The organism is Streptomyces sp. 15-116A, assembly GCF_025290915.1.
Taxonomy (GTDB): Bacteria; Actinomycetota; Actinomycetes; order Streptomycetales; family Streptomycetaceae; genus Streptomyces.
In genome coordinates this window covers 1-57,204 of sequence record NZ_JAOCQE010000013.1, presented here as the reverse complement: position 1 = coordinate 57,204, position 57,204 = coordinate 1, and the positions used below count along the sequence as shown (strand labels likewise).

Below are 57,204 nucleotides of genomic sequence, written 5' to 3'. Positions count from 1 at the left end.
CTGAAGAGCGCCGCCACGGCCCTCAGCAAGCTCGGCGCCGTGGCCACGTCGATCGTCCATGTCGGCGAGGGTGTGGTGGATCCCCTGTCCACGGTGGTGCGGGTCGAGGTCGGCGAGAGCCCCGGCGGTGTGCGCTTCGCGGCGAAGCGGGCGAAGGCCGCTCGTACGGGACGGGCGCGTCGGCGACGCGGATAGTGGGCGGTGGGGTCTCTGAGGGCGTAGCGGGTGGTGGTGTCGTGAGAGCCGGACGTACTCCACACAAGCTGCCGAACCTGTCCATGCCGGAGTGTCGCGACAGTGTGGCCTCGGCTGCTGTGCATCGTGTTTCACGTGAAACGTCGCTCACTCCTGCACGGCATCATCAGTCGCGGCCGCGCTGCGGCCGAACCTCGCGACCGGAAGCCTCTCGGTTCCCTGAGAGAGGGCCCTGTTCCCGACGAAGCTCCGTCCCTGCCCCCCGCGGAAGACGTCTCCCCGTCTTCCGCGGGGGGCACGGAGTTGTCCACAGAGGTGGATTTCTCCACAGAACGTCAGGCCTCACTGGTTCACGACCCCGAAGGCATGGGAGGCTCTGTTCATTGCGAGCCTGAAGTCGAGGAGAGTGAATCCTTGCGGTCCGACGCCAACATCGCGGGACCGATGACCGATCCGGTCCCCGGTCCCCGTACCGAGTCGATGGGGGCGGATGTTTCACGTGAAACACCGCCTCCGATGGACGACACTCCCATCGGTCGTGCTGCCCAACTGGCGGTGGAGGCTCTGGGCCGCGCCGGTGAGGGCCTGCCACGGCCCGAGCAGACGCGTGTCATCGTGGTCGCCAATCAGAAGGGCGGCGTAGGCAAGACGACCACCACGGTCAACCTTGCCGCTTCGCTCGCTCTGCACGGCGGCCGGGTCCTCGTGATCGACCTCGACCCGCAGGGCAATGCCTCCACCGCCCTGGGAATCGACCACCACGCCGAAGTTCCGTCCATCTACGACGTGCTGGTCGAGAGCAAGCCGCTGTCGGACGTCGTCCAGCCGGTCCCCGATGTCGAGGGCCTCTTCTGCGCCCCCGCCACGATCGATCTCGCCGGTGCGGAGATCGAGCTGGTGTCGCTGGTGGCCCGGGAGAGCCGGCTGCAGCGGGCCATCCAGGCCTACGAGCAGCCGCTGGACTACATCCTCATCGACTGCCCGCCCTCCCTCGGTCTGCTGACGGTCAACGCGTTGGTGGCCGGCCAGGAGGTGCTGATCCCGATCCAGTGCGAGTACTACGCACTGGAGGGACTGGGGCAGCTGCTGCGCAACGTCGACCTGGTGCGAGGGCACCTCAATCCCTCGCTGCATGTCTCGACGATCCTGCTCACCATGTATGACGGCCGGACGCGCCTCGCGTCCCAGGTCGCGGACGAGGTGCGCAACCACTTCGGTGACGAGGTACTGCGGACGAGCATTCCCCGCTCGGTCCGTATCTCGGAGGCGCCGAGCTATGGGCAGACGGTACTGACTTACGATCCTGGATCGAGCGGTGCCCTCTCCTATCTTGAGGCGGCACGAGAGATCGCGTTGAAGGGCGTCGGCGTCAGCTATGACGCCTCCCAGGCGCACATCGGCGCACAGCAGCAGAACGATCCGAGCATGGTGGAGGGCATCCAGTGAGCGAGCGACGGAGGGGGTTGGGCCGTGGCCTCGGCGCACTGATCCCTGCTGCCCCGACGGAGAAGACGGTTCCACCGGCCGCGATGGGAGGCGCCGCTTCCACGTCTCCCACCGCGGTTCCGGTCCTGCCGAACGAACGCGGTGTGGCCGCTGCGAAGGTGGCCACGCTGCCCTCTGTTTCACGTGAAACAGAGGAGCCGCCGGCACAGGGGGCCGTGCCCCCGCCGCCCATCGGCGCCCACTTCGCCGAGATTCCCCTCGACGCCATCACGCCGAACCCCCGGCAGCCGCGTGAGATCTTCGACGAGGACGCGCTGTCCGAGCTGATCACCTCCATCAAGGAGGTGGGTCTGCTCCAGCCGGTCGTCGTACGGCAGACGGGTCCCGGGCGCTACGAGCTGATCATGGGTGAGCGCCGCTGGCGGGCCTGCCGCGAGGCGGGTCTTGAGGCCATCCCGGCGATCGTGCGGGCCACGGAGGACGAGAAGCTCCTCCTGGACGCACTGCTGGAGAACCTGCACCGCGCCCAGCTGAACCCGCTGGAAGAGGCCGCCGCCTACGACCAGTTGCTGAAGGACTTCAACTGCACGCACGACCAGCTGGCGGACCGCATCGGCCGTTCCCGTCCGCAGGTCTCCAACACCCTGCGGCTGCTGAAGCTCTCGCCGGCTGTCCAACGCCGGGTCGCCGCCGGGGTGCTGTCCGCCGGTCACGCCCGTGCGTTGCTGTCCGTCGAGGACTCGGAGGAGCAGGACCGGCTGGCTCATCGGATCGTGGCCGAGGGGCTCTCGGTGCGGGCTGTCGAGGAGATCGTGACTCTGATGGGTTCGCGGCCGCAGAAGGCCCAGCGTTCCAAGGGGCCGCGAGCCGGTGGCAGGGTCTCTCCGGCGCTGACCGATCTCGCCACGCGTCTCTCGGACCGCTTCGAGACGCGGGTCAAGGTCGACCTGGGGCAGAAGAAGGGCAAGATCACCGTCGAGTTCGCCTCCATGGAGGACCTTGAGCGCATCCTGGGCACCCTGGCCCCCGGTGAGGGTCCGGTCCTGCAGAAGAGCCTTGCGGACGACGACTCCGAGGAAGCCGATTCCTGAGCTCACGGCCGGTCCGGCTGAGCCGTTGAGGGTGGACTGCATCCGGTGTGTTCCGGACACAGTCCACCCTTTGCTTTGTGGCGGTATCGAGGGAATCGCTTCATGGATACGATGCGTTCGGATATGGCGCATCCTCCGGGCATTACTTCGGAAGGCAAGGCAGGGGCCATGCGAATGACGAGCCGCAGCGGACTGGTGAGCGCGGGGCTGGGGGTGGCCGCCGTCGGCGGGTTCATCGGCAGCCTGCTCAGGGAACGGAGTGCTCTGACAGCCGCCCGCGAGGCAGCGGGCGAAGGAAGCGAGGAACAGCCTTCATGGGGCGTCGGCTCGTACCGCTCACGCTGGACAACCTTCAGGACCTCCCCCAGCGCTGCCGCTCGTGCGTTTTCTGGGAGCTCGACCCCGTCAGCGGTGAGGCAGCGGTAAAGGCGGGAACCTCCACGCTCGAGAAGGAGTCCTGGATCTCCGCCGTCCTGCTGGACTGGGGTTCCTGCGGGAGGGTGGTCTACGTCGATGACGTCCCCGTGGGCTTCGTGCTCTACGCGCCCCCCGCGTATGTCCCGCGGTCCACGGCCTTTCCGACGAGCCCGGTGTCACCCGACGCGGTGCAACTGATGACGGCGTTCCTCGTTCCCGGCTACCAGGGGCAGGGGCTGGGCCGGGTGATGGTGCAGACGGTGGCGAAAGATCTGCTGCGCCGCGGGTTCAAGGCGATCGAGGCCTTCGGGGACGCACGCTGGAAGGAGCCCGCCTGTGTCCTGCCTGCCGATCATCTGCTGGCCGTGGGATTCAAGACGGTCCGCCAGCATCCGACGTACCCGCGGCTGAGGCTGGAGCTGAGGACGACCCTCTCCTGGAAAGAAGACGTGGAGATGGCGCTGGACCGGTTGCTCGGAGCCGTGCAGAAGGAGCCGGCGCTGCGGCCTCTCTGAGGGACATCATGCGAATGGGCCGACCCCTATGGGCCGGCCCATTCGTGTTTCACGTGAAACAGCGCCGCCGTGGAAGGCGGGCGGCCGTCACTCCGCGATGAACTCCTCCAGGTCACGCACGATCGCGGCCTTCGGCTTCGCGCCCACGATGGTCTTGGCGACCTCGCCGCCCTGGTAGACGTTCAGGGTCGGGATGGACATGACGCCGTACTTGGCGGCCGTACCCGGGTTCTCGTCGATGTTCAGCTTGACGACCTCGATCTTGTCCCCGTACTCGGAGGCGATCGCCTCGAGGGAGGGGGCGATCTGGCGGCAGGGACCGCACCAGGCGGCCCAGAAGTCCACCAGGACGGGCTTGTCGCTCTTGAGGACGTCCTGCTCGAAGGAGTCGTCGGTCACGTTCTTCAGGGTGCCGGCCACGGCGGGCTCCTTAACTGTGTGGTGCGTGGGGCGGGTGGGGGTCAGACGGTGGTCTTCTCGGGCTCGGCCTTGTCCTCGTCCGCGAGGGCGGCGAGGAAGCGCTCGGCGTCGAGAGCGGCGGCACAGCCCGTACCGGCCGCGGTGATGGCCTGACGGTAGGTGTGGTCGACCACGTCACCGGCACCGAAGACCCCGGTGACGTTCGTACGGGTCGACGGCGCGTCGACCTTCAGGTAGCCCTCCTCGTCCAGTTCCAGCTGGCCCTTGAAGAGCTCGGTGCGCGGGTCGTGGCCGATCGCGATGAACAGGCCGGTCACCGCCAGGTCGGAGAGCTCGCCGGTCTTCACGTTGCGCAGCTTCAGCCCCGAGAGCTTCTGGTCTCCCTGTACCTCGGCGACCTCGCTGTCCCAGACGAACGAGATCTTCGGGTCGGCGAAGGCGCGCTCCTGCATCGCCTTGGAGGCGCGCAGGGTGTCCCGGCGGTGGACGATCGTCACCGACTTGGCGAAGCGCGAGAGGAAGGTGGCCTCCTCCATCGCGGTGTCACCGCCGCCGATCACGGCGATGTCCTGGTCCTTGAAGAAGAAGCCGTCACAGGTGGCGCACCAGGAGACACCGCGGCCGGACAGCGCGTCCTCGTTCGGCAGGCCGAGCTTGCGGTGCTGCGAGCCGGTGGCGACGATGACGGCCTTCGCCTTGTGGACCGTGCCCGCGGTGTCCGTGACGGTCTTGATCTCACCGGCCAGGTCGACGGCGACGACATCGTCCGGGACGAGCTCCGCACCGAAGCGCTCGGCCTGGGCGCGCATGTTGTCCATGAGCTCCGGACCCATGATGCCGTCCTGGAAGCCGGGGAAGTTCTCGACCTCGGTGGTGTTCATCAGCGCACCGCCGGCGGTGACGGCGCCCTCGAACACCAGAGGCTTCAGCGACGCGCGGGCGGTGTAGAGCGCCGCCGTGTAGCCGGCGGGCCCCGAGCCGATGATGATCACGTTACGGACGTCGCTCACGGCTTGATTCCTCGTCTCTGGTCTGCGTCATGTCGACCGGGGGAGCTTCTGTTCTCGACTCTCACCCCACCCAACGGATCCTAAGGGGCTCGCATTCCCACTGTGTCCGGGCACACGGAGACGGCCCTGTGACGGGCACGAAGGGGGCACACACCGTACGGATTACCGCGTGGGCGGCATCCAAGCGCCGCGCGTCAGGATCGCGTGTAGGAGTGCTTAAGCAGGACCTTCGCCTTGTCGGCGGACGAGGGATTGCCGACGCAGGTCGCCTCGACGACATAAGCGGTGACCCGGGTGTCGTCGGAGGGGTCGGAGAGCACCACGAGCAGTGCCTCCTTGCCCTGGTAGATGCCCTCCTCCGTGGCAAGCGCGGCGTCGTTGCGGCCGATGCCCTCGCGGACGCACGGGGGGACCGTCGGCTCCTTGAGCACCCTGGGGCTGGCGGCACCGGCCTCAGACTCCAGACCGAAGGGGGTGCGGGAACCCCCGCTCTTGCCCTGGCTCTGCGCGAGGAGGTCGGAGACCTGCTTCTCCAGCTTTCCTTCGGAGAAGGTGTCCGCCGCCGTGATCTCCGGTCCCTTCTCCGGGCCGCTGCCGCCGTTCATGGACGACAGCACCATGGATCCGAGCCCCAGGGCGGCGACGGTGAACACGGTCCCCAGGACGGCGACGCGGCGCCGGCCCCGAAGGCGACCCTTGCGGCCCGGGCCGGTGGTCGCGGCGCGCGCCCGCCCGGTCGGCCGGTCCATCGGGAGCGATGTTTCACGTGAAACACGCTCCGTTTCACGTGAAACAGGCGCCGGGCTGTCGTCGGTGCTCGCCGATCGGGCGGCGACGGCCGGCTCCGGCGATTCCTCGGACTGCGTCTCAGGCGCCCTGGCGTCGAGCAGCGCCTCCGCGGCGAGGGCGGCGTCGATGCGGCCGGCGATCTCGTCAGGCATACGGGGCGGGCCCGGCATCGTGCCGAGCAGGCCCCGGATCTCCTCCAGGGAGGCACGGACGTCGGCGCAGAGCTCGCACGTGTCCAGATGGCGGCGTACGTCAGCGGTCCGCTCCGGCGGCAGGAGCCCTTCGGTGAGGTCGGAGATCTCCGCGACGTCCGGGTGCTCCGCCCTGTCCGTCGTCGACGTCACGCTCGCCCACCTCCGCCCTTCACAGCAGCTGGGTCACTCGGTCCTGGGTCCGGCGGATCCGCGCCACGCGGGCCCGCTGCGGGTGGGACGGTTGTCCCCGGCCTCTGGTTCCGTGCCTCACCCTGTTTCCTGCCTTCGCCGCTGCCGTCCGGGCGCAGATGGGTGAGGAGCGGCAGGAGTCTGGCTCTGCCCCGGGCGCAGCGGCTCTTCACCGTGCCGGTGGGCACATCGAGGATCCGGGCGGCCTCGGCGACCGGGTAGCCCTGCATGTCCACCAGCACGAGGGCGGCGCGCTGATCGGCAGGGAGGGTGCCCATGGCTTCGATCAGCTGGCGGTGCAGATCATTGCGCTCGGCGGGCGCCGCCGCGGACTCGTGCGGCTCCAGCAGCTGCTCCAGGCGCTCCGTGTCGTCGACCGGGGCGGTCTTCCTGGAGGCGGCCTTGCGGGCCCGGTCCAGGCAGGCGTTCACGGTGATCCGGTGCAGCCAGGTCGTGACGGCCGACTGGCCGCGGAAGGTGTGGGCGGCCCGGTAGGCGGAGACCAGGGCGTCCTGGACGGCGTCGGCGGCCTCCTCCCTGTCCCCCAGCGTCCGCAGGGCCACGGCCCACAGCCGGTCGCGGTGGCGGCGCACCAGCTCACTGAAGGCGTCGGGGTCGCCCTCGACGTGACGGGCCAGGAGGTCCTGATCGCTCGCGTCGCGGTGCGCGGTGCCTTCTGCCATCGGACCCCCTCCCCCTCGGTGAGATCTCAGCCGGTGAACTTCAGGTCGGTGATGGCCTGCTTGTACCCGGCGTCACTGTAGGCGTCCCCCGGCGCCGACGGCATGGCGGTGATCCAGACCAGTACGTAGCGGGTCTTCACCGGCTTGCCGACCTTGACCGTGGCGCTGTCCCCGGTCGTCGTCACGGTACCGAGTTTCCGCATGGAGCTGACCGGGGTCGACGAACTGGTGGAGTCCGTCGCGTACAGCGTGATCGTCGTGTGGTCGCCGGTGTAGCGCAGCCCTATCGACGACGCCTTCACCGTCTGCTCGGACCCGAGGTCGTAGATGATGCCCACTCCGGGCTTGAAGGCCGGGTTCATGTCCGGCCCGTCCAGGAAGCTCTTGGTGCGCCAGTAGCTCGCGGGGTCGCCGTCGTAGGTGTTGGCCACGTCCTCGGGCGCCTGCGCGCCGCCCTTGGCGACGTACTCCTGGGCGCCCTGGATGGCGAGCGGCTTGGCGGGCTTGTTGCGGCTGTCGCCCTTGTCGTCGCCGTCCGTCGGGCGGGTGTTGTTCGTGTCGTCCGCCTTGCCGCCCTGCTCCATCAGGGCGTCCGCGAGCTGCCAGCTGCCCAGTCCGAGCGCGGCGATCAGCAGCGCCGAGACGGCCCACTTCAGCGCCTTGCCGGTGCGGCTCTGGAGCGGGGGCGGCGGCGCGGGCACCGGCTGGGTGGCTCCGGGGCGGGTCGCGGGACGGCCGTAGGAGCCCTGCTGGTACGTCGTGCGCTGGTAGTCGGGCGGGGAGGTGAACGCGGGCTCCGGCGGGCGGATGCGGGGCATCTCGCCGATCGCCTTCACCAGCTCCTCCGGAGTCGTGCAGGGCGACTCGTGCCGGGAGGCGGTGGCACCGTCGTTGGCGAGCGCGCGCATGGCGAGCTCGGACAGGCCGCGGTGGACACCGGCGCGCACCTGGTCGGGCGGGATCAGACCGATGTCCTTCGGCAGCCCCGACAGACCGTAGGCGTCGCTCTCGTAGGGCCAGCGCTGGGTGAGCGCCGCATACAGCAGGGCGCCGATGGACTCGGTGTCGGTGCGCTGCGGGGTGTCGGAGCTGATGCCGCGCAGCGCCGCGTTCACGGCGAGGCCGCGGATGCGCCACTGGCCGGTCGAGGTGCGCAGGACGGCGTTGGGGTTCAGCCGCAGATGGGCGAGGCCCTCGCGGTGGGCGGCCGCCATGGCGGAGGACACCTGACTGACCATCTGGTAGGCGTCGTACACCTCCAGCGGTCCGGTGGCCAGGAGCGTGGTGAGTTCGGTGGCGTCGGGGAGCCATTCGTGCACCACGTAGACGACGTCGTTCTCCTCGACGGCGTCCAGGACTTGCACGAAGCGGGGATCGCCCAGCAGGGCCGAGGAGCGGGCCGCGGCCAGAACGGAGCGGGCGCGGGAGTGGTCCGCGGGCAGGATGTGCACACCGACGGCGCGGCGGAGCTTCTCGTCCACGGCACGCCAACTGCTGAAACCGTCCAGACGGGTGACGCACTCCTCGAGTCGGTAGCGTCTGGCGAGCTTGTGACCGCTGTGCAGTTCGGGCGGCGAGGTCTTCCCGGAACCGTCGGTCCCGGTGCTCTCCTGTGCCTCGTCGCTGTCCGTGTCCTGCTCCCGGTTCTTGGCCACCCCGTCGGCCGTGGACTGGTCCGCCTGCGCGGTCAGCGACTCCTCGCCGCTGTTGTCTGCCACGTCGACGGCAGCTGTGCTCCGTTCCGCCACCGTCGTTCCCTGCCTCCCCATCCGTTGCGCGTCGGCCGGCGTCCGTTGCGCACCGTCCGACGCCGACATCAATTGTGCCCACAGTCCGCCGCTATGCACGACACACGGTGGCTGACGATGGTTGTGCGTCTACCCCCTGCCTCAGCGTCCCAGGCGTCCGCGGACCATGCCGACCAGCGAGTTGAGCTCCTCGATGCGCATGCGGCGCGCGGCGACGAAGAAGACGCCGAGCAGGACCGCACCGCCCGCCAGGATCGCGGCGAACGATCCCGCGACGCCCTGGCCGAGCACCTGGCTGATGCCGTAACAGGCCGCGCCGCTGAGCAGCATGGCCGGCACCGAGGCGATGCAGAGCCGGGCGTAGGTCCGCAGCACGCGCGCGCCGTCCAGGTCCCCGCCCAGTCGCTTGCGCAGGCGGCGCCAGGCGACACCGACACCGATGGCGTAGGCCAGGCCGTAGGACGCGGCCATGCCGACCACGGCCCAGCGGGCCGGCAGCACGAGGAAGCAGATCACCGAGGCGATCGCGTTGCCCGCGGCCACGATGACCGTGTTGTAGAAGGGGGTTCGGGTGTCCTCGTAGGCGTAGAAGGCACGCAGGACGACGTACTGCACCGAGTAGGGGATCAGTCCGAGGCCGAAGGCCATCAGCATGTAGCCCATGTTGGTCGCTTCGCTCGTGCCTGAGGAGCCGAAGATCAGTGTGCACATGGGGATGCCGAGCGAGACGAAGCCGAAGGCGATCGGCACGATCGCGACGGCGGTGGTGCGCAGTCCCTGGGAGATGTCGTCGCGGACGGCACCCGCGTCGTCCTCGGCCGCCGAACGCGAGATGCGGGGCAGCAGAGCGGCCATCAGGGAGACGGTGATGATGGCCTGTGGGAGTCCCCAGATCAGCTGGGCGTTGGCGTAGGCGGCGAAACCGGTGCCGTCGACGCCGGAGTCGATACCCGCGGCGGTGGACAGCTGGGTCACGACCAGGGCGCCCGCTTGGTTGGCGAGGACGAACAGCACGGTCCACTTGGCCAGCATGGCGGCCTTGCCGAGACCGTGGCCCTTCCAGTCGAAGCGCAGCCGGATCCGGAAGCCGGTCTCACGCAGGTACGGGATCATCGCCAGGGCTTGGACCACGAGGCCGAGCAGGACACCGACGCCGAGCAGGCGCTGGCCCTCCGGCGGGATGTTCGTGACACTCATCTGCGAGTCCGCGGCCGTGCCGTAGACCCAGATGAACATGCCCAGGGTCACGATGATGACGATGTTGTTCAGGACCGGGGTCCACATCATCGCGCCGAAACGGCCCCGGGCGTTGAGGATCTGACCCATCACCACGTGGATGCCCATGAAGAAGATGGAGGGCAGGAAGTAGCGGGTGAAGGTGACAGCGACCTCGTTGGCCTCTGGATTGCCGGCGACCGGGTTCGACAGGGCGCGCACGAGCAGCGGAGCGGCGAACCACGCCAGCGCGGTGAGCGCGGCCAGGGCGACCATGACCAGGGTCAGCAGGCGGTTGGCGTAGGCCTCGCCGCCGTCCTCGTCGTCCTTCATGGCGCGCACGAGCTGGGGTACGAAGACGGAGTTGAGGCCGCCGCCGATGGTGAGGATGTAGATCATGGTCGGCAGCTGGTAGGCCACCTGGAACGAGTCACCGAGAAGGCCGAGGCCCAGCGCCGAGACGATCAGAGCGGAGCGGATGAACCCGGTGAGCCGGGACACCATCGTGCCCGCCGCCATCACCGCGCTCGACTTCAGCAGTCCACCGGCACGGCTGGTCTTCTTCGCGGCGGGGGCCGGAGCCGGCTCGGGCGCGGGGGCCTCCGCGGCGGGCGGCGGCGTGGCTCCCGCGTAGTGACCGGGGGTCGGGGAGGACGGGCCTGGCACCGGAGCGGGGCCCTGAGGATGACCGCCGCCCTGCTGCCCGACGGGGTGCTGCGCGGGATGCCCGCCACTGCGGGGCTGGTCCGGGAAGACGCCGCTCTGCTGCTGGTCGCGGAAGAGATGCGCGAAGGCGTCCGGCTCGTGGCGCTGGTCACCGGCATGACCGACCAGCTCGTCCACGCCGACGTACTGCGTGGTGCGCGGGTCGTCGCCGTACGGCAGGTACTGGCCCGGGCCCTCGGGTTCCGGCGCGGGGGTCTGGGCCCACACGCGCGGGTCGGGGGCGTAGGGCGGCTGGGGCGGCTGCCCGTACAGCGGCCGCTGCGGGGGGTACGTGCCGGGCGGGGGCGGGGGGTGCGCGGCGCGGTCGTAGAGCGCCTCGGCGACCGGGTCCTGCGCGGAGATGTCCTGCGCCCGGTAGGGGTCCTGGTCGTAGGTGTCCTGGAGGTACGGGTCGGCGGGTGGCGGCGGCACCTGGTCGTGCCCGGGCGGCGGACCCTCGGGGTGGTCCGACTCGGGGTGACCCGAGCTGCCCGCGGCATGGCCGCGGTCACCGTCGTACGGCGCGTTCATGGTTACCCCACCTCATCGTCCCGGGCCCACCGGCCACGACATCCTCAACGGTCCACTCTCTCACCCGTGCCCGACGGGTCGGCGCTTTCCGGTGCGGTGTCCGGTGCCGGGTCACTCGGCTGCTGGGGGTCGTCTGCCCGTGAGCCGGACCCCGACTCCTCGGTGAGACGTTCCGCGGCGGCCGCCGGGTTCTGCGGGGCGCCGTCCTGCGGGTCGTCGCTCTTCTCGCCCGTGTCGCGGTCGTCCTCCGCCGCCTCGCGGGCGGCCGCCCGCTTGCGCTGGGTGTACATCCGGAAGCCGGCCAGCACGAGCAGCAGCACCCCGCCGCCGATGACCAGCATCACCGTGGCGGTGATCTCGGTGACCTTGACGTCGAAGGTGACGGGCTCGCCGTACTTCTGGCCGTCCGGGGTGTAGAGCTGGGCGACCACGGTGGCCCGGCCGTTGGCGTTGGCGGACGTGGTGAACTTCACCGACTGGCTGTGACCGCCGGAGACGGTGATGGGCTGCTCCTGGTAGGCGTCGCCGTCGATCTCGAGCCGGGTCGGATTGGTCGAGGAGAGGCGCAGTACCAGGTGGTCGACGCCCTGCACCAGGTTGTTCTGGACCGTCACGGGGATGGTGGCACTGCGGCCGGAGAGCTTCGTCTCGGACTTCTCGATCAGCTTCACCGAGTCGATGAGCCCGTCGAGGTAGGTCTCGACCCCGCTGCGGTAGATGGCCGCGTCGGCGGCGCGGCCCCGCCACGAGGTGGACATGGCCCGGTTCAGGGCTCGGCCGAACGGGGTCACGACCCGGTCCGCCTCCGAGAGGATCACCTTGAACTTGTCGAGCTTGTCCTGCGTCCTCGCGATCTGCTCGAACGCCGTGCGCGGCAGTTCCTGCTTGCGCAGCGCGGAGGGGTACGCGGAGGCCGAGGGGATCCTGGTTCTGGCGGCGGGGTCCGGCTTGGCCTCGGCGGCCGCCGTGAGGTCCTGGGACTCGGACCAGGTGCCCTCCTGGAGGGCCTTCAGCGCGTCGGCCATCGTCTGCGCCTGGCTCGCCGACGGTGTGCGCTGGGGGGCGACGACGATGCTGCGCTGCTCGTTGGTCTGGAGGCCGAGCATCAGGCTCTGGGCCAGGAACCGCTGTGTCGCGAGCGTGGACCCGGAGGCCTTGGCCATGTCGCCCTGGAAGGCCGTGGAGAGCCGAGCGTCCGCGACCACCGCCGTGGTGCCGCCACCGATGGGACGCGGTGCCGAGGGTGTGTAGGACAGGCCGCTGGTCTCGTTGAAGGTGTCGCTGCGGGCGATCACCTTGTCGGCGCCCGCGGAGGTGGCGACCTTGACGATGGACGGATCGACCGCGCCGTTCACCGGCCAGGCGAAGTCCGTGGTCGGCGTCACGTGGAGGATCGTGTCCACGGTCTCCGTGGCGGCGTCGGTCGCTTCCTTCAGATGGTTCAGCGAACCGGCGACGGCCGTGCCGTTGTGGGCCAGGGAGGCGAGATCGGGGTCGCCGAAGGGCAGGGCGACGATCTCCTTGTCCGCCACCGCCTTCTGCAGCTGGGCGAGCCACCGCTCGGCGACCGCCTCGTGGCGTCCGGGGACGTTCTCGTCACCCTCGCCACGGACCTCGTAACCCTGTGCCATCGCATCGACGGAGGCCAGCAGGTCCGGATCGATCACCCACGTGACGTCGAGGTCCTTGCCCAGCGACACCATCCGGTCCAGGCGGCCGCCCGACGCGATCTCCTTGGCGAGTTCCTCGTCACGGAAGACCGGTGTCTGCTGCTCGTTCGAACCCGTCTCCGCTGTCACATGGACGTCGGAGATCAACGGCCACAGGAACGTCGTCTTCGTCCGAGGCTCGGCCTCGTCGGGCTGCCAGGGCAGGAAGGTCCGCTGGACGCCGAGGGTGTGCTCCCACTGCTGCGCGGCGGTCTGCCCGGCCAGCGCCACGCTCAGCTGGTAGACCCCGTTCTGGCCGAGGTCCAGTTCGTCGACCGGCACGGAGATGCTGAAGGGCCGGGAGACGCCCGGGGTGAGTTCGGCGAACTCCTCGGTGTACTTGCCGCCGATCTCCTGGCCGACCGGTGTCTGGACGTCGTCGCTGTTCCTGGCGACCGTGTCGATCCCCGAGCGGGTGGTCAGCGGAGGGCCCACGCTCAGGCCGACGTGCGCGTCGGTGACGGCCTGCTTGCCCTTGTTGGTCACCGTGCCGGACACGGTCACGGTGTCCCCTTCGGAGGGGACGCTGGGGGTGAGCGAATCCACGGAGACGGAGACCGAGCCCGCTCCGGCAGCGGCCTGCGGGGCGTCCTGACCGGCGGCGTCGGCCGCGGGCGCGGCGGGGAGCTGGAGGAGCCCGGCCAGGAGCGGCGCTCCGGCGAGCAGGGCTCCGGTACGCCGCAGCCAGCGGCGGGCAGGTGAGGGACTTGTCCCCTGGAAGTCTGCCGCCTCGGCCACGCGCTCGCCCGTCCCTCGTCGTCGTCAGTGGTCGTCGGAATGTGCGTCCACGCATGGTAACGATGCGCGCTGAGAGGAAGTGCCGCGGACCGCTGCGCAAGATCGCCCCGGCGACCGGCCTGTCGCCCTGCGTAGGGCCCGCTGTGACCCTCTGCGTATGGGAGGGAGAACTTAATGGGGAAGCTCGGGGCGGCCGGGGCCACGTACCCTCTTCTGTTGTGCCGAACGCCAAGGAAGAAACCAGTGCCCCTCTCAGCCAGGTGCAGGACCGCGCGGTGAGTGAACTGCTGCGGGTCGCTCCTGTCGCCGACGATCTCGCTCGCCGTTTTCAGGAGGCGGGGTTCTCGCTCGCTCTGGTCGGTGGGTCGGTACGGGACGCGCTGCTGGGCCGGCTCGGCAACGACCTGGACTTCACGACCGACGCCCGCCCGCAGGACGTGCTGCAGATCATGCGGCCGTGGGCGGACGCCGTGTGGGACGTCGGGATCGCCTTCGGCACGGTCGGCGCGCAGAAGGACGGCTACCAGGTCGAGGTGACCACCTACCGCTCGGAGGCCTACGACCGGACCTCGCGCAAGCCGGAGGTGTCATACGGCGACTCGATCGAGGAGGACCTCGTCCGGCGTGACTTCACGGTGAACGCGATGGCCGTCGCGCTCCCTGAGAAGGTCTTCATCGATCCGCACGGGGGTCTCGCCGACCTGGCGACCCGTCTGCTGCGGACGCCGGGCACGCCCGAGGCATCCTTCTCGGACGACCCGCTGCGGATGATGCGGGCCGCTCGGTTCGCGGCGCAGCTCGACTTCGACGTGGCTCCCGAGGTCGTCGCCGCCATGACGGAAATGGCGGGACGTATCGAGATCGTCTCCGCGGAGCGGGTGCGGGACGAGCTGAACAAGCTGATCCTGTCCTTGAACCCCCGCAAGGGCCTGACGCTCCTCGTCGACACGGGCCTCGCCAGTTACGTGCTGCCCGAGCTGCCGGCGCTGCGTCTGGAGAGTGACGAGCACCACCGGCACAAGGACGTCTACGAGCACACGCTGATCGTCCTGGAGCAGGCGATGGCGCTGGAGGACGAGGGCCCGGACCTCACCCTCCGCCTCGCGGCGCTGCTGCACGACATCGGCAAGCCGCGCACGCGCCGCTTCGAGAAGGACGGCAGGGTCTCCTTCCACCACCACGAAGTGGTCGGGGCGAAGATGACCAAGAAGCGGATGACAGCGCTGAAGTACTCCAACGAGCTGGTGAAGGACGTCTCCCGCCTGGTCGAGCTCCACCTCCGCTTCCACGGCTATGGCACGGGGGAATGGACGGACTCCGCCGTCCGCCGCTACGTCCGCGATGCGGGCCCCCTGCTCAACCGCCTCCACAAGCTGACCCGCTCGGACTGCACCACACGCAACCGGCGCAAGGCGGCAGCGCTGTCGCGGGCGTACGACGGCCTGGAGGAGCGCATCGCCGCACTCCAGGAGCAGGAGGAACTGGACGCCATCCGCCCGGACCTCGACGGCAACGAGATCATGCAGATCCTCGACATCAAGCCGGGCCCGGCGGTCGGCAAGGCGTACAAGCACATGCTGGAGCTCCGCCTGGAGAACGGCCCGATGGAACACGATGACGCGGTCGCGGCCCTCAAGCAGTGGTGGACAGAACAACAGGGCTGAGCCACGAAAACGGGGTCACGTTTCACGTGAAACATGACCCGCGGCATGCAGAAAGGGCGGTGTTTCACGTGAAACACCGCCCTTGTGCGCTGCAGCGCAGGTGTTACTTCACTTCCTTCAGGCAGAGAACGACCTTGTGGCTGTTGCTGCCGGTCTGGTAGTACGAGATCGTCGCTTCCTTGACGGCCTCACACTTGGAGTCGTCGCTCGTGTCGTCGAACTTCTCGACGACCTTGTACTGGGCATCGCTCGAAGAGCAGTCGACGGTCTTGAGGTCCGGACTGATCTGCGTTCCCTCGTTGTGCATGCAGCTGCCCACGGACGCGGTCTCGGCGTCGCTCTGGCCCCACCACCACTTGCCCACGGCTATGAGAACCGCGATGACGATGAAGCCGACGATACGCAGGACCTTCTTGCTGAACCGCTTGGCCGCAGGCGGCGGGACGGGTGCTCCCGGCGGGGGGAAGCCGGGCTGGCCGGCCTGCTGGGGGAAACCGCCCTGGGGCGGCTGGCCGTAGGGCTGCGGCTGCTGGCCCTGGGCGAACGGGTTGCCCTGGGGCGGCGGAGTTGTCACTGGGGGTCCCCCTCAAACATGGGTGTTGTCTCGAATCACCCGCTGATAAGACCCACGTAAGCTACCGGCCCCCACTGACAACTCAGTAGCCCCATAGGGCTCTGTGGCATTGATGTGACACTTACTGGCGTTCAAATCGGGCCATAGCCACAGCTACCGCTCCGTAGATAACGGCGATCGTTACGACCAGCGGAACCGAGCGGCCGTCAGGCGGCAGCATCAGGGCCGCCATCCCGGCCGCGCCCACGAACGCCACGTTGAACAGGACGTCGTAGACGGAGAAGATCCGGCCACGGAAGTCGTCCTCGACGCAGGCCTGGACGATGGTGTCCGTGGCGATCTTGGCGCCCTGGGTGGTCAGCCCCAGGACGAACGCCCCTACGAGCAGGGGGACGGTGGCGAAAGGCAGGCCGAGAGCCGGCTCCAGGAGCGCCGCCGCGCCGGCGCACACCGCGATCCAGCGGCCCGGCCCCAGTCGTCCCGCCGTCCACGGCGTCAGCACGGCCGCCGCGAAGAACCCGGCACCCGAGAACCCCAACGCCAGTCCCAGCAGCGCGAGTCCCTCGTCCGTGGTCGTCGTCAGGGCGTACCGGCACAGCATCAGCAGCATGACGAGCATGGCCCCGTAGCAGAAGCGCATGAGCGACATCGCCGTGAGCGCCCACGCGGCCTCCCTGCGCCGCGGCGCGGCGAGATGGCGCATGCCTGCCACCAGGTCGCGCGCTGTGCCGGTCAGTGCTGTGGCGAGCCGGGTGTTCAGCAATGCGCGGTCCGGTCCGAGCAGTTCCTTCGCGATGCGCAGTGAGGCGAGGGCCGCACACAGGTACAGGGCCGCGCCGACGAGCACCACGGCCGCGTCCGAGTCCGCGAGGAAAAGCCGTACGAGGAACGCCAGACCGCCCCCGGCCGTCGCCGCGAGCGTCCCCGCGGTCGGGGACAGCGAGTTGGCGATGACCAGCCGCTCGGCGTCGACCACACGCGGCAGCGCGGCGGACAGGCCGGCGAGCACGAAGCGGTTGACGGCAGTGACACACAGGGCGCAGACGTACAGCAGCCAGTCCGGGACGTCACCGAGGATCAGGGCGGCGGTCACCGCGGCCATCAGGGCGCGCAGCAGATTGCCGTAGAGGAAGACCTGTCGGCGCCGCCAGCGGTCCAGGAACACCCCGGCGAACGGGCCGACGAGCGAGTAGGGGAGCAGCAGGACGGCCATCGCGGAGGCGATCGCCGCGGCCGACGTCTGTTTCTCCGGCGAGAAGACCACATAGGCGGCGAGCGCGACCTGAAAGACCCCGTCGGCGCCCTGGGACAGCAGCCGTACGGCGAGCAGACGTCTGAAGCCCTGAAAACGCAACAGGACGCGCAGGTCACGGACGACGGCCATGGCGCACAGCCTCACATACGAAGAGGGTCTCCGGGACGTACGACCCGGAGACCCTCAACTGCCCGCAGCGAGCGAGTCCTAGCGCTCGACCTCGCCCTTGATGAACTTCTCGACGTTCTCGCGGGCCACGTCGTCGAAGTACTGCACCGGCGGGGACTTCATGAAGTACGAGGACGCCGACAGGATCGGGCCGCCGATGCCCCGGTCCTTGGCGATCTTCGCGGCGCGCAGGGCGTCGATGATGACACCGGCAGAGTTCGGGGAGTCCCAGACCTCGAGCTTGTACTCCAGGTTCAGCGGGACGTCACCGAAGGCGCGGCCCTCGAGGCGGACGTAGGCCCACTTGCGGTCGTCCAGCCAGGCGACGTAGTCGGACGGGCCGATGTGGACGTTCTTCTCGCCGAGCTCCCGGTCGGGGATCTGCGAGGTGACGGCCTGCGTCTTGGAGATCTTCTTGGACTCCAGGCGCTCGCGCTCGAGCATGTTCTTGAAGTCCATGTTGCCGCCGACGTTCAGCTGCATGGTGCGGTCCAGGATGACACCGCGGTCCTCGAACAGCTTCGCCATGACGCGGTGCGTGATGGTGGCGCCGACCTGGGACTTGATGTCGTCACCGACGATCGGCACACCGGCCTCGGTGAACTTGTCCGCCCACTCCTTGGTGCCGGCGATGAAGACCGGGAGCGCGTTGACGAAGGCGACCTTGGCGTCGATGGCGCACTGCGCGTAGAACTTCGCGGCGTCCTCGGAGCCGACGGGCAGGTAGCAGACCAGGACGTCGACCTGCTGGTCCTTGAGGACCTGCACGACGTCGACCGGCTCCTCGGCGGACTCCTCGATGGTGGCCCGGTAGTACTTGCCGAGACCGTCGAGGGTGTGGCCGCGCTGGACCGTCACACCGGTGCGGGGGACGTCGCAGATCTTGATGGTGTTGTTCTCGGAGGCGCCGATGGCGTCCGCGAGGTCGAGGCCGACCTTCTTGGCGTCCACGTCGAAGGCGGCGACGAACTCGACGTCCCGGACGTGGTAGTCGCCGAACTGGACGTGCATCAGGCCCGGCACCTTGGCCGCCGGGTCGGCGTCCTTGTAGTACTCGACTCCCTGTACGAGCGATGCCGCGCAGTTGCCCACGCCGACGATGGCTACGCGAACCGAACCCATTCCGGTTGCTCCCTGTGTGTACGAGTGAGGCCCTGAAGTGGGACTCACGTGGCGGTGTCGTCGGGCGTATCCGGTCCGGGGTCGTCCCCGGTCCGGGGCAGGCCGCCCGTCGCTCCAGATGTCCTGTCCTGTCGAGCGGCTCCCCCGGAGGCGGAACCGTGGAGGTCCCGCCCGGCTCGCTCACTCTCGATGAGCTCGTTCAGCCAGCGCACTTCGCGCTCCACGGACTCCATTCCGTGGCGCTGGAGCTCGAGCGTGTAGTCGTCGAGGCGCTCCCGGGTGCGCGCCAGTGAGGCGCGCATCTTCTCCAGACGCTCCTCCAGGCGGCTGCGGCGGCCCTCCAGCACGCGCATGCGTACGTCGCGCGACGTCTGCCCGAAGAAGGCGAACCGCGCGGCGAAGGTCTCGTCCTCGTACGCGTCGGGGCCCGTCTGGGAGAGGAGCTGTTCGAAGTGCTCCTTACCTTCGGCCGTCAAACGGTAGACGATCTTGGCGCGCCGTCCGGTGAGGGTGGCGGCGGCCTCGCCGACGTTCCCCGGTTCCTCGATCAACCAGCCGTTGGCGACCAGCGTCTTGAGGCAGGGGTAGAGCGTCCCGTAGCTGAACGCCCGGAAGACGCCCAGTGACGTGTTGAGCCGCTTGCGCAGCTCATAGCCGTGCATCGGAGATTCGCGGAGCAGGCCGAGTACGGCGAACTCGAGGATCCCGGAACGCCGGCTCATCGTCGCCTCCTCTCGTCCTTATGCCGCTCTGATGTATCGACTCGATACATCATGACGATAGAACGGCCTTCCGGATGCGACAAGGGGGGAGGGGGTGAACGGGATCACATCCCCGATTCACAGCGAGCAAGTTGCCTGATTTGAGGTGAACTTCTGGGCTCGGCAGGTTTTGGCGGTGCGTAGTCTGTGCGCCATGCACACCACCGGGAACCGAGTGACGTCTGTGGGCGTCCCTGTCCCCGGTGCAGTACGGGTGAATGCGGCCAGCGCCGTATCCGTACTTCGGGGGGACCGGAAACCAGCCGCCGTTTCCAGGCGCGCACGGGTGCGCCTGCCCGAGGAGTAGTCGTTCGATGAGCGAGCACCGTCGCAAACCGCCGCAGCCGCAGGGAGGCGGACGTGCCGCGGCCCGACGCGGCCAGTCCGGCTCGTCCTCCGGCCGCCGCGCGGCACCGCGAGGCGCCACCGGGTCGCCGTCCGATTCCTATGGGCCGGGATCCCACGGCTCGGCGGGTGAGGGGCGTACCTACGGCAGCCGCGCCGAGGCGCGGCGCGCGGCACAGAGAGGTGGGGGTGGCCGGCGCCGGGCATCCGAGACGGGGCCGGGGTCCCGCCGCGCCGGTGCCGCCGGCCCGGGGCGCGGAAAAGGACGCGCCGCACCTCCGGGCAGGAAGCGGATCATCGACTATCCGCGTCACGACAAGTACGGCTGGCGCCGCTGGGTACCGTCCTGGAGGCTCGTCTCCGGACTGTTCATCGCGTTCTTCGGCAGCCTGGTGGCCATCGCGGGCATCGGCTACGCGATGGTGGGCAAACCCGTCGTCGCGGAGACGGCCACGGCGCAGAACAACGTCTACTACTGGGCCGACGGCTCGCAGATGGTCGCCACGGGCGGTGAGCGCAACCGGCAGATCGTCAGCCTGGCGCAGATTCCTGAGGCGATGCAGAACGCCGTCATCTCTCAGGAGAACAAGACGTTCTACGAAGACAGCGGCATCGATCCCAAGGGCATCGCCCGCGCCGTGTTCAACATGGCCCGCGGTGGTGAGACCCAGGGCGGATCGACGATCACCCAGCAGTACGTGAAGAACGCGATGCTGGAGGACCAGTCCCAGACACTCACCCGTAAGTTCAAGGAGATCCTGGTCTCGGTCAAGGTGGGCGCCACCGAGGACAAGAAGACGATCCTTGAGGGCTACCTGAACTCCGCGTACTACGGCCGCGGCGCCTACGGGATCGAGGCCGCCTCCCGCGCCTACTTCAACAAGAGGGCTCTGGACCTGGACGTGGGCGAGTGCGCCTTCCTGGCGGCGGTGCTCAAGGGAGCCACCTACTACGACCCGGCGGGTGCGACGTCCATCGACCCGGTCGGCGCCACTCGCGAGAAAAACGAGAAGCGCGCCCTGACCCAGATGCAGGACACGCTGACCAAGATGGTCGAGTACGGCCATCTGGACGCCGCGACGCGTGCCAAGTTCACCAAGCTCCCCAAGGTGCAGAGCCCGCGCTCGAACACCGCGCTCAGTGGCCAGATCGGCTACCTCGTGGATCTCGCCAAGAGCTACATCGTCACCCACAGCGACGAGACAGGGATCACCGAGGACGAGCTGCGACAGGGTGGCTACTCGATCTACACCACCTTCGACAAGAACAAGGTGAAGGCGCTCGAGGAGTCGGTCAAGAAGGTCTACAAGGAGAACATCGACCCGGAGAAGCGCCCGGAGACGGACAAGCACGTCCAGTTCGGTGGGGCCTCGGTGAACCCCGCAAGCGGTGCGATCGAAGCCATCTACGGCGGTGAGGACGCGACCAAGCACTTCACCAACAACGCCGACGTGACCGGTGCCCAGGTCGGTTCGACGTTCAAGCCGTTTGTGCTGGCCGCGGCCATGAAGTGGGGCGTCCGGGATCCCGACCTGGACGAGGTGCAGGCACAGGACGAGCGCACGGTCGTCTCTCCGAAGAGCCTGTATCCCGGTAAGAACAAGCTCAAGATCAGGGACTACAAGGGGGACATCTGGCAGAACGAGAAGGGCGAGGAGTGGCTCCAGGTCAATGACGGCGATGTCTCGTACGGCACGCCGCCCGCATACAAGATCGACCTCCGGGAGGCGATGCGGGAGTCGGTGAACTCCTCGTTCGTGCAGCTCGGCATGGACGTCGGCCTGGACAAGGTGAAGGAGGCCGCGACAGAAGCCGGTGTGCTGGAAAGCAGCCTCGCCGGTACCGAGTACCCGTCCTTCTCCATCGGTACGTCCAGCCCCAGTGCCATCCGCATGGCGGGCGCCTATGCCACGTTCGCGGCCTCCGGTGAGCAGCGGGAGCCGTTCTCGGTGAAGAAGATCTCGAGCAAGGACGGCACCGTCTTCACCCACAAGACCGTGACGAAGCAGGCCTTCGAGGAGAACGTCGCCGACAATGTCACGGACGTCCTGAAGACCGTCGTAGAGAAGGGCACCGGCACCAACGCCCAGCTGCCCGGGCGCGAGGTGGCCGGCAAGACCGGTACGACGGACGGCAACAAGTCCGCCTGGTTCGTCGGGTACACCCCCCAGCTGTCCACCGCGATCAGCATGTTCCGTTACCCCGATGACGAGACCATCAAGAACCGCACGTTCCTGGAGATGTTCGGCACGGGTGGGCAGAAGAAGATCCACGGTGCCTCGTTCCCGTCCGAGATCTGGGCGGACTACATGGGCGATGCGCTGAAGGACGAGCCGGCGGAGCGGTTCCCGACCCCCGAGCCCATCGGCCAGGTCGTCAACGCCGACCCGACCCCGACTCCCACGCCGACGCCCACGGAGACCGAGGAGACGACTCCCTCGCCGTCCCCGACGCCGACAGAGTCGGCGACCATCCCGACTCCCACGCAGACCGCCACATGCGAGCCGTTCGACTTCAACTGCGATGACGGTGACACGAGCGGCAACGATCAGGGGGGCACCGACAACGGCGGAACGGACGGTGGCGCGACCGGTTCACCGGCACCCACGGAAACAGGCGTCCCCGGGAACAGCAGAGGTAATGGCAACGGTGGTGGTGGTCTCTTCGGAGGCCCGGCCGGATAGCCCGCTCATCGCCTCGCTCGGGTGTTTCACGTGAAACACGTCGCTGTTTCACGTGAAACATGGGCCGCCGTACCGCTCGGGTACGGCGGCCCTCGCCGTTTTCCCAGAGACGTACGGCAGGATGTGCGGCATGCCCAGTGGAGTATCGAAGCAAGCGAGTGCCCACGAGCCGGACCTCGTGCGGCCCACCGCGGAGGACGAGGTCGCCGCTGCCGGCAGCGAGCTGATCGGCGGTCCGCTCGGGCGGCGTGCGCTGCTCGGGACGTCCTGGTGGACGCCGGTGCGGGTGATCGCCCTGGTGGCGATCGGCATGTTCGCCCTCGGCCTGGTGCAGAAGGCGCCCTGTTACAACGGCGCCTGGTTCTACGGCGCCAGTTCCCAGTACACCCACGCCTGCTACTCGGACATCCCCCACCTCTACCAGGGGCGTGGCTTCGCCGACGGGCTCGTGCCGTACTTCGACCAGCTCCCGGGCGACATGCAGTTCCTTGAGTACCCGGTGCTGACCGGCGTGTTCATGCAGGTCGCCGCCTGGCTCACGCCCGGCAGCGGCAGCATCCAGGACCAGGAGCAGTGGTACTGGATGGTCAACGCCGGGATGCTCATGGCGTGTGCGGCGGTCATCGCCGTCTGTGTGACCCGTACCCACGCCCGGCGGCCTTGGGACGGTCTGCTGCCGGCGCTGGCGCCCGCCTTCGCGCTGACCGCCACGATCAACTGGGACCTGCTGGCGGTGGCGCTGACGGCCGCGGCGATGCTGATGTGGTCGCGGGGCCGTGCGCTGGCCTTCGGTGTCCTGCTGGGGCTGGCCACGGCCGCCAAGCTCTACCCCGTGCTGATCCTCGGGCCGTTGCTGGTGCTGTGCTGGCGCGCGGGGCGGTGGCGGGAGTACGCGACGGCTCTCGGGAGCGCGATCGTCGCCTGGGTCGTCGTGAACGGGCCGGTGATGCTCTTCGCCTTCGACGGCTGGTCGAAGTTCTACACGTTCAGCCAGGAGCGGGGCGTCGACTTCGGGTCCTTCTGGCTGATCCTGGCCCAGAACTCGTCCGACCCGCTGAGCACCGACACCGTCAACACCCTGGCCACGCTGCTGATGGTGCTGTGCTGTGCCGGTGTGGCGGCGCTCGCGCTGATGGCGCCCCGCCGGCCGCGTTTCGCCCAGCTCGCGTTCCTGATCGTCGCGGCGTTCATCCTCACCAACAAGGTCTACTCGCCGCAGTACGTCCTGTGGCTGGTGCCGCTGGCCGCCCTCGCGCGGCCGAGATGGCGGGACTTCCTGATCTGGCAGGCCTGCGAGGTGGCGTACTTCCTCGGTATCTGGATGTACCTCGCCTATACGACCAGCGGTGACGCTCACAAGGGGCTGCCCACGGACGGCTATCACTGGGCCATCGGGCTGCACCTGCTCGGGACGGTCTTCCTCTGCGCCATGGTCGTGCGCGACATCCTCATGCCGGAACGTGATCCGGTGCGCCGTGCCGGTGACGACGATCCCTCGGGAGGGGTGCTCGACGGGGCCGACGACGTGTTCGTGCTCGGTCCGGCGGCGCATCCCGCACGGCATGCCGCCCACTTCGAGGGGCCGCGCGTCGAGTGGGGCGGGACCGGGGCCACCAACGGTTCGCTCTGAGCGAACCAGCCGCTGCACCAACCGCTGAGGGGGCCTCGCAGAAACGGCGAGGCCCCCTCAGTGGTTCCGGCTCAGTGGTTCCGGGAGGACGTGCTCAGCGGTCGACGAGCCGGTCGAACTGCGTGGTGGTGTGGCGCAGATGCGCCACCAGCTCGTCGCCCACCTTGGGCTCCGGCGCGTCCGCCGGCACGAAGAGGATCGACACCTGCATGTGCGGCGGCTCGGCGAACCAGCGCTGCTTGCCGCCCCAGACGAACGGCGAAAGGTTCCGGTTGACCGTGGCGAGACCGGCGCGGGCGACGCCCTTGGCGCGCGGCATGACGCCGTGCAGCGCCTTGGGGGCCTCCAGACCCACCCCGTGCGACGTACCGCCCGCCACGACCACCAGGAAGCCGTCCGAGGCGGCCTTCTGCTGCCGGTAGCCGAAACGGTCCCCCTTGGCGACGCGCGTGACGTCCAGGACGGCGCCGCGGTACTCGGTGGCCTCGTGGTCGCCCAGCCACAGCCGGGTGCCGATCCGGGCGCGGAAGCGCGTCTGCGGGAACTGCTGCTGCAGCCGGGCGAGTTCCTCGGCCTTGAGATGGCTGACGAACATCGTGTGCAGAGGAAGCCGGGCCGCGCGCAGCCGGTCCATCCAGCCGATGACCTCCTCGACGGCGTCCGAGCCGTCGGTCCGGTCCAGCGGGAGGTGGATGGCGAAGCCCTCCAGCCGCACGTTCTCTATGGCGGCGTGCAACTGGGGCAGTTCCTGCTCGCTGACGCCGTGTCGCTTCATCGAGGACATCACCTCGATGACCACGCGCGCGCCGACCAGGCCGTAGACACCGTCGACCGACGACACGGAGCGGATGACCCGGTCGGGCAGCGGCACGGGCTCCTCGCCACGCCGGTACGGGGTCAGCACCAGCAGGTCACCGCCGAACCAGTCCTTGATCCGGGCGGCCTCGTACGTCGTGCCGACCGCGAGGACGTCCGAGCCCAGCCGTGTGGCCTCCTCGGCCAGCCGCTCGTGGCCGAAGCCGTAGCCGTTGCCCTTGCAGACCGGGACGAGGCCGGGGAACTGCTCCTGCACGTGCTTGTGGTGCGCCCGCCAGCGCGCGGTGTCGACGTAGAGCGTGAGCGCCATGGCCGGACCTGGAACCTTTCTCGTGGCTGCGGTGTATCAGAGGTATGGAAGCTGTCGATGCAGTCGGAGCGCCGAAGACGCCGAAGACGCCGAGGACGACGTCAGCGGCGCGACATGTAGATGTCGAGCGCCTTGTGGAGCAGCTTGTTCAGCGGGAAGTCCCACTCGCCGAGGTACTCGGCGGCCTGACCGCCGGTGCCCACCTTGAACTGGATCAGACCGAAGAGGTGGTCGGTCTCGTCGAGCGAGTCGGAGATGCCGCGCAGGTCGTAGACGGTGGCGCCGAGCGCGTAGGCGTCGCGCAGCATCCGCCACTGCATCGCGTTCGAGGGCCGGACCTCGCGCCCGATGTTGTCGGAGGCGCCGTAGGAGTACCAGACGTGCCCGCCGACGATCAGCATGGTCGCCGCGGAGAGGTTCACGCCGTTGTGCCGGGCGAAGTACAGCCGCATGCGGTTGGGGTCCTCGGAGTTGAGGGCCGTCCACATGCGCTGGAAGTACGACAGCGGGCGCGGCCGGAAGTGGTCGCGCACGGCGGTGATCTCGTACAGCCGCTGCCACTCGGCGAGGTCCTCGTAACCGCCCTGAACGACCTCGACGCCGGCCTTCTCGGCCTTCTTGATGTTGCGGCGCCACAGCTGGTTGAAGTTCTTGTGGACCTCTTCGAGGGACCGGTTCGCCAGCGGCACCTGATAGACGTACCGGGGCTGGACATCGCCGAAGCCGGCGCCGCCGTCCTCGCCCTGCTGCCAGCCCATGCGGCGCAGCTTGTCGGCCACCTCGAAGGCGCGCGGCTCGATGAAGTCGGCCTCCAGATCGCGCAGACGCTTCACGTCCGGGTCCTGGATGCCCTTCTTGATGGTCGCCGCTTCCCAGCGCCGGATGATCACCGGCGGGCCCATCTTCACCGAGAAGGCACCCTGCTGCTTCAGATGCGCCAGCATCGGCTCGATCCACTCCTGGAGATTCGGAGCGAACCAGTTGATGACCGGGCCCTCGGGCAGATAGGCGAGGTACCGCTTGATCTTGGGGAGCTGCCGGTAGAGGACCAGACCGGCACCGACGAGCTCACCGGTGCGGTCGTCGAACCAGCCGAGGTTCTCGGAGCGCCATTCGGCCTTGACGTCCGCCCAGGCCGGGACCTGCATGTGGCTCGCCGACGGCAGGCTCTGGATGTAGGCCAGATGCTGCTCGCGACTGATGGTCCTCAGGGTCAGGCTCATTCGGGGCGCTCCTCGGGCTGGTGTGTCCCCATGGGTTCAGGGGCTCCGGCTCTCGCGCGAAGCCTACTGCGCCCGGGGAGCGCCCTGGTGGGGCGCACGGACCTTCGCCCCGGCCTGTCGGCGGCCGGGGCGTCCACCGGTTTTCGGGACGGGAGTGCCTGGCGTCAGTCGATGACCCCACCGAAGAGGCCGCCGTGCGCCATGCCCAGGAAGAAGCCGACCGCAGCCGCACCGAGACCCAGGATCAGGCCGAAGCGCTCGCGGGTCGTCTCCGAGATCCACTGTCCGTACGCACCGGTGAGGATGCCCACCAGGCCGGTCCAGGAGCTGAGCAGGTGCAGATGGTGGAACATCGCCGTGATGAAGGACGTGATGCCCAGCACCAGGGTCACCGCGAGCAGGGTGTCCTGGACCGGATGGGGCTTGCCGTCCGTGGCGAAGAGGCCGCCGGCGGTGTTGGGTCGCAATGCCTGTGCCATGGGGCACCTCCTGCGAAAAGCGGCGCATCGTAGCGCCATACACACCCGATGTGTACAGATTGACGGGCCCCCCGGACGGATTTCAACCGGAAGGCACTGTGCGGGTACTCTGTAGCGTCTGCACCGGTGTCTGTCCGGACAGAGCCAACCGCCGCCCGACCTCGATTGTCAGTGGCGGCTGTTTTACTGACAGGCATCGTTGCGCAACGCATCACGACCCTCCTGCCACGGAACGACCGTGGCCGCTGAGTCCAAAGGAGGTGGGTTCCACATGCGTCACTACGAGGTGATGGTCATCCTCGACCCCGATCTCGAGGAGCGTGCTGTCTCCCCGCTGATCGAGAACTTCCTTTCTGTCGTCCGTGACGGCGGCGGAAAGGTCGAGAAGGTCGACACCTGGGGCCGTCGTCGTCTCTCGTACGAGATCAAGAAGAAGCCCGAGGGCATCTACTCGGTCATCGACCTGCAGGCCGAGCCTGCGGTCGTCAAGGAGCTCGACCGCCAGATGAACCTGAACGAGTCGGTCCTTAGGACCAAGGTCCTCCGCCCCGAGACCCACTGAGCTCTCCCGCTCAGCTGATCTCGGGATTCGAGTAGCAGCAAGCAGCCAGCAGCAAACCCGCCGAGAGGTTCCCCCATGGCAGGCGAGACCGTCATCACGGTCGTCGGCAATCTTGTCGATGACCCCGAGCTGCGCTTCACCCCGTCCGGTGCGGCCGTCGCGAAGTTCCGTGTCGCGTCGACTCCCCGCACCTTCGACCGCCAGACGAACGAGTGGAAGGACGGCGAGAGCCTGTTCCTGACCTGCTCGGTCTGGCGCCAGGCGGCGGAGAACGTCGCCGAGTCGCTCCAGCGAGGCATGCGCGTCATCGTGCAGGGCCGGCTGAAGCAGCGGTCCTACGAGGACCGTGAGGGCGTCAAGCGCACGGTCTACGAGCTGGACGTCGAGGAAGTCGGCGCCAGCCTGCGCAATGCCACGGCCAAGGTCACCAAGACCACGGGCCGCGGTGGCCAGGGCGGTTACGGCGGCGGTGGCGGCCAGCAGGGCGGCGGCTGGGGCGGTGGCTCCGGCGGCGGTGGCGGCTACTCGGACGAGCCCCCCTTCTAGGGCGGGCCGTACCCACACTTCTTGATCACACAGGAGATACACCATGGCGAAGCCGCCTGTGCGCAAGCCGAAGAAGAAGGTCTGCGCATTCTGCAAGGACAAGGTCACGTACGTGGACTACAAGGACACGAACATGCTGCGGAAGTTCATTTCCGACCGCGGCAAGATCCGTGCCCGCCGCGTGACCGGCAACTGCACGCAGCACCAGCGTGACGTCGCCACGGCCGTCAAGAACAGCCGTGAGATGGCGCTGCTGCCCTACACCTCCACCGCGCGATAAGGGAAGGGTGACCGACTCATGAAGATCATCCTCACCCACGAGGTCTCCGGCCTCGGTGCCGCGGGCGACGTCGTCGACGTCAAGGACGGTTACGCTCGCAACTACCTGATCCCGCGGAAGCTCGCGATCCGCTGGACCAAGGGTGGCGAGAAGGACGTCGAGCAGATCCGCCGCGCTCGCAAGATCCACGAGATCCAGACCATCGAGCAGGCCAACCAGGTGAAGGCCCAGCTCGAGGGCGTCAAGGTCCGCCTCGCGGTCCGCTCCGGCGACGCCGGTCGTCTCTTCGGTTCCGTCACCCCGGCCGACATCGCTTCCGCGATCAAGGACGCCGGTGGCCCCGAGGTCGACAAGCGCCGCATCGAGCTCGGTACGCCGATCAAGACCCTGGGCGCTCACGAGACGTCCGTGCGTCTGCACCCCGAGGTTGCCGCCAAGGTCAACATCGAGGTCGTCGCGGCCTGATCGCCGCGCTCGCTGAAGCAGTGAGCAAGGGGGCCGCACCCTTCGGGGTGCGGCCCCCTTGTCGTCGCCGCGCGCAGATGTTTCACGTGAAACGCTCAGCGCGTGGCGCCCGTGACGATCCAGCGGCCGGAGCGGGTACGGAGCCACAGCGTCAGCATCCGTACGGTCATCATGAGCGTCATCGTGGCCCACAGCGCGGTGAGTCCACCGCCGAGGAACGGGACCATCAGGGCGGCCGGAGTGAAGACCGCCAGGGTCAGCAGCATCGCCCAGGCGAGGTATGGTCCGTCGCCCGCGCCCATCAGGACGCCGTCCAGGACGAAGACGATGCCGGAGATCGGCTGGGACAGGGCCACGATCACCAGGGCCGGCAGTGCTGCGTCCTGCACGGCGGAGTCGCTGGTGAACAGCGGCAGGAACACCGGGCGGGCGAGCACCACCAGGACACCGAGGACCACCCCGACCCCGATGCCCCACTCCACCATCCGGCGGCAGGCGTCACGGGCGCCTTCGACGTCACCGGCCCCCAGATAGCGTCCGATGATGGCCTGTCCGGCGATGGCGATGGCGTCCAGCGCGAAGGCGAGCAGACTCCACAGGGAGAGGATGATCTGGTGGGCCGCGATATCGGCGTCGCCGAGGCGCGCGGCCACCGCTGTGGCGATCAGCAGGATCGCCCTGAGCGACAGGGTGCGCACCAGCAGCGGTACGCCCGCCTGTGCCGAGGCCTTGATCCCCGCGGCGTGCGGGCGCAGCGAGGCCCCGTGCTTGCGGGCGCCGCGCAGCACCACGGCCAGGTAGACAGCGGCCATCGCGCACTGGGCGATGACCGTGCCCCAGGCGGACCCCGCGATGCCGAGGCCGGCGCCGTAGACGAGCGCGACGTTGAGAACACCGTTGGCGACGAAGCCGCCGACGGCGACATACAGCGGAGTCCTGGTGTCCTGCAGCCCGCGCAGGAGGCCGGTGGCGGCCAGCACGACCAGCATCGCCGGTATGCCGAGTGACGAGATCCGCAGATAGGTGGTGGCGTAGGGGGCCGCTGTGTCGGAGGCGCCGAAGAGGTCCACCAGGGCGGGGGCGGTGGGCAGGACGACGGCGATGACGGCGGCGCCGAGCAGCAGGGCCAGCCAGATGCCGTCCATCCCCTGGCGGATGGCTGCCGGAAGGTCACCCGCGCCCACGCGTCGGGCGACGGCGGCGGTGGTGGCGTAGGCCAGGAAGACGAAGACGCTGACGGCGGTCATGAGGAGGGCCGAGGCGACGCCGAGACCGGCGAGCTGTGCCGTGCCGAGATGCCCGACGATCGCGCTGTCGGCCATGACGAAAAGCGGCTCGGCGACGAGGGCGCCGAAGGCGGGAACGGCCAGCATGACGATCTCGCGGTCATGCCGCCGCCGGGCGGCTCGGGGGCGCGCGGGGGCCTGTGTCATGTGCACCAATCTAATCGTCCACAGGTAAGAGATGCAAAGCTTTTGTGACCCTTACTTGAGGTCCTGAGGTGTGTGCTTGGGTACACGACCTGAAGTGATCTTGATCCGACTGGGGAAGTTTTTCTTCTGCACAGCCGGTGGATGGCAAAGACGCAGGTCAGGAGTCCTTCTGGTGAAGCGAGCAGAGCTTGTTCACAGGGCTGTCCACCGGGTCGTGCACAGGTTTTGAGGAGTTGTCCACAGCATTGGGGCCGTCGTCCACATGGCCTGTGGATAACCAGATTGGCTGACGGTGCCGTCGGGCCTACGGTTGTCCGGCGCCCGCTCCGCCTGCCGGTCTGGAAAACACCACAAAACCGGCGCGCGTCAACCGGAGTTGGGCCTCTTATTTGTCAGTGCCGTGCCGTAGAACAGAGGGGCACGGCGAGGTCCGCTCGGCGGACGGGAGGAGGTGGCTCGGTGAGCATTTCCGAGCCCTTGGACGACCCGTGGGCCGACAGCGGTCCCAGCGATCGTCTGCCCGCCTCCCGCCGCCGTGACGACGGGGGCCGTGGCCGGGACGAGCAGCACGACCGCGGCCGGGACAGCGGAGTGTGGGACGGCGGGGGATCCGCGTTCGAGCGGGTTCCGCCGCAGGACCTCGAGGCCGAGCAGTCCGTGCTGGGCGGCATGCTGCTGTCCAAGGACGCCATCGCCGACGTCGTCGAGATCCTCAAGGGCCACGACTTCTACAAGCCGGCCCACGAGACCATCTACACGGCCGTCCTCGACGTGTACGCGCGAGGCGAGCCGGCCGACCCCATCACCATCGCCGCCGAGCTGACCAAGCGCGGCGAGATCAACAAGGTCGGAGGGGCCTCCTATCTGCACACGCTCGTGCAGATGGTGCCCACGGCGGCCAACGCGGCGTACTACGCGGAGATCGTGCACGAGCGCGCCGTGCTGCGCCGGCTGGTCGAGGCGGGCACGCGCATCACCCAGATGGGATACGCGGCCGACGACGACGTCGACGAGATCGTCAACCGCGCCCAGGCCGAGATCTACGCGGTCACCGAGCAGCGCACCAGCGAGGACTATCTGCCGCTCGGCGACATCATGGAGGGCGCGCTCGACGAGATCGAGGCGATCGGATCGCGCAGCGGCGAGATGACCGGCGTCCCCACCGGCTTCACCGACTTCGACTCGCTCACCAACGGACTGCACCCGGGGCAGATGATCGTCATCGCCGCGCGTCCCGCTATGGGTAAGTCGACGCTGGCGCTGGACTTCGCGAGGGCGGCGTCGATCAAGCACAACCTGCCGAGTGTCATCTTCTCGCTCGAGATGGGGCGCAACGAGATCGCGATGCGTCTGCTGTCGGCCGAGGCCCGGGTCGCCCTGCACCACATGCGGTCCGGCACGATGACCGACGAGGACTGGACCCGGCTGGCGCGCCGGATGCCGGACGTGTCGGCCGCGCCGCTCTACATCGACGACTCCCCGAACCTGTCGATGATGGAGATCCGCGCCAAGTGCCGCCGTCTGAAGCAGCGCAACGACCTGAAGCTCGTCGTCATCGACTACCTCCAGCTGATGCAGTCCGGCGGTTCCAAGCGCGCCGAGAGCCGTCAGCAGGAGGTCTCGGACATGTCCCGTAACCTCAAGCTGCTGGCCAAGGAGCTGGAGATCCCGGTCATCGCGCTCTCCCAGCTGAACCGTGGTCCCGAGCAGCGCACGGACAAGAAGCCGATGGTCTCCGACCTCCGCGAGTCCGGCTCCATCGAGCAGGACGCCGACATGGTCATCCTGCTGCACCGCGAGGACGCGTACGAGAAGGAGTCGCCTCGTGCGGGTGAGGCCGACCTGATCGTCGCCAAGCACCGAAACGGCCCGACGGCCACGATCACGGTCGCCTTCCAGGGGCACTACTCGCGTTTCGTCGACATGGCGCAGACCTGATCGATTCCTGCTGAACTGAGGGCATGACGACACCTCAGGAAGAGCTGCTGCCCGGTACGCGCCGCGCGCTGCTGCACCGGATCGCCGTAGCGCAGGCGGAGGGGCGTGCACCGTCCCTGGTCGCGACGGTCGTGCGGGGCGGCGATGCCGTGTGGTCGGGGGCGCGGACCTCGGTGGAGGGGCAGACTCCGGATGAGAACGTGCAGTACCGGATCGGTTCGATCACCAAGACCTTCACCGCCGTGCTGGTCCTCCGGCTGCGGGACGAGGGGGTGCTCGATCTCGGGGATCCTCTGGAGAAGCACCTTTCCGGAACAGGCGCCGGAGAGGCGACCGTCGCCGAACTGCTCGCGCACGCCGGCGGACTGACGGCCGAGCCGCCTGGCCCGTGGTGGGAGCGCACTGCGGGTTCTCTGCGTCCCGAGCTGGCCGATGTGCTGGGTGAGCGGCCCCTGGTGCATCCGGTGGGCCGCCGGTTCCACTACTCGAACCCCGGATACGCGTTGCTCGGTGCGCTGGTCGAGAAGGTGAGAGGGGCGTCGTGGGAGGACGTGCTTCGGCGTGAAGTGCTCGAACCTCTGGGGCTGAGTCGTACGAGCGTGCGTCCGCAGGCGCCGCACGCGGGTGGCTGGGCGGTTCATCCCTGGGCGGATGTGCTGCTGCCGGAGCCGCAGGAGGATCTCGGACGGATGGCCGCCGCGGGACAACTGTGGTCCACGACGCGGGACTTGGGACGCTTCGCGGCCTTCCTGGCCAACGGGGACGAGCGGGTGCTGAGCGCGGAGTCCGTGCGGGAGATGCGGACGCCTGCGGCGGCGGTCGAGACCGCGGACGTCGCCGCCGGGTATGCGTACGGCCTGGGCTTGGAGGTTCGTCATCAGGGCGGACGGATCCTCGTGGGCCACTCCGGGTCCCTGCCGGGTTTCCTCGCGTGTCTCGCGATCAGTGTGGAGGACGACGTGGCAGCGGTCGTCCTGGCGAACTGCACGTCCGGTCCGCCGGTGTCCTCGATCGCCGCCGATCTCGTCCGGATCGTGGCCGAGGCGGAACCGCGTATCCCTGACCCCTGGAAGCCGTTGCGGGAGGCCGATGCCACGGTGCTCGAACTGGTGGGGCAGTGGTACTGGGGCACGCACGCCTTCGCCCTGCGGCTCTCGGGCGACGGGCTGGTCTCGCTGGGGCCGCTGAGCGGCAACGGCCGCCGCTCACGCTTCCGTTCCAACGGAGATGGCACGTGGACGGGTCTCGAGGGCTATTACGCCGGTGAGCTTCTGCGGCCCGTGCGGCGTGCGGACGGGTCCGTGAGCCATCTCGACCTCGGGTCGTTCGTGTTCACGCGCCTACCGTACGACGAGGACGCTCCCGTGCCGGGGGGCGTGGATCCCGAGGGGTGGCGGGGGATCGGTTAGCCATCACCGGACGACCGAGCCGGTTGCGAGCCGGGGGCTGTTTCACGTGAAACAGCGCCCGGCTCGTCTCGTACGGTGACGCCGCACGTCTGCTACAGCGCCAGCTTGAAGCCGACATGGGACGCAGTGAATCCGAGCCGCTCGTAGAAGCGGCGGGCATCGGTGCGGCTGCTGTCCGACGTCAGCTGGACCAGTCGGCAGTCCTGGCGACGGGACTCGTCGACGGCCCACTCGATGAGCCGCGTGCCCAGGCCGCTGCCCCGCTCGGCGGCGTGGATGCGGACGCCCTCGATGATCGACCTGGTGGCACCGCGGCGCGACAGCCCGGGAACGATGGTGAGCTGCAGCGTGCCGATGACCCGACCCCCGCGAACCGCGACGACCAGATGCTGGTTCGGATCGGAGCTGAGCCGTTCGAACGCGGCCAGGTAGGGGCCGAGGTCGTCCGGCGACTCGCGTTCGGCGCCCAAGGGATCGTCGGCGAGCATGCCGACGATGGCGGGGATGTCGTCGGCGACCGCGGTGCGTATCTCAAGATCTCCCATGGCCGCAGCGTACGCAGCGTGGCCGGCCTCGCTCTATGCGGGGACCGGCGCCTTGAGGGTCTCGACGGCGCGGACCAGAGGGGCCAGATCGGGGTTCTTCGCCGCTTCGTCCAGGGCTTGGCGCAGGGCGGCGTCATTGGTCGGCCGGGCCTCCTCCAGAAGCTGGAGACCGGCCTCCGTGACATTGGTGTAGATGCCACGCCGGTCCGTGGGGCACAGATAGCGCTCCAGCAGCCCTCGGTCCTCGAGCCGCGTGACCAGCCGGGTGGTGGCGCTCTGGCTGAGGACCACCGCGTCGGCGACCTGCTTCATCTGCAGATGGCCGCCCTCGCCGTCGTGCTGCCGGCTCAGCACGTCGAGCAGGGAGTACTCGCGCACGCTCAGGTCGTGCCCGGCCTGAAGAGCGCGCTCGATGTGCGCCTCGATCCTCCCGTGCAGCAGGGAAAGGGCGCACCAGCCCTGGGCGAGGGCGGTGAGGGCGGGATCCGTGGCGGTCATGGGCGTTTCCTCCGTCCAGGAGCGGCTGAACCCAGGATAGAGCAGCGGCGCAATAGACCGCGCTTGCAAATAAAACGCGCCTGCAACTATTGTCGAAGCACGTAAAGCGCTCCTGCAACGACCTGGAAGGTCTGTCCTCATGCCTCTCGCGCTTCTGGCCCTGGCGATCGGGGCCTTCGGGATCGGAACCACGGAGTTCGTGATCATGGGCTTGCTGCCCGAGGTCGCGGGTGACTTCGGCGTCTCCATCCCCACCGCCGGCTACCTGGTGACCGGCTACGCCCTGGGTGTCGTGCTCGGTGCGCCGCTGATGACCGCCCTCGGCACCCGGGTCTCCCGCAAGCGGATGCTGATGCTGCTGATGGGCCTGTTCATCGCCGGCAACCTGCTCTCGGCGCTGGCACCCGCCTTCGGCGTCATGCTGCTCGGACGTGTCGTCGCTTCGCTGGCCCACGGAGCCTTCTTCGGCATCGGCTCGGTGGTCGCCGCGGACCTGGTCGCCCCGGACAAGAAGGCCGGAGCCATCGCCCTGATGTTCACCGGCCTCACCGTCGCCAATGTCGTCGGCGTCCCGCTCGGCACCCTCGTCGGCCAGTCCATCGGCTGGCGCGTCACCTTCGGCATCGTCGCCGTGCTCGGTGTCGTCGGACTGGCCGGGGTCGCCCGGCTCGTGCCGGACCTGCCCAAGCCCGAGGGTGTGCGGCTGCGCCACGAGCTGGCCGCCCTCAAGAACGTCCAGGTGCTGCTCGCCATGGCGATGACCGTCCTCGGCTTCGGCGGAGTCTTCGCGGCCATCACCTACATCGCGCCGATGATGACCCACGTCGCCGGCTTCGCCGACGGCTCGGTCACCTGGCTGCTCGTCCTCTTCGGCCTCGGCATGGTGGGCGGCAATCTCGTCGGCGGCAGGTATGCGGACCGCGCCCTGATGCCCATGCTGTACGTGTCCCTTGGGGCCCTCGCCGTGGTCCTCGCGCTGTTCACCCTGACCGCGCACGACAAGGTCCTCGCGGCCGTCACCATCGCCCTGATCGGAGCCCTGGGCTTCGCCAGCGTTCCGCCGCTGCAGAAGCGTGTACTGGACCAGGCCCACGGTGCCCCCACGCTGGCCTCGGCCGTCAACATCGGCGCCTTCAATCTCGGCAACGCCCTGTCCGCCTGGCTCGGTGGACTGGTGATCGCGGCCGGTCTCGGCTACACCGCGCCCAACTGGGTCGGCGCCGCCCTCGCCGCGGCCGCTCTGGTCCTGGCCTTCGTCTCGGCCGCCCTGGAGCGCCGGGAGGCACGCACCGGGACCGTGGTCGCCGGCTCCGCCCCCGCCGAGCAGCGCGGCGTCCTCATCCACTGACCCGTGAGCCGTGGCTGCGGGTCAGGGCCGCCCCACAGCACCGGCCCCCCTCCGCAGAGCAAGTCGTAAGACCCCGCACCTCAAGGAGAACCCTCATGAGCACCACCACAGCCGTCGCCCCGCTCACCACGGCGGACGCCGAAGCACTCGTCACCGCGGCGCGTCGGGCCGCCGAGGCAGCCGGAGCCACCGTCAGCGTCACGGTGCTCGACGCCGGCGGACATCTGCTCGCCTTCCGGCGGGACGACCGCGCCGTGCTGATCTCCGGCGAGACCAGCACCCGCAAGGCGTACACGGCCCTGCAGCTGAACGCGCCCACCGCTGATCTCGTCGGGGCCGTGCAGCCCGGGGGTCCGTTCCACACGCTGCCGACCGCACTCGACCGGCCGCTGCTGTTCATCGCCGGCGGGCTGCCCCTTCGGCGTGAGGGTCGTCTGATCGGCGCGATCGGTGTGGGCGGCGGTGCGCCGGAGCAGGATCACGCTTTCGCGGAGGCCGCCATCGCGCTCCTCGGCTGAGAACGGCGGCGCCCTCAGCGGGCGCCACCCCCTTCTCGGTCTCAGCCCGCCGCGACCGTCAGCGGCGCGAAACGGCGGCTCCAGTCACCCGGTAGGTCCGCGATGCCGTACGTCATGACCGCGTTGAAGGCGACGGACGCGAGGCCGTGCTGCTTCGCCCAGTCCAGCAGCCCCTCGTGCCGGACGTCGATGTCGGTGCGCAGCGGACGGTCGGTGTGGTCGGCGAGCGAGGCGATGAGGGCCTTGGCCGTCGCCGTGTCACGGGCGATCAGCGGGCCCACGACATGCGTGTCCATGTTGGGCCAGGCCGCCGCGTATCCGATGAGGCGACCCTCCGCCTCGGCGACCCGCAGTTGATCGGCGAAGGCCGGGAGGCGGGTGAGGACGTGCGTGCGGTCCGCCCCGAACACCTCGTGATCGAGCCGGAGGATTCCCGGAAGGTCCTCGGCGGTCGCGGCACGCGTGGCGACCTCGGACACTGTGCCGTCGGGGACGAAGTGCCCGCGCAGCATCTCCGCGCGCCCAGTGACCTTGAAGCCGAGTTCCTCGTAGAGAGGCCGGCCGTACGGCGTCGCGTGCAACGTGAGGGGCGTGGTGCCCATCTCGTCGAGCACATGGCGCATGAGCCGGCGGCCGATCCCGCGACGGGCGTGCCGTTCGGCGACGAGCACCATGCCGATCGCACCCAGGACGGGGCGCTCCTGTGGCCCGTACTCGGTGACGACACAGGCGGTGACCAGCCCGCCGTCGGGGTCGTCGACCCCGTAGCCCTGCCCGGCCGAGAGGAGGAGGCCCCACTTGTGCTCCTCCCGAGGCCACCCCCGGTCCTCGGACAGGTCGGCGCAGGCGTGGAGATCGCGAAGCGTCAGGCGGCGGATGGGCAGGGAAGCAACAGAAGGTGTCGACACGCAGGTCAGGCTGTACGACAGGGGCCGCCGCCGTCCACCTGTTTCCACAGATCGGCAGGCGCTTTTGGCCATGCTCTCGCCGACTGACAGGACTCGGCCCTGGCCGCCCCCCCGTTTCACGTGAAACATGCCTGAACCCCGAGTGACCAACTCCGCGTGGCCGAGCGGTCAGCCCAAGTCGGGGGCATGCATGGCGCGGACGCCCTCGATGTTGCCGTCCAGGTAGTGCCGCAGGGACAGCGGAACGAGGTGGACGGAGGCGATGCCGACGCGGGTGAACGGTACGCGGACGATCTCGTACTCACCGGTCGGCTCGTCGACCTCCGGGCCATGGCGCAGGGAGGGGTCCATGGATTCGAGACGGCAGACGAAGAAGTGCTGCACCTTCACACCGGTGGCACCGCCGTCCTCGCCGATGTGCTCCACCGTGTCGACGAAGCAGGGCACCACATCGGTGATCTTCGCGCCGAGTTCCTCGTACACCTCGCGGTGCAGGGCGTCGACGACGGTCGGGTCCGATGGCTCGACCCCGCCGCCAGGGGTGAGCCAGTAGGGATCCATGCCGGGCTTGGTGCGCTTGATCAGGATCAGGTCGTCGCCGTCCAGCAGAACGGCACGGGCGGTGCGCTTGACCACGGGTCGGACGGTCATGGGAGAAATGTGGCCCGGCATGTTCCACGTGAAACATCGCATGCCGTCACCGCTCGCATGCGGCGTGTGCCGCATCGCCCCGACGGGTCAGCACCAGTCCTCCGCCGCTCGCTGCAACCACTCATGGGCGCGCGCGACATGGGGCAGGGCCAGCGTTCCCGTGCGGACGACCAGGAAGTACGTCCGCAACGGAGGAACCGCCGGTTCGTGCAGTGCGATCACATCGCCCCGTTCGATCGCCTCCGTACACAGATAGCGCGGCAGTACCGCCAGCCCGGCACCGGCGGCCGCGCATGCCAGCACCGCGCGGAGATCCGGAACGATGACGGTGCCCGTGGCAACGGGGCGGGAGTCGAAGACGGAAGCCCAATAGCGGGAGACGAAGGGCAGCGACTCGTGCACCTCGACCACCGGCACCTTCTCCAGAACGGATGCGCCGGTGCGCGGGAGCTTCTCGGCGTCGATCCGCTCGGCCCAGCGGGGAGCGGCGACCAGCACATGCTCCTCGTCGCAGAGAGCGGTCGCCGATAGCAGGGCACCGCGCGGCAGGATCGTGCTGATGGCCAGATCGTGATGACCGGCGGCCAGCCCCTCCAGCGCCTCCTCGGCGGTTCCGAAGGAGGCGCGCAGGGCGAGGCCCTGGCCGTCCTCGCCGGTCAGCTTCGTGAGCACGGGCAGCGCCCGTTCCGCTGTGAACTCGGGAGGCCCGGCCAAGTGCAGCGTGCGTAAGGAGGAGTCCTCCTCGATCCCGGTCTCGGCGATCTCGACCAGGGCGTCGAGATGCGGCGCCGCCTTGTGGGCGAGTTCGTCGCCGATGGTCGTGGGCGTCACCCCACGGGCCTGACGTAAGAACAAAGGCCGTCCGAGCTGCCGTTCCAGGGTCCGTATCTGGGAGGTCACGGCCGGCTGCGACAGGCCGAGCAGCGTGGCGGCACGGGTGAAGGAACCGGCCCGGTGCACGGTCACGAAGGTCCGCAGCAAGGCCAGATCCACGGCACACCCTCCCCTTTGTTCCCACTCCCGCCCCGGCCCCCGTGGACGCCCAACTATAAATAAGTCGATAGGTCGCTGTCGCTACTGTGATTGGACACTGACTACGAGTCAACTAGCCTTGGTCGCGCAGTTCTTCGCGCGCAGAACCGAGGACGGTCCGAGCCACGAGGGGGGAGGCTCGGACCGTCCGTCGCGCTGCGCCGGCTCTGTCCAACCGGCAGGGCACGTGGTCAGGCGGCTGATGCGTCCAGGGCCCGCAGCACATCGGCCACCAGGTCCTCCGGGTCCTCGCACCCGACGGAGAAGCGGACGAAGCCCTCCGGCACGGCGTCACCGCCCCAGCGACCACGCCGTTCCGCGGTGGACCGCACGCCACCAAAACTCGTCGCGTCGTCCACGAGCCGCAGCGCCTCGAGAAAACGGTCGGCACGCGCGCGCGAGGGAAGCGTGAAGGAGACCACGCACCCGTAGCGCCGCATCTGCTGCGAGGCGACCTTGTGCGAGGGGTCGTCCGGCAGTCCCGGATACCGGAGCCCGGTCACTTCGGGCCGCCCCTGGAGTGCCTGGGCGAGCGCGAGCGCGGTGGCGTTCTGCCGGTCGACCCGCAGCTGGAGCGTGGCGATCGAACGGTGTGCGAGCCACGCCTCCATGGGCCCGGGAATCGCACCGACGATCTTGCGCCACCTGCGCACGGCCGCCATCGCCTCGCCGTCCCGGCCGGTGACGTACCCCAGGAGGATGTCGCCGTGCCCGGTGAGCTGCTTGGTCCCGCTCGCGACCACGAAGTCGGCGCCGAGCTCCAGCGGGCGCTGGCCGAGCGGCGTCGCCAGGGTGTTGTCGACGGCCACGAGGGCTCCACGCGCGTGTGCCGCGTCGGCCAGCCGGCGCACGTCGCACACATCCAGCCCCGGGTTCGACGGCGTCTCGATCCACAGCAGCCGCGCACCGTCGAGGACGTCGAGCTGGGCGTCGCCGCCCGTCGGCGCGGTGCGCACCTCGATGCCGTATTCCTCCAGCTGCGTCCGCACCAGAGGCAGCGCCTGGTAGCCGTCGTCCGGCAGCACCACCGCGTCGCCCGTGCGCAGCTGGGAGAAGAGCACCGAGGAGATCGCGGCCATGCCCGACGCGAACACCAGTGTCTCGGCACCGTCCTGCCCAGGCGCCTCCAGCTCGCGGATGGCCCGTTCGAGCAGCGTCCAGGTGGGATTCTCGTCCCGGCCGTAGGTGTAGGGGCCCGTCGGGTCGCCCGGCAGGTGGAAGTGGGCGGCGAACACGGGGCCCGGAAGGGTCGGCTCGTGCTTGACCGGCTCGGGCAGCCCGGCGCGCACGGCGCGGGTCCCGTCCCCGGCACCGGCCGGGAACCCCGGCCCGTCGGCGGAATGGGGCGCGGAGCCCTCGCCGGAGGAAGCGCCGGCGCCCCAGGACGCCGCCTCCTCGCCCGTTCCGTGTCCGTCGTTCGCCGTCGCGTCACTCATGCCGCACGTCCCTCCACCTGCTCGCGTACCGCGGCGAGCAGCCCCGTGCTCGCCGCCTCCACCATCTCAAGGCAGGCGTCGAAGCCGTCGGCGTCCCCGTAGTACGGGTCGGGCACGTCGTGATCACCGCCGGCCGCGGGGTCGTAGGAACGCAGCAGTCGCACCTTGTCCGCGTCGCGCCGCGTGGGGGCCAGACGGCGCAGCGCCCTGAGGTGGCCCGAGTCGAGGGCGATGACGAGATCGAGGCGGGCGAACCAGGAAGGGTCGAACTGGCGGGCCGTGTGACCGGTGCCGTAGCCGTTCTCCTCCAGGACGGCCACTGCGCGGGGATCGGCGCCGTCCCCCTCGTGCCAGCCGCCCGTGCCGGCGCTGTCGACCTCGACCAGGCCCTCCAGGCCGGCCTCCGCCACCCGCGTGCGGAAGACGGACTCGGCCATCGGCGAGCGGCAGATGTTGCCGGTGCAGACGAAACAGACGCGGTAGGTCATCGGGATCAGTCCCCGTCGGGCAGGACGACGTTGAGCGCCCAGGAGACCACCGAGATGATCAGGCCGCCCAGCACGGCGGTCCAGAAGCCCTCGACGTGGAAGCTGAGGTCGAGCTGGTCGGCCAGCCAGGAGGTGAGCAGCAGCATCAGCGCGTTCACCACCAGGGTGAACAGGCCCAGCGTCAGGATGAGCAGAGGCAGGCTCAGCAGCTTCACGACCGGCTTGACCAGGAAGTTGACCAGGCCGAAGAGCAGCGCCACGAGTATCAGGGTGCCGGCCTTCTTGCCCGTGCTGTCACCGGTCAGGGTGATCTTGTCGAGCAGCCACACCGCGACCGCCAGGGCGCCCGCGTTGGCGATCGTCTTGACTAGGAAATTCTTCATGTGTCTGATCGTGGCAGACAGCGTCGGACAAGAGCAGTGAGGCAGGGGCGGACAAAGTGAAGGCATTCCGGCTGGACGAACTGGAGGCGGAACGCGCCGCCAACGAGGGGGCGTACCTCCAGTTCCTGCGGGAGCGGAACATGTCGGTCGGCCTCTACGCCCTGGACGCGGGCGAGCAGGATCCGCAGAAGCCGCACAACCAGGACGAGGTGTACTTCGTCGTCAGCGGTCGCGCCGCGATCACCGTCGGTATGGAGACCACGCAGGTGGCACGCGGCAGCGTGGTCTACGTACCGGCCGGCGTCGCGCACAAGTTCCACCACATCAGCGAGGACCTGCGGGTTCTGGTGGTGTTCTCTCCGCCCGAGAGCTGAGGCACCGTCTCCGGGTTCCCTAGGGGATCGGTCAGGGGAGGACAAGGGATCCGGGACCCCCGCCGGGCCCTTCGCCGCCCTAGCATCGAAGGCGGAACATCATCGACGCGACCCGGGACATGACGGGCGGAGAGGTAAGGACGAGGGCGATGCGAGAGATCTTCGTGGGACTGCCGTGGTGGGTGAAGTGGATCGCGGTGCCGGTCATCGCCCTGTTCGTGTTCGGCGGGCTGATAGCGAGCGTGGTCGGCTTCGTGATCGGGCTGCTGTTCAAGGTGCTGATCTTCGTCGCCCTGGTCGGCGGACTCATCTACGTCGTACGGAAGTTCACGTCGAGTTCGACGTCGCGCGGCGACTGGTGAGCGCGACGAGGGGCCGGTGAGCGGTAACAGGGATCACCGGTTCCCTCGGGCGGGGGAAGTTTCCCGGACAGGCCGTCCGGTGGCGGTGAGGGGCCGTTAGAGTCCGGAGCTCGACGCGGGGCGATCCCCGCGAGCGGCGTCCGCCCCCACCCGTGTTCCTCCGCACGGGCTGCCCCCTCGCATCGGGAGTAACCCTTGGCCACGGCTGAAACCGCCATGTCACTCACCACCCCCACACCCCTCCCCACGGTCCCCGCGCAGCCCCACTCCCCGGACCCCCCTGCATCCGGAGCCGCCGCGTCCGGCCCCACGGCGACTCTCATCGGCTCCGTCCAGCGCGCCATGCGTCTGCTGGAGACCGTCGCCGGTCACGCGCACGGCGCCCCGGCCAAGCAACTGGCCCGCGAGACGGGGCTGGCGCTTCCCACGACGTACCACCTGCTGCGCACGCTGGTGCACGAGGGCTATCTGCGCCGGGACAAAGGGCTGTTCTTCCTCGGCGAGGCGGCCGAGCGGCTGAGCGCGGCCGGGGCGCAGCAGAAACGTCGCAGCACGGTCGCCGACGCCTTCGCCCGCTGGCGGGACGCGATCGGCGTCCCCGTGTACTACGCGGTGTACCGCGAGGGCGAGATCACCGTCATGTGTGTCTCGGACACCCCCGGCAATCCGGCGGTCGAGGAGTGGGCCGACTTCCGGGAGACCGGTCACGCGCACGCGATCGGCCAGTGTCTGCTGTCCCAGCTCGACGAGCGGGCCCGGCGCGACCACCTCGACCGCTACCCGGTCCAGCCCCTCACGCCGTACACCGTCCGGGACAGCCACAGCCTTCTGCGCCGGCTGGAGCGGACGCGGCGCATGGACCTGGTGATCGAACGGCAGGAGTATGCCGTGGGGACGGTCTGTGCGGCGATCCCCGTCACGGTCGGCAGCACGGCCGCGACGATGGCCATCTCCCTGCCCGCACATCAGGCCGACCGGTTGCTCCCCGCGGCACAGCGGTTGCAGGCCGAGGCGGGGGCGCTGCTCGGGACGCTCGCGCTCTCTATCAGTATCTGAAAACTCACTCCTTGTGATCTGCTGTGTACGTTCAGCAAGATTCCACCAGTGTCCAGGGGTCCAGTCCCGGCCAGTCAGCGTCGAATGACGGGGTAGGCGATGCGCGAGTCCGTACAGGCAGAGGTCATGATGAGCTTTCTCGTGTCGGAGGAGCTGTCCTTCCGCATCCCGGTGGAGTTGCGCTACGACACCTGTGATCCCTACGCCGTGCGGTTGACCTTCCATCTTCCGGGGGATGCCCCGGTGACCTGGGCGTTCGGCCGGGAACTGCTGATCGACGGGGTCGGCCGCCCGTGCGGGGAAGGCGATGTACGGGTCTCGCCGGTCGACCCCGAGGTGCTGGGCGAGGTGCTGATCCGGCTTCAGGTGGGCGGCGACCAGGCGCTGTTCCGGGCATCCACGGCACCGCTCGTGGCCTTCCTCGACCGCACGGACAAACTGGTGCCGCTGGGCCAGGAGGGAGCGCTCGCCGACTTCGACGCCCACCTGGACGACGCGCTGGACCGGATCCTGGCCGAACAGAGCGCTGGGTGAAGCGTTACGCCAAGAGGGTGTTCCTCGGCGGAATCCTTGAGGGAGTTCCGCCATGGGCATGCGGCCGTATCGCTGTGCAGGAACGCTTCTGCGGGGCCGGTGCCGTGGTTGGGGCAGATGCGTGGCTCGAGGCGGGGCCGCCTCAAGGCGAGGGCCGACCAAGGGCCCGCTGCCGCCGTGGAGCCGCCGGTGCTACGGAAGACCCGGCGACACCATTGACCCGCCTCCCAGTAGCCGACCTCAGCGCTTACGGCGCCTGCCCCGGCCGCCCCGAGCCGCCAACGGCCGGTTGCCCTGCGCCGATTCGCGTCCGCCCTGCGCCGGTTCCCGTCCGTTCGTCGGCCGGTCGGCGGAGACCACCAGGGCGGCCAGCGCCGTGGTGACCGGTACCGACGCCACCAGCCCGATGGAGCCGATCAGCGTGCGGACGATCTCCTCCGCGACCAGTTCGCTGTTGGCGACCGTCCCCACCCCGCTCTGCGCGATGGAGAACAGCAGCAGCAGCGGCAGCGCGGCGCCCGCGTAGGCGAGGACCAGCGTGTTGACCACGGACGCGATGTGGTCCCGGCCGATGCGGATACCGGCCCGGTACAGCCCGCGCCAGCCCATCGACGGGTTGGCCTCGTGCAGCTCCCAGACCGCCGATGTCTGGGTGACCGTCACATCGTCGAGGACACCGAGCGAACCGATGATGACACCGGCCAGCAGCAGACCGCTCATGTCGATCTCCGGGTAGAGCCCGTGGATCAGACCGGTGTTGTCGTCGGTGTCGCCGGTGAGCGCGGCCCAGCCGATGAAGACCGAGCCGAGAACGCCGATCAGCAGCAGCGAGATCAAGGTGCCGAGCACCGCCACGGACGTCCGCGCGGACAGTCCGTGACAGAGATACAGGGCGAGCAGCATGATGGCGCTCGCCCCGACCACCGCCACGATCAGCGGGTTGGAGCCCTGCAGGATCGCGGGCAGGATGAAGTAGGTCAGCACCAGGAAGCTGATCGCCAGCGCGACCAGCGCCATCAGTCCGCGCAGCCGGCCCACGACCACCACGGCCAGCGCGAAGATGCCGGCGAGCAGGGCGAGGGGCAGCCGCCGGTTGATGTCCGTCACCGAGTACTGCAGGTCCTCGGGCGCGGAGGGCTCGTACGCGACCACGACCTCCTGGCCCTCGCTCAGCTGCCGGGACTGGTCCGGCTGCACGATCTCGGTGAAGGTGCGGCCCGAGTCCTTGCCGGAATCGACCCGGATCGTCGCCTTCTTGCAGGTGCCGTCCGCCTGCTGCTGGGCCGAGGAGCCCTCCGCGGTGGAGGTGTCACCGGTCGGGACGCCGCCTGAGGCGTTCACGTCCTTGCAGTTCACCTCCACCACCTTGGTGACCGTGGCCTCCTGCGTCTGGCGGTCGAAGCCGACGCCGGTCCGCTCGTGCTCCGGTGCGCCGCCGGGCCACAGCACGGCGAGGCCGACCAGCACCGCGGTGGCGAACGGGATGAGGATCGCCGCGATCACCTTGCGCAGATGCTGGGAGACGGGGGCGGCCGGGCCATGGCTGTGACTGTGCCCGTGCGCATGGCCGTGACCGGTTCCGGTGCCGGATCCAGGGGGCGGTTCGGGCGGTGGGAACGAAGGAGGCTGCGAAGGAGTCACCGACCGATCATCGCAAGAACGAGGGGGGCCCTCTGTTCACCGCGCCAGGATTGACGCTAGCGTGGGGGCACCTTTTGTACACGCGGGAGCTCGGAGCACCGGGCTGAGAGGGCGCTGACCTCCGTCCCAGCGATGTTTCACATGAAACATCACCCATCGCGAGTGATGTTTCACATGAAACGTCGGCAGACGGATACCGCTGCGTCGACCGCCGAACCTGTTACCGGGTAATGCCGGCGTAGGGAGATAGGTCTCATGACCAACAAGGACGCACGCACGCCTGCCTCCACGCAGAACACGACGGGGACGTCGCTCGACACGGAGACCGGGAAGTCCATCGGCTGGCACAAGGCGTACGTCGAGGGCACCCGCCCCGACCTGCGGGTGCCGGTCCGCCAGGTGCACCTCACCAACGGGCAGTCGGTCACGCTGTACGACACCTCGGGCCCGTACACCGATCCGCTCGTCGACACCGACGTGCGCAGGGGCCTGGCGCCGCTGCGGGAGAACTGGATCATCGCGCGCGGAGACACCGAGGAGTACGCGGGCCGGCCCGTCCGCCCGGAGGACGACGGGATCAAGCACACCTCGCCGCGCGGCGGCCTGCGCAATCTGGAGGCCGTCTTCCCCGGGCGTCCGCGCCAGCCCCGCCGGGGCCGTGACGGCCGGGCGGTCACGCAGCTCGCCTACGCGCGCCGGGGCGAGATCACGCCCGAGATGGAGTTCGTGGCGATCCGGGAGAACGTCTCTCCCGAGGTGGTCCGCGAGGAGATCGCCGCGGGCCGGGCGGTGCTGCCGGCCAACGTCAACCACCCGGAGATCGAGCCGATGATCATCGGCAAGCGGTTCCTGGTGAAGGTGAACGCCAACATCGGCAACTCGGCGGTGACGTCCTCCATCGAGGAGGAGGTGGAGAAGATGAACTGGGCGACCCGCTGGGGCGCCGACACGGTCATGGACCTCTCCACCGGCCGCAACATCCACACCACCCGCGAGTGGGTCCTGCGCAACTCCCCCGTCCCCATCGGCACCGTGCCGCTCTACCAGGCCCTGGAGAAGGTCGACGGCAAGGCCGAGGAACTGACCTGGGAGATCTACAAGGACACGGTCATCGAGCAGGCCGAGCAGGGCGTGGACTACATGACCGTCCACGCGGGCGTGCGCCTCGCGTACGTGCCGCTCACCGCCAACCGCAAGACCGGCATCGTCTCGCGCGGCGGATCGATCATGGCCGCGTGGTGCCTCGCGCACCACAAGGAATCGTTCCTCTACGAGCACTTCGAGGAGCTCTGCGAGATCCTCGCCGCGTACGACGTCACCTACTCGCTCGGCGACGGCCTGCGGCCGGGCTCCATCGCGGACGCCAACGACGAGGCGCAGTTCGCCGAGTTGAGGACCCTCGGGGAACTCAACCGGATCGCGAAGCGTTTCAACGTGCAGACCATGATCGAAGGCCCGGGACATGTCCCGATGCACAAGATCAAGGAGAACATCGACCTTCAGCAGGAGATCTGCGATGAAGCTCCGTTCTATACGCTCGGCCCGCTGACCACGGACGTCGCGCCGGCCTACGACCACATCACCTCCGGCATCGGCGCCGCGATGATCGCCTGGTGGGGCACGGCCATGCTCTGCTACGTCACGCCCAAGGAGCACCTCGGTCTGCCCAACCGGGACGACGTCAAGACCGGCGTCATCACCTACAAGATCGCTGCTCACGCCGCGGACCTCGCCAAGGGCCACCCCGGTGCGCAGGAGTGGGACGACGCGCTGTCCGACGCCCGCTTCGAGTTCCGCTGGGAGGACCAGTTCAACCTGGCCCTCGACCCGGACACGGCACGCGAGTTCCACGACGAGACCCTGCCGGCGGAACCGGCGAAGACGGCCCACTTCTGCTCGATGTGCGGGCCGAAGTTCTGCTCGATGAAGATCTCCCAGGATATCCGCCGTGAACACGGCGGAACCCGGGCCGAGATCGAGGAGGGCATGGCGCAGAAGTCCAAGGAGTTCGCCGCGGCGGGCAACCGCGTCTACCTCCCGCTGGCGGACTGACCCCGGCGGCGGAGCACGCCGGCGACGTCCCCGCGGGGGGTCGCCGGACGGCCGGTCGCCCGAGCCGGCCGTCCGGCGGCGCGGTCGCCTTGTCCGTGCCGCCGCTGTTCCGGTCAGTCCGGCTGGTGTTCCGGGCCTCCGAAGTCCGGGCTGGTGTAGTCCGGGCTGGAATAGCTGGGCCGGGGGCCGCGGGCCGGGCCTTCGTCGGGGCTGGTGAAGCCGGGGCGGTCGTAGCCGAGGTGCGGGATGCGGCTGGTGGGGGCGGACGGTGCCGCCGTACGGTGCAGAGTGGCCGCTCCGGGCTCGGCGAGGGCGTCCCGCAGGAACGGGAGTATGCCGCGTTCCAGCAGAGCCTCGCGCCAGGCCTCCCTGGCACGAGTCAGTTCTCCGTCGGCTTCCGAGTAGGGCCCGCCCTGCGCGGACGGCTTGTTGCGCAGGGCGGTGAGCAGCAGTCCGACCGCGGCGACGAGGATGGCGACCGCCGTCACGGCGCCGAACACCCAGCCCGTGGTGAGCATGGTCTGGGCGAACGCGGCGTTCGGGTCGAGCATCCGCAGGACGTAGCCGACGAGCAGGAAGATCGCTGCCGCGGTCCCGGCCAGCACCGGAGCCAGGACGGCGACCACGGCGACGACTCCGGCTCCGGCGGCCTCGGCCACCTCGCCCATGGCGCCGGCGAGCCCCACCGCGTTCGTGCCGTGCTCAGCCGAGGCGGAGGCGGAGCCGGAGTCACGGACGGCCGGGTCGGCCGTCACCGGCGGCCGGCGCAGTTCCTCACGGACCTTCACATAGTGCTGGTACTCGGTCGCCGCGGCCGCCGTGATGATCGCGGTGGCGCCCAGCGCCATGGTGCGCAGTTGTTCGGGGTTGAGCCGCTGTCCGACAGCGGCGAGTTCCGGGCGGTGTGGTGCGGAGCGCAGCGCCTCATCGAGAATCCGCTCGTATTCCTGGCGGTCCTCGCTCAGCAGGTGCTGCGGAACGCTGTTCATGTGCATCCCCCGATGCTCCGTAGGGCTTGGGGCTCGGCATGCTGACGAGCCGTCGGGCAGAAACGGAGGGGAGCCTGCTACGGATAAGCCGATGGTAGAGCGGCGACGGCGCGTGGTGACAGGGGGTTTACCGAAATTCGCGCCGCACAGCCATGGAACGGGGCCGTGGAAGCAGCATCCGGTGAACGTTCACATGGCGAGCGGCAGTTGCTGGACCAGCAGCTTTCCGGCCATCGTCACGCCGCCGTCCATCGCGATGGCCAGTCCGTCGGCGTAGACATGCGGTCCCTCGACCACGGGACCGGTGTCGTCCTCCCCGTCCTCGGAGCCGACCTCGCCCAGCAGATACGGAATGGGGCTGTGCCCGTGAACGACGCGGGTGCCGCCGTACGTATCGAGAAGGGAGCGCACCGCGTCGGCGCCGCCTTCGTCGCGGAAGGAGAACCGCTTGGTGAACTTGCGGAACAGGTCCCAGACTTCGTCGGCGTCGTTGCGGGTGAGCGTCTCGCGGACGGTGTCGTTGACCTCTTCGATGGACCGGCCGTAGTCGAGGTAGGCGGTGGTGTCGGAGTGCAGCAGCAGATGGCCGTCGACCTCCTCGACGGCGTCCAGGCGGGCCATCCACTGCAGGTGGTGGTCCTGGAGGCGGTCCATGTCCGTCTTCTGGCCGCCGTTGAGCAGCCAGGCCGCCTGGAAGGTGGCGGTGCCCGCGCCCGAGTTGACGGGGGTGTCGCCGAACCGCTTGGCGCCGAGCAGCAGCAGCTCGTGGTTGCCCATCAGCGCCTTGCAGTAGCCGCCGGCCGCGGCGGCCTCGGCGGACAGGCGCATCACCAGATCGATGACGCCGATGCCGTCCGGGCCGCGGTCGGTGAAGTCGCCGAGGAACCACAGCCGCGCGGTGCCCGCGCACCACTGGCCGGCGGAGTCGATGAGGCCCTTCTCCTGGAGGGCCGCCACCAGCTCGTCGAGATAGCCGTGGACGTCGCCGACCACGTAGAGCGGGCCGGGGCCGGTGGCCGGCTGCGGGGCGGGGACGGACGTGGGATCGACGGTCACCTGAACAGTGTCACCCCGATTGATGACGGGGAGGTCCCGCTGAGTGGGTGTGTATCCCTCCGGATACGTCTCCTCGGCCGGCGGGGCCACGTCGCCGGGGTGGGTGCTGTGCGCGTACGGACCGGTCTCGTGGACGTACGCGGGTACCCGGAAGTCGCGCAGCGTCGCCGTCCGCTCCACCTCGGGTCCCTGACCGGCCCCCTGAGTCATCGACCCCTCCACCATCGCGCCGCATCTGCACCGCATCGGACTGCCTGGTCGCAGCGGCCCGCGGTGTCGTGGGCCCATCATAGGAATGCGGATCGCGCCATGTGATGACCCAGGGGTGGTGAATCAGAGCAAGACTCCAGTTCACCGCGGCTTTCGCCCCGTTTGCGCCGGGCTTCGACCGCCATACGGGCATCCCTGCTCCGGTCGCTTCGCGCGGGAGCGGGCTGGTTTCTTCGGGCGTGCGTCCCGTTCCCCCGGAGGAGTGGCGCGGAAGTGTCGCCGCTTCACTCTCCGGAAGCGACGGCTCCGCCGCGGGAGGCGATCACGGGCGAAGGGCTCCGCCCCTCCGGGAGCCCGTCGCCCCTCCTCCGGAGACGTCCTCGGTCAGGCACCCTCCGGCGACCTCGGCGGGCTGACCGTCGTCCGCGGGGGACGCCGCTGGGACGACGTGCGCACGATCAGCTCGGTCGGTATCACCTGCTCCACCGGGTGGTCGGACTCGACCCCCTCGATGGCGTCGATGAGCAGCTGGACGACCGCCGTGCCGATGCGGCGCGGTTTGAGGGAGAGCGTCGTGATGGGCGGCTCGGTGTTGGCGTAGACGGTGGACTCGCTGCAGCACACGAGGAGCAGGTCGTCCGGGACGCGCAATCCGTAGCGGCGGGCGGCGGCGAGCAGGTCGGTGCCGTTCGGGTCGAACAGGCCGTAGACGGCGTCGGGGCGGTCGGGGCGGGCGAGCAGCCGGTCGGCGGCGACGGCGCCCGCGCACGGATCGTGCGCCGGATAGGACTCGTACACCGGATCCTGGCCGACGCGCTCGCACCAGCGCAGATACGCGGTCGTCGAGAGATGGGTGTACGTGTCGGTCGTGGTCCCGGTCAGCAGGCCGATGCGGCGGGCGCCGGCGTCGGCGAGATGGTCGAGGATGCCGAGGACCGCGGCCTCGTGATCGTTGTCGACCCAGGCGGTGACCGGCAGGGCGCCGGCCGGGCGCCCGTCGGAGACGACCGGTAAGCCCTGCCGGACCAGTTCGCTGACGACCGGGTCCTGGTCGGAGGGGTCGATGACGACCGTGCCGTCCAGGGCGACGTTGGACCACACGTCGTGGCGGGAGGTCGCGGGCAGGATGACGAGGGCGTAGCCGCGGGCCAGCGCGGCGGAGGTGGCGGCGCGCGCCATCTCCGCGAAGTACGCGAACTCGGTGAAGGTGAAAGGTTCATCCCCGTATGTCGTCACCGTCAGGCCGATGAGGCCCGATTTGCCGGTGCGGAGCGTACGGGCGGCGGCCGAGGGCCGGTAGCCCAGCCGGTCGGCGACCTCGCGGACGTGCCGGCGGGTGGCGTCCGGGAGCCGGCCCTTGCCGTTGAGGGCGTCGGAGACGGTTGTGATGGAGACTCCGGCGGCGGCGGCCACGTCCCTGATGCCCGCTCGACCCGGCCGGCTGCCTCGGCGTGAGGTTTCCGCGCGGCTCACCTGGTGCTTCCCTGCTGCTGTCATGGCGAGCCGATAGTAGGGCTCATGAGGTGGGGTAGGGCGGACGCATATGCAGGCGTTGACAGGCACGTTTCTGCATGATCATCGATGATGAATTCCCTTGGATAGCAAGGGTGTTGAGCGCTTCCATGCCAGGACCTGGTGTGTCGGTGCATGCGGGCCTGTCGCGGCGGCGATGTTGCGAAGAGGTCTCAACTCACCTGCACGGGTGATGCGCGCTACGGCGCGAGCCACCGGCGCGTAGATATATGTGCGACGCGCCCCCGCGGCGCACGCCTTTCATGCGCCTACGGGCGATGTTGCCCGTGTTGCCCCTGTGACGGGTGGGACCTCGCTTCCCTGTCCTCGCCGCCGCTCTACGCAGCCGCACGGAATCCTCATAAGGTGAGCAGTATTGATGTCGGCGGCGGTCATGGGCCGCCGGTCTTCTCGAGGAGGACTGCGGTGAGCGAGACGAGCCCCAGGCTGCGCGCCGAGCTGGAGGGGATCCCCACGTACAAGCCGGGCAAGCCGGCGGCGGCCGGTGGGCCGGTGGCCTACAAGCTGTCCTCCAACGAGAACCCCTATCCGCCGCTCCCGGGCGTGATGGAGAGCGTCACGGCCGCTGCCTCGTCCTTCAACCGCTACCCCGACATGGCCTGTACGGCCCTGATGGCCGAGCTCGCCGAGCGCTTCGCCGTGCCCGCGTCGCACATCGCCACGGGCACGGGGTCGGTCGGCGTCGCGCAGCAGCTGCTGCAGGCCACCTCCGGACCGGGCGACGAGGTGATCTACGCCTGGCGGTCCTTCGAGGCGTACCCGATCATCACGCAGATCAGCGGCGCCACGTCCGTACAGGTGCCGCTGACCCCGGGCGATGTGCACGACCTGGACGCCATGGCCGCGGCGATCACGGACCGGACGCGCCTGATCTTCGTTTGCAACCCCAACAACCCGACCGGCACGGTGGTGCGGCGGGCCGAGCTGGAGCGCTTCCTCGACCGGGTGCCCGGCGATGTCCTCGTGGTCCTCGACGAGGCCTACCGCGAGTTCATCCGGGACCCCGAGGTGCCGGACGGTGTGGAGATCTACCGGGAGCGGCCCAACGTCTGTGTGCTGCGGACCTTCTCCAAGGCCTACGGCCTGGCGGGGCTGCGCGTCGGATTCGCGATCGCCCATGAGCCGGTGGCGGCGGCGCTGCGCAAGACGGCGGTGCCGTTCGGCGTGAGCCAGATCGCCCAGGACGCGGCGATCGCCTCGCTGCGGGCCGAGGACGAGCTCATCGGCCGGGTCGGCTCGCTGGTGTGCGAGCGCAACCGCGTGATGGACGGGCTGCGGGCCCAGGGGTGGACGGTGCCCGAGACCCAGGCCAACTTCGTGTGGCTGCGCCTGGGGGAGCGGACGGTGGCGTTCGCGCAGGCGTGTGAGCAGGCGGGCGTGGTGATCCGGCCGTTCCCCGGCGAGGGTGTGCGGGTCACGGTCGGAGAGGCCGAGGCGAACGACATCTTCCTGAAGGTGGCGGAAGACTTCCGCAAGGAGTTCTAGTCCGTCGGTCCGACGGAGAGAGCGGAGCCGGTCGGCGACTCAGTCGTCGGCCGGCTCCACGCGTATGGGGTCGCCGTCGCGGACGGTCGCGAGCAGGCGGGGGTCGTCGTCGATCCGGCCCAGGACGTTGCACGGGCTCGCCAGGCGGCATTCGTCGCCGCGGGAGATCGGTGTGGGCCCGTAGGGGAGCGCGAGGGCGTCGCCGTCGGTCCAGAAGGCGACCGTGCCGGGCTCGACGACCTGCTGTGCGTCCGTTTCACGTGAAACAGCCACACCGGTGTCGAAGTACACCTCCTCGCCCCAGGTCCGGGCGGTGGAGGCGAGCGGCAGTGCCTTCGCAAGGGCCTGTGTGGTGGGAGTGTCGGAGAGCGTCGCGGTGAGGTGCCCTGCGGGCCATGAGATGCGGATGCGTGTGCTCATGGCCGTGAATTCAACATTCTGTTGAAGTTTTTGCCAAGGGATTGACGTCACAAGGGACCCCCCTTCCTGGTGCGAAAAGCGGTAGGTCATAATTGCTTGTGAATGTGAACGCGTTCACAAGCGCGGGTAAGGAGTGACGACGTGGACCTGGCTCTGGCGCCGGAAACCCTGGCGCGATGGCAGTTCGGCATCACGACCGTCTACCACTTCCTCTTCGTTCCCCTGACGATCTCGCTGGCCGCCCTCACCGCCGGACTGCAGACCGCGTGGGTGCGCACGGAGAAGGAGAAGTACCTCAGGGCGACCAAGTTCTGGGGCAAGCTTTTCCTGATCAACATCGCGATGGGTGTGGTCACCGGCATCGTGCAGGAGTTCCAGTTCGGCATGAACTGGTCCGACTACTCGCGGTTCGTCGGTGACGTCTTCGGCGCTCCGCTCGCCTTCGAGGCGCTGATCGCCTTCTTCTTCGAGTCCACCTTCATCGGCCTGTGGATCTTCGGATGGGACAAGCTGCCCAAGAAGATCCACCTGGCCTGCATCTGGATGGTCTCGATCGGCACCCTGCTCTCGGCGTACTTCATCCTCGCGGCCAACTCCTGGATGCAGCACCCTGTCGGCTACCGGATCAACGAGGAGAAGGGCCGCGCCGAGCTCACGGACTTCTGGCTGGTGCTCACCCAGAACACCACCCTCAACCAGGTCTTCCACAGCTTCTCGGCGGCCTTCCTCACCGGCGGCGCCTTCATGGTCGGCATCGCCGCCTTCCACCTGATGCGCAAGAAGCACATCCCGGTGATGCGGACCTCGCTGCGGCTCGGCCTGGTCACCCTTGCGGTGGGCGGCCTGTTCACCGCCATCAGCGGCGACACCCTCGGCAAGGTCATGTACGAGCAGCAGCCGATGAAGATGGCCGCCGCCGAGGCGCTGTGGGACGGCGAGAAGCCCGCGCCCTTCTCCGTGTTCGCGTACGGGGACGTCGACAAGGGGCACAACAAGGTCGCCCTGGAGATCCCGGGTCTGCTGTCCTTCCTCGCCCACAGCGACTTCGAGTCGTACGTGCCCGGCATCAACGACACCAATGAGGCCCTCCAGGAGAAGTTCGGCCCCGGCGACTACAAGCCCATCGTGCCCGTCGCCTACTGGGGCTTCCGCTGGATGATCGGCTTCGGCATGGCGTCCCTCTCCCTCGGCCTGCTGGGACTGTGGCTCACCAGGAAGAAGTTCCTGCTGCCGGCCGCCTACCGCACCGGCGAGGACGAGGTGCCGCATCTGGTGCTGCTGAAGAAGCCGCTCGGTACCAGGCTGAGCCGGCTGTACTGGCTGCTGGCGCTGTGGACGATGGGCTTCCCACTGATCGCCAACTCATGGGGCTGGATCTTCACCGAGATGGGCCGGCAGCCCTGGGTCGTCTACGGCGTGATGCAGACCCGGGACGCCGTCTCCCCCGGTGTCTCCACGGCCGAGGTCATCACCTCCATGTCCGTCTTCACCGCGCTGTACGCCGCGTTGGCCGTCATCGAGGTCAAGCTGCTCGCCAAGTACGTCAAGGCGGGCCCGCCCGAGCTCACCGAGAACGACCTCAACCCGCCCACGAAGCTCGGCGGCGATCTCCGTGACGCCGACAAGCCGATGGCCTTCTCGTACTAGGCCGAGGGAGCTGCACCGTCATGGAACTGCACGACGTCTGGTTCGTCCTGATCGCGGTCCTGTGGACCGGTTACTTCTTCCTGGAGGGCTTCGACTTCGGAGTCGGGATCCTCACCCGGCTGCTGGCCCGCGACCGCGCCGAGAAGCGGGTGCTCATCAACACCATCGGACCGGTCTGGGACGGCAACGAGGTGTGGCTGCTCACCGCCGGCGGGGCGACCTTCGCCGCCTTCCCCGAGTGGTACGCCACGCTGTTCTCCGGCTTCTATCTGCCGCTGCTCGCCATCCTGATCTGCCTGATCATCCGGGGCGTCGCCTTCGAGTACCGGGCCAAGCGGCCGGAGGAGAGCTGGCAGCGCAGGTGGGAGACCGCGATCTTCTGGACCTCGCTGATCCCGGCGTTCCTGTGGGGCGTGGCCTTCGGGAACATCGTGCGCGGAGTGAAGATCGACGCGGACTTCGAGTACGTGGGGAGCGTCTGGGAGCTGCTCAACCCGTACGCACTGCTGGGCGGTCTGGTCACCCTGACGCTGTTCACGTTCCACGGGGCGGTGTTCACGGCGCTGAAGACGGTCGGGGAGATCCGGGAGCGGGCGCGGACGACGGCCGGCCGCGTCGGGCTCGTCACCGCCGTTCTGGCAGCGGTCTTCCTGCTCTGGACCCAGGCCGACAAGGGGGACGGCACAAGCCTGGTGGCGCTGGTGGTCGCCGTGGCGGCGCTCGTGGCGGCCCTGGTGGCGAACCGGGCGGGGCGCGAGGGATGGTCGTTCACGTTCTCCGGCGTCACCATCGTGGCCGCCGTGGCGATGCTCTTCCTGACGCTGTTCCCGAACGTCATGCCGTCCACCCTGAACGCGGACTGGAGCCTGACCGTCACCAACGCCTCCTCCAGCCCCTACACCCTGAAGATCATGACCTGGCTGGCCGTGATCGCCACTCCGGTCGTCCTGCTCTACCAGGGCTGGACGTACTGGATCTTCCGCAAGCGGATCGGCACCCAGCACATCGCCGATCCCGTGCACTGAGGTGTGTTTCACGTGAAACCGATCGACCCGCGCCTGCTCCGTTACGCCCGAGCCACCCGTCTCTTCCTTGTCGCGGTGGTCGGTCTGGGCGCCGTAGGCGCGGGGCTGGTCATCGCCCAGGCCATGCTCATCGCCGAGGTGGTGGTGGGCGCGTTCCAGCACGGCAGGTCCGCCGGTGACCTCGGCACTCCCCTGGTGCTGCTGGCCGTCGTGGCGGTCGGCCGGGCGCTCGTCGGCTGGCTGACCGAGCTGGCCGCGCACCGGGCGAGCGCCGCGGTGAAGTCCGAGCTGCGCGGGCGGCTGCTGGAGCGGGCGACGGCGCTGGGACCCGGGTGGCTGGCCGGACAGCGGACCGGTTCGCTGGTCGCCCTGGCGACCCGGGGGGTCGACGCTCTCGACGGCTACTTCTCCCGCTATCTCCCGCAGTTGGGCCTTGCGGTGGTCGTGCCGGTGGCCGTGCTGGCGCGGATCGTCACCGAGGACTGGGTGTCGGCCGCCATCATCGTCGGCACCCTGCCGCTCATCCCGGTCTTCATGGTGCTGATCGGCTGGGCCACCCAGTCCCGGATGGACCGTCAGTGGCAGCTGCTGTCCCGGCTGTCGGGGCACTTCCTGGACGTCGTCGCCGGGCTGCCGACGCTCAAGGTCTTCGGGCGGGCCAAGGCCCAGGCGGAGTCGATCCGCCGGATCACCGCCGAGTACCGGCGGGCGACCATGCGAACGCTGCGGATCGCCTTCCTCTCCTCCTTCGCGCTGGAACTCCTCGCCACGCTGTCCGTGGCGCTGGTGGCCGTGACGATCGGCATGCGGCTCGTCCACGGCGACATGGACCTGTACATCGGTCTGGTCATCCTGATCCTGGCGCCCGAGGCGTATCTGCCGCTGCGGCAGGTCGGCGCCCAGTACCACGCGGCGGCGGAAGGGCTCGCCGCCGCCGAGGAGATCTTCGCCGTCCTGGAGACACCCGCCCCGGCGCCCGGGGGCGGGCCGGTGCCGGCCGGTGCCGTGTCCTTCGACGGCGTGACGGTCCGCTACCCGGGGCGCTCCTCGGACGCCGTGACGGACGTGTCGTTCTCCGTGGAGCCGGGTGAGACGGTCGCGCTGGTCGGGCCGAGCGGGGCGGGCAAGTCGACGCTGCTGAACGTGCTGCTGGGGTTCGTGCGGCCCGACGAGGGCCGCGTACGGATCGGGAGCGCCGAACTCGCGGGCCTCGACCTGGCCGAGTGGCACCGCCGGATCGCCTGGGTGCCGCAGCGACCGCACCTGTTCGCAGGGACGGTCGCCGACAACGTGCGGCTGGCCCGGCCCGACGCCGACGCCGACGACGACGCCGTACGGCGGGCCCTGCGGGACGCGGGGGCACTGGACTTCGTGTCCGCGCTGCCCGAGGGCATCAACACGCCGCTCGGTGAGGACGGGGCGGGACTGTCCGCGGGGCAGCGGCAACGCCTCGCGCTGGCCCGGGCGTTTCTCGCCGACCGGCCCGTGCTGCTGCTCGACGAGCCGACGGCCGCGCTGGACGGTGCCACCGAGGCCGAGATCGTGGCGGCGGTGCGACGGCTGGCGGCCGGCCGGACCGTGCTGCTGGTGGTGCACCGGCCGGCGCTGCTCGCGGTCGCCGACCGGGTGGTACGACTGCCGGAGCCGGAGCCGGAGCCGGAGCCGGAGCCGGAGCCGGAGCCGGAGCCGGAGCCGGGGCACGAGGGCCGTGCCGTCCTGGTGCAGGGGGAGGCGGGGGCGCTTGCGAGCGCCGT

General features: G+C 69.2%; 52 protein-coding genes (1 of these 52 only partly in view). 24 read left to right on the top strand and 28 right to left on the bottom strand.

Annotation, left to right across the window (positions count from 1 at the left end):
• From rsmG to N4P33_RS04690, 4 genes are all read left to right on the top strand, one after another.
• A protein-coding gene (gene rsmG, locus N4P33_RS04705) for a 16S rRNA (guanine(527)-N(7))-methyltransferase RsmG (protein WP_260824931.1) crosses the window boundary here: on the top strand, positions 1–195 show its 3' portion. Its footprint begins 525 nt before the window's first position; only the last 195 of its 720 coding nucleotides appear in the window; the start codon falls outside the window, past its left edge; the stop codon is at positions 193–195.
• A gap of 366 nt (positions 196–561) precedes the next feature.
• Entirely contained in the window at positions 562–1,641 is a 1,080-nt protein-coding gene (locus N4P33_RS04700) for a ParA family protein (RefSeq protein ID WP_313904441.1), read from the top strand.
• Entirely contained in the window at positions 1,638–2,732 is a 1,095-nt protein-coding gene (locus N4P33_RS04695; RefSeq protein ID WP_260824930.1) for a ParB/RepB/Spo0J family partition protein, read from the top strand. The genes N4P33_RS04700 and N4P33_RS04695 overlap by 4 nt, the downstream gene beginning before the upstream one ends.
• Positions 2,733–3,046: 314 nt before the next feature.
• On the top strand, positions 3,047–3,664 hold the full coding sequence (locus tag N4P33_RS04690) for a GNAT family N-acetyltransferase (protein WP_260824929.1): 618 nt from the start codon (positions 3,047–3,049) through the stop codon (positions 3,662–3,664).
• A gap of 87 nt (positions 3,665–3,751) precedes the next feature.
• Here the strand turns inward: N4P33_RS04690 and trxA are convergent, their stop codons facing one another.
• From trxA to N4P33_RS04655, 7 genes are all read right to left on the bottom strand, one after another.
• Positions 3,752–4,084, bottom strand: coding sequence for a thioredoxin (gene trxA, locus N4P33_RS04685; RefSeq protein WP_010032728.1), 333 nt, complete (start codon positions 4,082–4,084; stop codon positions 3,752–3,754).
• Positions 4,085–4,125: 41 nt separating this feature from the next.
• Positions 4,126–5,094 carry a thioredoxin-disulfide reductase gene (gene trxB, locus N4P33_RS04680; protein ID WP_260824928.1) on the bottom strand — a complete coding sequence of 323 codons (969 nt, stop codon included), beginning with the start codon at positions 5,092–5,094 and terminating at the stop codon, positions 4,126–4,128.
• 194 nt (positions 5,095–5,288) lie between these two features.
• Complete coding sequence (locus N4P33_RS04675; RefSeq protein WP_260824926.1) at positions 5,289–6,227, bottom strand: anti-sigma factor; 939 nt, start codon at positions 6,225–6,227, stop codon at positions 5,289–5,291.
• Positions 6,224–6,949, bottom strand: a complete 726-nt coding sequence (gene sigM / locus N4P33_RS04670; protein ID WP_260824925.1) for an RNA polymerase sigma factor SigM — start codon at positions 6,947–6,949, stop codon at positions 6,224–6,226. The genes N4P33_RS04675 and sigM overlap by 4 nt, the downstream gene beginning before the upstream one ends.
• A gap of 26 nt (positions 6,950–6,975) precedes the next feature.
• Positions 6,976–8,697, bottom strand: a complete 1,722-nt coding sequence (locus N4P33_RS04665) for a protein kinase family protein (protein WP_260824923.1) — start codon at positions 8,695–8,697, stop codon at positions 6,976–6,978.
• Between the two features lie 141 nt (positions 8,698–8,838).
• The gene (murJ, locus tag N4P33_RS04660) at positions 8,839–11,148 is read right to left on the bottom strand and encodes a murein biosynthesis integral membrane protein MurJ (protein ID WP_260824922.1); all 2,310 of its coding nucleotides are present in this window, start codon (positions 11,146–11,148) and stop codon (positions 8,839–8,841) included.
• Positions 11,149–11,192: 44 nt separating this feature from the next.
• The gene (locus N4P33_RS04655; protein ID WP_260824921.1) at positions 11,193–13,595 is read right to left on the bottom strand and encodes a DUF6049 family protein; all 2,403 of its coding nucleotides are present in this window, start codon (positions 13,593–13,595) and stop codon (positions 11,193–11,195) included.
• Between the two features lie 218 nt (positions 13,596–13,813).
• On the opposite strand from N4P33_RS04655, the gene N4P33_RS04650 reads away from it, so the two are divergent.
• The gene (locus tag N4P33_RS04650; protein WP_260824920.1) at positions 13,814–15,259 is read left to right on the top strand and encodes a CCA tRNA nucleotidyltransferase; all 1,446 of its coding nucleotides are present in this window, start codon (positions 13,814–13,816) and stop codon (positions 15,257–15,259) included.
• A 103-nt stretch (positions 15,260–15,362) separates the two neighbouring features.
• Here the strand turns inward: N4P33_RS04650 and N4P33_RS04645 are convergent, their stop codons facing one another.
• The 4 genes from N4P33_RS04645 to N4P33_RS04630 all read right to left on the bottom strand — a co-directional run bounded on the left by N4P33_RS04645 (position 15,363) and on the right by N4P33_RS04630 (position 19,100).
• Complete coding sequence (locus tag N4P33_RS04645) at positions 15,363–15,833, bottom strand: hypothetical protein (protein WP_260824919.1); 471 nt, start codon at positions 15,831–15,833, stop codon at positions 15,363–15,365.
• Between the two features lie 121 nt (positions 15,834–15,954).
• On the bottom strand, positions 15,955–17,217 hold the full coding sequence (locus tag N4P33_RS04640) for an MFS transporter (protein WP_260824918.1): 1,263 nt from the start codon (positions 17,215–17,217) through the stop codon (positions 15,955–15,957).
• 78 nt (positions 17,218–17,295) lie between these two features.
• Positions 17,296–18,378 (bottom strand): inositol-3-phosphate synthase, encoded by a 1,083-nt coding sequence (locus tag N4P33_RS04635; RefSeq protein ID WP_260824917.1) that lies wholly within the window; start codon positions 18,376–18,378, stop codon positions 17,296–17,298.
• 44 nt (positions 18,379–18,422) lie between these two features.
• On the bottom strand, positions 18,423–19,100 hold the full coding sequence (locus N4P33_RS04630) for a PadR family transcriptional regulator (RefSeq protein ID WP_260824916.1): 678 nt from the start codon (positions 19,098–19,100) through the stop codon (positions 18,423–18,425).
• A gap of 353 nt (positions 19,101–19,453) precedes the next feature.
• On the opposite strand from N4P33_RS04630, the gene N4P33_RS04625 reads away from it, so the two are divergent.
• Both N4P33_RS04625 and N4P33_RS04620 read left to right on the top strand, forming a co-directional pair.
• Positions 19,454–22,168 carry a transglycosylase domain-containing protein gene (locus N4P33_RS04625; RefSeq protein WP_260824915.1) on the top strand — a complete coding sequence of 905 codons (2,715 nt, stop codon included), beginning with the start codon at positions 19,454–19,456 and terminating at the stop codon, positions 22,166–22,168.
• Positions 22,169–22,289: 121 nt separating this feature from the next.
• On the top strand, positions 22,290–23,798 hold the full coding sequence (locus N4P33_RS04620) for a glycosyltransferase family 87 protein (RefSeq protein ID WP_260824937.1): 1,509 nt from the start codon (positions 22,290–22,292) through the stop codon (positions 23,796–23,798).
• Between the two features lie 94 nt (positions 23,799–23,892).
• Here the strand turns inward: N4P33_RS04620 and N4P33_RS04615 are convergent, their stop codons facing one another.
• From N4P33_RS04615 to N4P33_RS04605, 3 genes are all read right to left on the bottom strand, one after another.
• Positions 23,893–24,924 (bottom strand): alanine racemase, encoded by a 1,032-nt coding sequence (locus N4P33_RS04615; protein WP_260824914.1) that lies wholly within the window; start codon positions 24,922–24,924, stop codon positions 23,893–23,895.
• A gap of 101 nt (positions 24,925–25,025) precedes the next feature.
• Positions 25,026–26,147, bottom strand: a complete 1,122-nt coding sequence (gene femX / locus N4P33_RS04610; protein ID WP_260824913.1) for a peptidoglycan bridge formation glycyltransferase FemX — start codon at positions 26,145–26,147, stop codon at positions 25,026–25,028.
• A gap of 164 nt (positions 26,148–26,311) precedes the next feature.
• A complete protein-coding gene (locus N4P33_RS04605; RefSeq protein WP_260824912.1) occupies positions 26,312–26,626 on the bottom strand; it encodes a hypothetical protein in 315 nt (104 codons plus the stop codon).
• Positions 26,627–26,897: 271 nt separating this feature from the next.
• On the opposite strand from N4P33_RS04605, the gene rpsF reads away from it, so the two are divergent.
• The 4 genes from rpsF to rplI all read left to right on the top strand — a co-directional run bounded on the left by rpsF (position 26,898) and on the right by rplI (position 28,479).
• Positions 26,898–27,188 carry a 30S ribosomal protein S6 gene (rpsF, locus tag N4P33_RS04600; protein ID WP_004985983.1) on the top strand — a complete coding sequence of 97 codons (291 nt, stop codon included), beginning with the start codon at positions 26,898–26,900 and terminating at the stop codon, positions 27,186–27,188.
• A gap of 75 nt (positions 27,189–27,263) precedes the next feature.
• On the top strand, positions 27,264–27,734 hold the full coding sequence (locus N4P33_RS04595; protein WP_260824910.1) for a single-stranded DNA-binding protein: 471 nt from the start codon (positions 27,264–27,266) through the stop codon (positions 27,732–27,734).
• 43 nt (positions 27,735–27,777) lie between these two features.
• Entirely contained in the window at positions 27,778–28,014 is a 237-nt protein-coding gene (gene rpsR / locus N4P33_RS04590) for a 30S ribosomal protein S18 (protein ID WP_003949403.1), read from the top strand.
• A gap of 18 nt (positions 28,015–28,032) precedes the next feature.
• Positions 28,033–28,479, top strand: a complete 447-nt coding sequence (gene rplI / locus N4P33_RS04585) for a 50S ribosomal protein L9 (protein WP_260824903.1) — start codon at positions 28,033–28,035, stop codon at positions 28,477–28,479.
• Positions 28,480–28,574: 95 nt separating this feature from the next.
• Here rplI and N4P33_RS04580 read toward each other — a convergent pair whose 3' ends face one another.
• Positions 28,575–29,912: an MATE family efflux transporter gene (locus N4P33_RS04580; RefSeq protein WP_260824902.1), complete on the bottom strand. Its 1,338-nt coding sequence runs from the start codon at positions 29,910–29,912 to the stop codon at positions 28,575–28,577.
• 459 nt (positions 29,913–30,371) lie between these two features.
• On the opposite strand from N4P33_RS04580, the gene dnaB reads away from it, so the two are divergent.
• The gene (gene dnaB / locus N4P33_RS04575; protein ID WP_260824901.1) at positions 30,372–31,850 is read left to right on the top strand and encodes a replicative DNA helicase; all 1,479 of its coding nucleotides are present in this window, start codon (positions 30,372–30,374) and stop codon (positions 31,848–31,850) included.
• Positions 31,851–31,873: 23 nt separating this feature from the next.
• Complete coding sequence (locus N4P33_RS04570; RefSeq protein ID WP_260824900.1) at positions 31,874–33,259, top strand: serine hydrolase; 1,386 nt, start codon at positions 31,874–31,876, stop codon at positions 33,257–33,259.
• A 92-nt stretch (positions 33,260–33,351) separates the two neighbouring features.
• Here N4P33_RS04570 and N4P33_RS04565 read toward each other — a convergent pair whose 3' ends face one another.
• The gene (locus N4P33_RS04565) at positions 33,352–33,804 is read right to left on the bottom strand and encodes a GNAT family N-acetyltransferase (protein WP_260824898.1); all 453 of its coding nucleotides are present in this window, start codon (positions 33,802–33,804) and stop codon (positions 33,352–33,354) included.
• Positions 33,805–33,837: 33 nt separating this feature from the next.
• Positions 33,838–34,302, bottom strand: a complete 465-nt coding sequence (locus N4P33_RS04560; protein WP_260824897.1) for a MarR family winged helix-turn-helix transcriptional regulator — start codon at positions 34,300–34,302, stop codon at positions 33,838–33,840.
• A 139-nt stretch (positions 34,303–34,441) separates the two neighbouring features.
• Between N4P33_RS04560 and N4P33_RS04555 the strand changes: the two genes are divergently transcribed.
• Together N4P33_RS04555 and N4P33_RS04550 are read left to right on the top strand one after the other, a co-directional pair.
• Positions 34,442–35,650 carry an MFS transporter gene (locus N4P33_RS04555; protein ID WP_260824896.1) on the top strand — a complete coding sequence of 403 codons (1,209 nt, stop codon included), beginning with the start codon at positions 34,442–34,444 and terminating at the stop codon, positions 35,648–35,650.
• A 95-nt stretch (positions 35,651–35,745) separates the two neighbouring features.
• Positions 35,746–36,168: a heme-binding protein gene (locus N4P33_RS04550; protein ID WP_260824895.1), complete on the top strand. Its 423-nt coding sequence runs from the start codon at positions 35,746–35,748 to the stop codon at positions 36,166–36,168.
• A gap of 41 nt (positions 36,169–36,209) precedes the next feature.
• On the opposite strand, the gene N4P33_RS04545 is transcribed toward N4P33_RS04550, so the two are convergent.
• The 6 genes from N4P33_RS04545 to N4P33_RS04520 all read right to left on the bottom strand — a co-directional run bounded on the left by N4P33_RS04545 (position 36,210) and on the right by N4P33_RS04520 (position 41,066).
• Positions 36,210–37,076: a GNAT family N-acetyltransferase gene (locus N4P33_RS04545; protein ID WP_260824894.1), complete on the bottom strand. Its 867-nt coding sequence runs from the start codon at positions 37,074–37,076 to the stop codon at positions 36,210–36,212.
• Between the two features lie 168 nt (positions 37,077–37,244).
• Complete coding sequence (locus N4P33_RS04540) at positions 37,245–37,727, bottom strand: NUDIX domain-containing protein (RefSeq protein WP_260824893.1); 483 nt, start codon at positions 37,725–37,727, stop codon at positions 37,245–37,247.
• A gap of 87 nt (positions 37,728–37,814) precedes the next feature.
• A complete protein-coding gene (locus N4P33_RS04535) occupies positions 37,815–38,720 on the bottom strand; it encodes a LysR family transcriptional regulator (RefSeq protein ID WP_260824892.1) in 906 nt (301 codons plus the stop codon).
• A gap of 230 nt (positions 38,721–38,950) precedes the next feature.
• On the bottom strand, positions 38,951–40,195 hold the full coding sequence (locus N4P33_RS04530) for a cystathionine gamma-lyase (protein WP_260824891.1): 1,245 nt from the start codon (positions 40,193–40,195) through the stop codon (positions 38,951–38,953).
• Positions 40,192–40,683, bottom strand: a complete 492-nt coding sequence (locus tag N4P33_RS04525; protein ID WP_260824890.1) for a low molecular weight protein-tyrosine-phosphatase — start codon at positions 40,681–40,683, stop codon at positions 40,192–40,194. Before N4P33_RS04525 ends, N4P33_RS04530 begins: the two co-directional genes overlap by 4 nt.
• A 5-nt stretch (positions 40,684–40,688) precedes the next feature.
• Positions 40,689–41,066, bottom strand: a complete 378-nt coding sequence (locus N4P33_RS04520) for a phage holin family protein (protein WP_260824888.1) — start codon at positions 41,064–41,066, stop codon at positions 40,689–40,691.
• A 56-nt stretch (positions 41,067–41,122) separates the two neighbouring features.
• On the opposite strand from N4P33_RS04520, the gene N4P33_RS04515 reads away from it, so the two are divergent.
• From N4P33_RS04515 to N4P33_RS04500, 4 genes are all read left to right on the top strand, one after another.
• Entirely contained in the window at positions 41,123–41,440 is a 318-nt protein-coding gene (locus N4P33_RS04515) for a cupin domain-containing protein (RefSeq protein ID WP_260824887.1), read from the top strand.
• A gap of 149 nt (positions 41,441–41,589) precedes the next feature.
• The gene (locus N4P33_RS04510; RefSeq protein WP_260824885.1) at positions 41,590–41,802 is read left to right on the top strand and encodes a DUF5326 family protein; all 213 of its coding nucleotides are present in this window, start codon (positions 41,590–41,592) and stop codon (positions 41,800–41,802) included.
• Positions 41,803–42,144: 342 nt separating this feature from the next.
• Positions 42,145–42,858, top strand: a complete 714-nt coding sequence (locus N4P33_RS04505; protein WP_260824936.1) for an IclR family transcriptional regulator — start codon at positions 42,145–42,147, stop codon at positions 42,856–42,858.
• A 99-nt stretch (positions 42,859–42,957) separates the two neighbouring features.
• On the top strand, positions 42,958–43,392 hold the full coding sequence (locus N4P33_RS04500; RefSeq protein ID WP_260824884.1) for an SsgA family sporulation/cell division regulator: 435 nt from the start codon (positions 42,958–42,960) through the stop codon (positions 43,390–43,392).
• A gap of 240 nt (positions 43,393–43,632) precedes the next feature.
• On the opposite strand, the gene N4P33_RS04495 is transcribed toward N4P33_RS04500, so the two are convergent.
• Positions 43,633–45,033: a YibE/F family protein gene (locus N4P33_RS04495; RefSeq protein WP_260824883.1), complete on the bottom strand. Its 1,401-nt coding sequence runs from the start codon at positions 45,031–45,033 to the stop codon at positions 43,633–43,635.
• A 255-nt stretch (positions 45,034–45,288) separates the two neighbouring features.
• Between N4P33_RS04495 and thiC the strand changes: the two genes are divergently transcribed.
• On the top strand, positions 45,289–47,085 hold the full coding sequence (thiC, locus tag N4P33_RS04490) for a phosphomethylpyrimidine synthase ThiC (protein WP_260824882.1): 1,797 nt from the start codon (positions 45,289–45,291) through the stop codon (positions 47,083–47,085).
• 113 nt (positions 47,086–47,198) lie between these two features.
• Here the strand turns inward: thiC and N4P33_RS04485 are convergent, their stop codons facing one another.
• From N4P33_RS04485 to N4P33_RS04475, 3 genes are all read right to left on the bottom strand, one after another.
• Positions 47,199–48,080, bottom strand: a complete 882-nt coding sequence (locus tag N4P33_RS04485) for a hypothetical protein (RefSeq protein ID WP_260824880.1) — start codon at positions 48,078–48,080, stop codon at positions 47,199–47,201.
• A 183-nt stretch (positions 48,081–48,263) separates the two neighbouring features.
• Positions 48,264–49,355 carry a metallophosphoesterase gene (locus N4P33_RS04480; RefSeq protein ID WP_260824879.1) on the bottom strand — a complete coding sequence of 364 codons (1,092 nt, stop codon included), beginning with the start codon at positions 49,353–49,355 and terminating at the stop codon, positions 48,264–48,266.
• Positions 49,356–49,724: 369 nt separating this feature from the next.
• Positions 49,725–50,837 carry a LacI family DNA-binding transcriptional regulator gene (locus N4P33_RS04475; RefSeq protein ID WP_260824878.1) on the bottom strand — a complete coding sequence of 371 codons (1,113 nt, stop codon included), beginning with the start codon at positions 50,835–50,837 and terminating at the stop codon, positions 49,725–49,727.
• A gap of 441 nt (positions 50,838–51,278) precedes the next feature.
• Here N4P33_RS04475 and hisC point away from each other — a divergent pair, with 441 nt between their 5' ends.
• Positions 51,279–52,358, top strand: a complete 1,080-nt coding sequence (hisC, locus tag N4P33_RS04470; protein WP_260824876.1) for a histidinol-phosphate transaminase — start codon at positions 51,279–51,281, stop codon at positions 52,356–52,358.
• A gap of 39 nt (positions 52,359–52,397) precedes the next feature.
• Here hisC and N4P33_RS04465 read toward each other — a convergent pair whose 3' ends face one another.
• Positions 52,398–52,778 (bottom strand): cyclophilin-like fold protein, encoded by a 381-nt coding sequence (locus N4P33_RS04465; protein WP_260824875.1) that lies wholly within the window; start codon positions 52,776–52,778, stop codon positions 52,398–52,400.
• Between the two features lie 141 nt (positions 52,779–52,919).
• Here N4P33_RS04465 and N4P33_RS04460 point away from each other — a divergent pair, with 141 nt between their 5' ends.
• The 3 genes from N4P33_RS04460 to cydD all read left to right on the top strand — a co-directional run.
• Entirely contained in the window at positions 52,920–54,425 is a 1,506-nt protein-coding gene (locus tag N4P33_RS04460) for a cytochrome ubiquinol oxidase subunit I (RefSeq protein ID WP_260824874.1), read from the top strand.
• A gap of 20 nt (positions 54,426–54,445) precedes the next feature.
• Positions 54,446–55,450 (top strand): cytochrome d ubiquinol oxidase subunit II, encoded by a 1,005-nt coding sequence (gene cydB / locus N4P33_RS04455; protein WP_260824873.1) that lies wholly within the window; start codon positions 54,446–54,448, stop codon positions 55,448–55,450.
• Positions 55,451–55,462: 12 nt separating this feature from the next.
• The coding region (cydD, locus tag N4P33_RS04450; RefSeq protein WP_260824872.1) for a thiol reductant ABC exporter subunit CydD at positions 55,463–57,204 on the top strand (1,742 nt) is incomplete at its 3' end.

Bases quoted from the DNA above. Each gene is read 5' to 3' on its own strand.
- N4P33_RS04700 (WP_313904441.1), top strand. From the start codon at position 562: ATGGGAGGCTCTGTTCATTGCGAGCCTGAAGTCGAGGAGAGTGAATCC.
- N4P33_RS04690 (WP_260824929.1), top strand. From the start codon at position 3,047: ATGGGGCGTCGGCTCGTACCGCTCACGCTGGACAACCTTCAGGACCTC.
- sigM (WP_260824925.1), bottom strand. From the start codon at position 6,949: ATGGCAGAAGGCACCGCGCACCGCGACGCGAGCGATCAGGACCTCCTG.
- murJ (WP_260824922.1), bottom strand. From the start codon at position 11,148: ATGAACGCGCCGTACGACGGTGACCGCGGCCATGCCGCGGGCAGCTCG.
- N4P33_RS04640 (WP_260824918.1), bottom strand. From the start codon at position 17,217: ATGGCCGTCGTCCGTGACCTGCGCGTCCTGTTGCGTTTTCAGGGCTTC.
- N4P33_RS04635 (WP_260824917.1), bottom strand. From the start codon at position 18,378: ATGGGTTCGGTTCGCGTAGCCATCGTCGGCGTGGGCAACTGCGCGGCA.
- N4P33_RS04630 (WP_260824916.1), bottom strand. From the start codon at position 19,100: ATGAGCCGGCGTTCCGGGATCCTCGAGTTCGCCGTACTCGGCCTGCTC.
- N4P33_RS04625 (WP_260824915.1), top strand. From the start codon at position 19,454: ATGAGCGAGCACCGTCGCAAACCGCCGCAGCCGCAGGGAGGCGGACGT.
- N4P33_RS04620 (WP_260824937.1), top strand. From the start codon at position 22,290: ATGTGCGGCATGCCCAGTGGAGTATCGAAGCAAGCGAGTGCCCACGAG.
- N4P33_RS04615 (WP_260824914.1), bottom strand. From the start codon at position 24,924: ATGGCGCTCACGCTCTACGTCGACACCGCGCGCTGGCGGGCGCACCAC.
- femX (WP_260824913.1), bottom strand. From the start codon at position 26,147: ATGAGCCTGACCCTGAGGACCATCAGTCGCGAGCAGCATCTGGCCTAC.
- N4P33_RS04605 (WP_260824912.1), bottom strand. From the start codon at position 26,626: ATGGCACAGGCATTGCGACCCAACACCGCCGGCGGCCTCTTCGCCACG.
- rpsF (WP_004985983.1), top strand. From the start codon at position 26,898: ATGCGTCACTACGAGGTGATGGTCATCCTCGACCCCGATCTCGAGGAG.
- N4P33_RS04595 (WP_260824910.1), top strand. From the start codon at position 27,264: ATGGCAGGCGAGACCGTCATCACGGTCGTCGGCAATCTTGTCGATGAC.
- rpsR (WP_003949403.1), top strand. From the start codon at position 27,778: ATGGCGAAGCCGCCTGTGCGCAAGCCGAAGAAGAAGGTCTGCGCATTC.
- rplI (WP_260824903.1), top strand. From the start codon at position 28,033: ATGAAGATCATCCTCACCCACGAGGTCTCCGGCCTCGGTGCCGCGGGC.
- N4P33_RS04580 (WP_260824902.1), bottom strand. From the start codon at position 29,912: ATGACACAGGCCCCCGCGCGCCCCCGAGCCGCCCGGCGGCGGCATGAC.
- N4P33_RS04570 (WP_260824900.1), top strand. From the start codon at position 31,874: ATGACGACACCTCAGGAAGAGCTGCTGCCCGGTACGCGCCGCGCGCTG.
- N4P33_RS04565 (WP_260824898.1), bottom strand. From the start codon at position 33,804: ATGGGAGATCTTGAGATACGCACCGCGGTCGCCGACGACATCCCCGCC.
- N4P33_RS04560 (WP_260824897.1), bottom strand. From the start codon at position 34,302: ATGACCGCCACGGATCCCGCCCTCACCGCCCTCGCCCAGGGCTGGTGC.
- N4P33_RS04555 (WP_260824896.1), top strand. From the start codon at position 34,442: ATGCCTCTCGCGCTTCTGGCCCTGGCGATCGGGGCCTTCGGGATCGGA.
- N4P33_RS04550 (WP_260824895.1), top strand. From the start codon at position 35,746: ATGAGCACCACCACAGCCGTCGCCCCGCTCACCACGGCGGACGCCGAA.
- N4P33_RS04540 (WP_260824893.1), bottom strand. From the start codon at position 37,727: ATGACCGTCCGACCCGTGGTCAAGCGCACCGCCCGTGCCGTTCTGCTG.
- N4P33_RS04530 (WP_260824891.1), bottom strand. From the start codon at position 40,195: ATGAGTGACGCGACGGCGAACGACGGACACGGAACGGGCGAGGAGGCG.
- N4P33_RS04525 (WP_260824890.1), bottom strand. From the start codon at position 40,683: ATGACCTACCGCGTCTGTTTCGTCTGCACCGGCAACATCTGCCGCTCG.
- N4P33_RS04520 (WP_260824888.1), bottom strand. From the start codon at position 41,066: ATGAAGAATTTCCTAGTCAAGACGATCGCCAACGCGGGCGCCCTGGCG.
- N4P33_RS04510 (WP_260824885.1), top strand. From the start codon at position 41,590: ATGCGAGAGATCTTCGTGGGACTGCCGTGGTGGGTGAAGTGGATCGCG.
- N4P33_RS04505 (WP_260824936.1), top strand. From the start codon at position 42,145: ATGCGTCTGCTGGAGACCGTCGCCGGTCACGCGCACGGCGCCCCGGCC.
- N4P33_RS04500 (WP_260824884.1), top strand. From the start codon at position 42,958: ATGCGCGAGTCCGTACAGGCAGAGGTCATGATGAGCTTTCTCGTGTCG.
- thiC (WP_260824882.1), top strand. From the start codon at position 45,289: ATGACCAACAAGGACGCACGCACGCCTGCCTCCACGCAGAACACGACG.
- N4P33_RS04485 (WP_260824880.1), bottom strand. From the start codon at position 48,080: ATGCACATGAACAGCGTTCCGCAGCACCTGCTGAGCGAGGACCGCCAG.
- N4P33_RS04480 (WP_260824879.1), bottom strand. From the start codon at position 49,355: ATGGTGGAGGGGTCGATGACTCAGGGGGCCGGTCAGGGACCCGAGGTG.
- N4P33_RS04475 (WP_260824878.1), bottom strand. From the start codon at position 50,837: ATGACAGCAGCAGGGAAGCACCAGGTGAGCCGCGCGGAAACCTCACGC.
- N4P33_RS04465 (WP_260824875.1), bottom strand. From the start codon at position 52,778: ATGAGCACACGCATCCGCATCTCATGGCCCGCAGGGCACCTCACCGCG.
- cydB (WP_260824873.1), top strand. From the start codon at position 54,446: ATGGAACTGCACGACGTCTGGTTCGTCCTGATCGCGGTCCTGTGGACC.